Origin of the sequence: Microvirga terricola (assembly GCF_011777495.1) — a bacterium.
Classification (GTDB): domain Bacteria; phylum Pseudomonadota; class Alphaproteobacteria; order Rhizobiales; family Beijerinckiaceae; genus Microvirga; species Microvirga terricola.
Genome location: NZ_JAATJS010000005.1, coordinates 1 through 56240 on the forward strand (window position 1 = coordinate 1; position 56240 = coordinate 56240).

Below are 56240 nucleotides of genomic sequence, written 5' to 3' on the forward strand. Positions count from 1 at the left end.
CGACTTGCATGTGTTAAGCCTGCCGCCAGCGTTCGTTCTGAGCCAGGATCAAACTCTCAAGTTAAAGAATTTGATCTCGACTTCACTCTACGCAAATTGACAGAGATCCACTCATATCCAGCGTTTCCGCCGGAATGGTGAACTCTCAAAACGTAGATTGGTCGAAGTCTCTTTATCAACTGCCCGAAGGCAGTCCGCAAGGACCTCGCCGTCCACGTTTCTCTTTCTTTCTTCACTTGTCAAAGAGCAGCGCATCTCATGATGCGTTCGGATCTCGAAGGAACCAAAACCACCCGACCGGATCGTTTTCCAGTCGGGCCGCTTAAGGCCCCGAAGTCCTCGGCGCCGTCCGTGTTGGCCGCGCCGTCGATGGATGTTGATCTACAGCACCCTTTTCTGGACGTCAACACCGGATCTGAAATTTTTTCGTCGATCCGTCGTTTTTTTCCAGCTCGCCAGTAATCCACGCAAACTTCAGCATTCGCAAAAGCGTATTTGCTTCTACGGTTACATCTTACCAAGTAATGAATATTACTCGATAACATTCTCATTTCGTCAGAGGAGCCGGGCAGTCATGCCATTTTACTGGCAACTACGGCTCGTGCCGGTGATTAGAACTTAAGGCTCTAATCCGACGCCGCACGGCAGAGGGGGCTCCGAGGAGCCCTTAGCCTGGGCATCTTGTGAGATTGAAGCTCGCCTGGACTGATGTCCGGCGGGGCTGCCGATATGTTCGCTGGCGGCACGTTTGTCAACATCGCGATGACGGATTTCGACGAGGCCAATGGCGGGCTGTGGAAACCCCTGCTCCGCTGCCGCGGGAATCGCGTGCGCTTTAGTTTCGGAAGGGAGAGGGAAATTGGAGCGGGCGAAGGGAATCGAACCCTCGACATTCAGCTTGGGAAGCTGACGTTCTACCTCTGAACTACACCCGCTCGGCGACCGCAATCACATGCGGTCGATGGTAGGTCGTGACCTTAACAGGGCTCTCGCGCCTCTGTCCATCCGCTTATCCGGATCGGTGGAAAGTCCCGTGATGGTTAACGAAAATGCTTCGAAAGCTTCAGGCTCTGCGCCTGATAATTGGAGCCTGCGCCGGAGCCGTAAAGAACCTGCGGCCTCTCAGCCATGCGCTCATAAACGAGACGCCCGACGATCTGGCCATCTTCGAGAATGAAAGGCACGTCGCGGGATCGCACCTCGAGCACGGCGCGCGCGCCCTCGCCTCCTGCAGCCGCGTGGCCGAAGCCAGGATCGAAGAATCCGGCGTAATGAACGCGGAACTCGCCAACGAGCGGATCGAACGGCACCATTTCAGCCGCATAATCCGGCGGCACGTGCACCGCTTCCTTCGAGGCCAGAATGTAGAACTGTCCCGGATCGAGAATGAGCGTGCGGCGCGCATCCGCGTAGAGCGGCTCCCAGAAATCCGCGATGCGGCACGAACCGGGCTTGTCGACATCGACCAAGCCCGTATGCCGCTTGGCGCGGTAGCCGATGAGATGATCCGGCCCGAAGCCAGATAGGTCCACGCTCACAGCCACGCCGTCCTGAATCGAAGGTTCGGCGGAGGTCACGATCCGCTCGCACTGATGCAGGGCATGGAGTTCGGAATCGCTCAGGCGCACCTCGCCTTTGCGCAGGCGAAGCTGTGACAGGCGCGTTCCCGTCCGCACCAGAACCGGGAAGGTACGCGGCGAAATCTCTGCGAAGAGCGGGCCGCGATAGCCCGCGCCGATGGTGTCGAATGCCTGGCTGCGGTCGGTGATAACGCGCGTAAAAACGTCGATGCGGCCGGTCGAACTCTTGGGATTAGCAGCAGCCGAAAGATCGTCCGGCAGAGCCAGGCTTTCCTGCAATTCGGCGATATAGACGCAGCCGGTTTCGAGAATGGCCCCCGCACTAAGATCGATTTCGTGGAAACTCAGCTGCTCCAGGCGATCGCGAACCGTGTGGTTGCGACCCGGGAGGAAGCTGGCGCGGACCCGATAGGCCCGCTTTCCAAGGCGCAGATCAAGGCTCGCCGGCTGCACCTGATCGGGAGCGAATGGCGTCTCCGGCACGATCACGCCAGCTTGCGTGAGACGCATGATGGCGTCTGCCGATTGAATCCCGTCCTTCAACGCAACCATGTCTTGTCCGACGGGCGTGACGCCCTCTCCCGCTTAAGCCGAGGCCATATGCTTAAAAGGCCGGAGCGGATTTCTCAATGGATTCCATCCCGCAACCCACCGGGACTTCTTGACCATGTCGAGAGCGATAGCCCGTTGATTGACGCGCCCCGGCAGCGGCCTTACCACCGCCTTGTTGCCGCATTTCAATGCGGTTTCATGGGGAAGCAAAATGTATAAAGCCGTAACCCGCGGCATCAGCGTGACGGTCACGCCGCGCTATCTGCCCGAGGAATCCTCGCCGGAGGACGGGCGCTATTTCTTTGCTTACACGGTGGAAATCATCAATACGGGGCTCGAGCGGGTCCAGCTCAAAGCGCGCTATTGGAGGATCACCGACGAGCGCGGGAACGTGCAGGAGGTGCGCGGCGCGGGCGTCGTCGGCGAGCAGCCAATCCTCGGCCCCGGAGAGAGCTTCAGCTACACCAGCGGCTGCCCCCTGCCGACGCCGAGCGGCACCATGCAGGGAAACTATCTGATGGAGGCGGTCGACGGCGAGACCTTCGACGCGGAGATCCCCGCCTTTTCCCTCGACCAGCCGGATTCACGCAAGACGTTGCACTAAGGGGGCACTTCACCATCTCGCGCAGTGGCCCCGCGCGCGACTGCGCCCGGGGCCTTAAGGCACCTCAAATCACGAAGAAATCATCGGCCTTGAGCTTGAGACCCTTGCTCAAGGTTGCGATCTGAATCGCTGCTCCTTTACCCGATCCATCCGCGTCGTAGAACAACGCGCCGGTCTTCTTGTTGTAGATGATCCGGTCATCCGCGTCGTGCGCTGCGGCTCCGGTCCAGAACATCTTCGCGTTGAGTTTCGCTGGCTTGGACAGCGAGCCACTCTTGCCGAGCTTCGGCATATACTTGTTGTCCAGATAGATCGAATCGTCTCGGACAGAGAAATCGGCGATCGTGTCGATATTCGTTTTTCCCAGTTTTGTATCGAAGGCGAAAACATCCTTCCCGGCGCCGCCTTTCAGCGTGTCCTTTCCGAGGCCGCCATTGATGCGGTTATTGCCGGAATTGCCGGCAATGGTATTGGCCAAACTGTTGCCGGTCAGAACGAGAGCATCAGACCCGGTCGCAGTCAGGTTCTCGAGATAACTTCCGAGGGTGTGATTGATTGAGGTGACGACCTTGTCGATGCCTCCGTCGGAGGTTTCGATGCATCTGTCCAGAGCATTGTCGACGTAGTAAGTCGTGCTGTTACTCGACCACCAGTCGTGACCGCCGACCATGGTATCAGCGCCGGCTCCGCCATCGATCTTGTCATTTCCGCCCTTGCCCTCGAGATAGTCGTTACCGCCTGCCCCGGTGAGTGTGTCATTATAGGTCGTGCCGACATACTCGTCATTGCCTTGCGTGCCGGTGACGTTGACAGCATCCTCGCGCGAATCGAAGACCTTGGATTTCGCCACGTAGCTTGAACCGCTCGCTTCGAGCCAGGTCACGACATGGCGTCCGTCCCGGAGCATCGCGATGGACGGATCGAGCTGATCGGCTGTCGACCCTTTATCGACCAAGTCGGCTGCGGGATCGTGAAGCGGGCTTTTCGAGGAGCCCGCATAGACAATGCTATGCCCGCCGCCCTCGAGGGCCATCGCAAACACATATCCTCCGTCCGGCAGCCCTTGCACGATCGGCGTTGAAAACTGCTGGCCCGCAGGTGGCTCGAAATAGGACGCCATTCCGAGCTTGGTTCCGTCTGAATTGACGGCTTGCAGGAGGGCGAGATTTTTACCACCCTGCTCGCCGACCCAGGATATGAGAAACTTTCCGCCGGAAAGAGCACTCACACTCGGATGCGCCGGAACTGGCTCATTCCGGAAGATGAAGACCGACATCAATACTTCGCCGTCCGGTTGTTGGATGACACCAGTAATTTCGTAGCCCGGCGGCGTCTGACTCGGCGTCGCGGCGACCGTGATGACATTGCCATCGCTCAAGATTGCCACGGACGGGTTGAAACCCGTGTTCATCAGAACCTTGGAGGCCGACTGCTCGCCCGCGGCGTCGACGTTGATCCTCGTGACCTTGGTGCCGTCATTCCCGACGACAGAAAAGCCGCCCGCATGATCAGCAATCACGCTCGGGGAGGCTCGGTTTGCAGCGCTCGCGCCAATCTCGAAGATGTCGGACGAAGGCGTTCCATTCGCTCCGAAGAGCCGCGCCTGAATCGTGTGCTTGCCGGACGCGCTCGTCTCTTCCCAAACGACAACGAAACGGCCATCACTCAACTCCGTTGCCGAAAGATGCGATCTGGTCGCGTCCGAGTCGGTCGCGATGGAAAAGGCAACGCCCTTGGATGTCGTACGGGCACTGGCAATCTGGCCCGCGACAGCATTAGAGCTCGATGTCCAAACGGAAAGGTAAGACCCGTTAGCGAGGGTCGTGAGCGTGCTGTCGAGTGCGATAGTCATGATTCACCCGAAGAATGTTATTTTGTTATATATATAAGTTTCAGCGCCCTGCAATCCTTGGTTTGCGACCAGCCCCCCCTCCACAATCGAACGGACATCCGCGTTTGACGGTCGAGCGGCGCGGCACTACGACCGCAGGAGCACGACTTTCTCATCGGGTCGACGGACAGAGGATCCCATGTCCCCTCAAGGCCAGCGGCTGACGCCGCTTGAAATGCTGGCGAAGCTTGTCGCCTTCGATACGGAGAGCGCAAAGTCCAATCTCGCGCTCATCGCCTTTGTCGAAAGCTATCTGCAGAGTTGGGGCGTACCTTATATCCGCGTGCCGAATGCAGCAGGCGACAAGGCGGCGCTTTACGCAACGATTGGGCCGCAGGATCGCGGGGGCATCGTTCTGTCGGGGCATACCGATGTGGTGCCTGTCGTGGGCCAGGCCTGGACCTCCGATCCCTTCACGCTGCGTGTTGCAGATGGGCGCGCCTATGGGCGCGGCGCGGTCGACATGAAGGCGTTCGATGCGCTGGCGCTGGCACTCGTGCCTGAGTTTCTGGCGGCGAATCTCAAGACGCCGATCCACATCATGTTGTCCTATGACGAGGAAACCACCTGCCTCGGCGTGATCGACACCATCCGCAAGCTCGGTCGCGAGCTGCCCTTACCGAAAGCCGCTTTCGTCGGGGAGCCGACGAATTTGGAAGTCGTCGATGCGCATAAGAGCGTCGTAACGTTCACGACCACGGTGCACGGGCACGAGGCGCATTCCTCAAAACCCTATCTCGGCGCGAGCGCCGTGATGACGGCCGCTGAACTGATCGGCGAACTCAACTGCATTTCGGATGAAATGATCGAGCGCGGCGATACGAGCGGCCGGTTCGATCCGCCCTACACCACGGTTCATGTGGGCGTGATCGAAGGTGGTACCGCGCGCAATATCTTCTCGAAGGTCTGCACGTTCCAATGGGAATTTCGCGGCTTGCCCAGCCTCGATCCGCAGGAAATCCCGAACCGTCTCGAGCGTTTCGCGAACGAGGTCGCCATCAAGCGCCTCAACCGCTTCGGCGATTTCGGACGCATCGAAACCGATCTTGAAGTCGCCGTTCCCGGCCTCGCGCCGCAACCTGGTTCGGCTGCAGAAACTCTGGCGCTGCGGTTGGCAGGCCGGAATCACACGCAGACCGTGCCGTTCGGCACGGAGGCGGGGCATTATCAGGCTGCAGGGATTCCGACCGTCGTGTGCGGACCCGGCTCCATCGACCAGGCCCATCAGGCAGACGAATATATCAGCCTGGAGCAGCTTGAGGCAGGCGCTGCTTTCCTGCGCCGCCTCGCCGCCATCTGCGCCGAGGCATAAGCGTTTTGCGTGAAGGCTTTTAAGCGGATTCGGATTCCGCCTTCGCGATCTCGGCCTCAACGACGGCAGGATCGAGATCGTAGAAGCGCGAGCAGAACTCGCAGGTGATGCCGATGCGCCCGTTGTCGCCGACCATGTGGCGGCGATCGTCCAGCGAGAAGCGACGCATCATCGACATGACCCGCGTTTCCGAGCAGCGGCATTCCTCATGCACGTGCAAACCGTCGAACACGCGCACGCCGCGTTCGTGGAAGAGGCGATAGAGCAGACGCTCGCTCGACACGGCGGGATCGACGAGTTCGTGATCCTCCACCGTCTCAATCAACGCCTTCGCCTCGACCCAGGCATCGTCCTCGCTCAGCGGAGCGAGATCGTTCGAGGCATGGCCCTCCGGAATATCGCCCGGTGAAAAATCCGCTTGGCGCATCCGCTCCGGCGAGGTCGGCAGGAATTGCAGCATCAGGCCGCCGGCGCGGTAGGTGTGGCGTCCGTTTTCGAACTGCTCCGCCACTGCGAGGCGCACGCGCGTCGGGATCTGCTCGGACTGCCGGAAATATTGATCCGCCGCTTCCTCCAGGCCCTGCCCTTCCATCGCGACAACGCCCTGATAACGGCTGGTATCGGAGCCCTGGTCGATGGTCATGGCGAGGTAGCCGGAGCCGAGAAGATCGCCGGTCTTCGCCGTGCCGGTTCCCAACGCGTCGAGCTTGTCCTTGTCGAAACGCGCGGTCGCGCGCAGGCGATCCGGCGCATCGAAATCGACGACCACCATTTCAATCGGGCCATCGGTCTTGGTCTGAAGCTGGAAGCGTCCCTGAAACTTCAGGGACGAGCCAAGCATCACGGTCAGAGCCGCGGCCTCGCCAATGACGCGTGCCACCGCAGCAGGATAACCGTGACGCGTCAGGATCGTATCGATGGAGGGCCCGAGACGCACGACGCGCCCACGCACATCGAGCGGCTCGACCGCGAAGGGTAGAACGACGTCGTCGTGGCCTTCAAACGGAGCCGAACTCATGCGCCGGTCGCTCCCAGGCACCAGGCCAGAATGCCTTTCTGCGCGTGAAGCCGGTTCTCCGCCTCGTCGAAGACAACCGATTGCGGGCCGTCCATGACCTCGTCCGTCACTTCCTCGCCGCGATGAGCGGGCAGGCAATGCATGAAGACAGCGTCCTTGTTGGCAACGCTCATCAGCTTGTCATTGACCTGATAGGATTTCAGTAGGTTCTGGCGGCGGAATTCATCCTCGTCGCCCATGGAAACCCAACAATCGGTCACGATGGCATCGGCGCCTTCGGCAGCTTCAAACGCGTCCGTGGTCACGGTGATGTCCGCTCCCTCCTTCTTCGCCCAGGACAAAAGCTCGGAGCGCGGAGCGAGTTCCGGCGGCGAGGCGATCTTCATCTTGAAGTCGAGCCGCGCGGCAGCGTGAACCCAGGAGGCCAGCACGTTGTTGGAATCGCCCGTCCACGCAATCGTCCGGCCCTGAATGGGGCCGCGATGCTCCTCGAAGGTCATGACATCCGCCATGATCTGGCAAGGATGAGTCATCTTGGTCAGGCCGTTGATGACCGGAATGGACGCGTACTGCGCCAGCTCCGTCACCATGGCATGATCCAACGTGCGGATCATGATGGCGTCGACATAGCGCGACAGAACGCGTGCGGTATCGGCGATGGTTTCACCGCGGCCGAGCTGCATTTCCTTACCCGTGAGCATCAGCGTCTCACCGCCAAGCTCTCGCATGCCGACGTCGAAAGAGACGCGCGTACGGGTGGAAGGTTTGTCGAACACCATCGCCAGCACCTTACCCTCGAGCGGGCGCTCGGCTGCGCGCTCGCCCCGGCGGCGCTTGGCCTTGATGGCGGAGCCGGCATCCAGAACGTGGCGGATCTCCGCGCTGGACAGATCGCAGAGATCGAGGAAATGACGAGTCTTCATTGGGCGGCTCCCCGCTGAGCGACCTTCTTCAGCTCAGCTTCAATAGCCGCGCAGGCGGCGTCCAAACGGTTCATGGCTTCCGCCACTTCGGCATCGGTGATGATCAGCGGCGGCAGGATACGGCTGACGTTTTCCCCCGCTCCGATCAGGATGATCTTCTCGCTGCGCGCGGCGGCGATGAATTCGGTATTCGGCACATGGGTGCGCAGGCCCATCATGAGGCCAAGCCCCCTCACCTCGGCGATCACGGCCGGGTGACGATCCATGAGTTCGGCCATGCGCTGCTTCAGCAGAAGGCCCACCTTCTCCACATGCTCAAGGAAGCCGGGAGCCAAGATCACATCCAGCACCGCATTGCCCACCGCCATGGCGAGCGGGTTGCCGCCGAAGGTGGAGCCGTGGGTGCCGAGCGTCATGCCCTTGGCGGCCTCTGCCGTCGCAAGGCAAGCGCCGAGCGGGAAACCACCGCCGATGCCCTTGGCGACCGACATGATGTCGGGCGTCACGCCCGTCCATTCATAGGCGAAAAGCTTGCCCGTGCGGCCAATGCCGGTCTGGATCTCGTCGAAAATCAGGAGAAGCCCGTGCTGGTCGCACAGGTCGCGCAGGGCGCGGATGAAGACGTTCGGCACGGTGCGCACACCACCCTCACCCTGGATCGGCTCAATCATCAAGGCGGCGGTTTCGGGGCCGATGGCAGCCTTCAGCGCCTCGAGATCACCCAAGGGGACCTGGTCGAAGCCTTCGACCTTCGGGCCGAAGCCTTCCAGATACTTGGCCTGTCCGCCGGCGGCGATGGTCGCCAGCGTGCGGCCATGGAACGCACCCTCAAAGGTGATGATGCGGAACCGCTCGGGATGGCCGTTTGCCGAATGATACTTGCGGGCCATCTTGATGGCCGCCTCGTTCGCCTCGGCGCCGGAATTGGTGAAGAACACCACATCCGCGAAGGTATTTTCCGTCAGACGCTGTGCCAGCCGCTCGCCTTCCGGAATCCGATAAAGATTAGAAGTGTGCCAAAGCTTGGCCGCCTGGTCGGTCAGCGCCTTCACGAGATGCGGATGGGCGTGACCGAGGGCATTGACCGCAACGCCCGCGCCAAAGTCCAGATATCGCTCGCCATCTCGGCCGAAGAGCCAGGGACCCTCTCCTTTTTCAAAAGAAAGGTCGGCGCGCGCATAAGTTGGCAGCAATGGCGAGGTCACGGGGTCGTCTCCGACTTGGGATGCCCGAGCGCACCCGGGCCAAAAAAGAAAGCGCCGCCCAAGTGGGGCGGCAGCTCCGGGATTCTAGCGAGGCTGGAGACCCTGTCAATTCAAGAGAAATGATCTCACAGATCACAGGAAATTTTGCCGTGAGGTGCTTTCCCTGGGGAAAACGACAGGGGGTGGCTGGGCAGTCTTGCGCCCGTCTCCACCGATCTAGTAACTTCAGAGCCGTCGAGTACGACATTCGTGCGGCGGCAATCACCTTCAGGAGCGCCCCCCTCGCGACGCGGTCGGGCAGTCATGTTCTGTCCGCGAAGATGGTGGATTCGGTCTTGAGATGACGCAGCCCCGATGGAGGCAGAACGAAATGGTAGATGCGGGCGTAACCTGGACGGACGAGAGGGTCGAGCTTTTGAAGAAGCTCTGGACCGATGGCTTGAGCGCGAGTCAGATCGCGAACGAGCTCGGAAACGTGACCCGCAACGCCGTCATCGGCAAGGTTCACCGCCTCGGCCTCTCCGGCCGCGCGAAGGACAGCAAGCCCGAGACGACCGCCGCTGCACGTCCGCGCAAAGCTCCGCGCGCACCGAGCGCTCCCGCTCCCATCGCTCCCGCCATCCGCAATAACGTGGTGGTCGCGCCGATTTCGCGTGCGCCCGTCGTTGAGGAAGAGGTGGAAGTCGCGGTGGAGGAGGATCTCGCGATCCCGATGTCCGAACGCGTCACCATCATGGACTTACGTGAATCCATGTGCCGCTGGCCCATGGGCGACCCCACGAAGCCGGAATTCCGCTTCTGCGGCGCGCGCTCCATCACGGGCCTGCCGTATTGCACCCATCACGCCCGCGTCGCCTACCAGCCGGTCACCGACCGCAGACGCGAACGGAAGGTGGCGCGCGCGTAAGGCCCCGGCCGCGCGCTGACCAACGGTCTCATTGAATGAATAAGAGCGGACCGCGCTAATCGCGTCCGCTCTTTTCGTATGTGCGCCTGAAAGGCAGCCTCAGTTCACGGCAGCGTCTTCGCGCGCAAAAGTCTCGTCGAAGGAATAGCCCGCGCCGCGCACTGTCCGGATCGGGTCAGGCCTAGTCGACAGCTTGATCGCCTTGCGCAACCGGCCCACATGCACGTCCACCGTGCGCTCGTCGATATAGACGTCGTGTCCCCAGATAGCGTTGAGCAGATGCTCGCGGCTGAACACGCGGCCGGGGCTCTGCATCAGGAATTCCAGCAGGCGGAATTCCGTCGGCCCGAGATGCAGCTCCTTGCCATTGCGGCGAACGCGATGGGTCTCGCGATCCAGCTCCATGTCGCCCGCGACTAGCAGCGTCGCGATGTGCGCGGGTTTCGTGCGGCGCAGGAGCGCGCGCACGCGTGCCAGAAGCTCCGGCACGGAGAACGGTTTGACAATGTAATCGTCCGCACCGGTGGCAAGGCCGCGAATGCGGTCGCCCTCTTCGCCGCGCGCGGTCAGCATGATGACCGGCAGGCGCTCGGTCTCGGGGCGCACGCGGATGCGCCGGCACAATTCGATACCGGAGAGGCCCGGGAGCATCCAGTCAAGGAGCACGATGTCCGGCACCTGCTCGCGCAGGCGGATCTCCGCCTCGTCCCCACGCGCCACGCTGTCAACCTCGTAGCCCTCGGCTTCGAGATTGTAGCGCAGCAGCAATGTCAGCGGTTCTTCGTCCTCGACGATCAGAACGCGGGGTCCCATCCTCACTCTCCAGCGACCGTCGCATCGATCGAACGGTCACCCTTGGGTCGCTCGATCGCCAGGGTCTCGCCCGTGACGAGATAGTGCACGGTTTCGGCGATATTCGTGGTGTGGTCGCCGATGCGTTCGATGTTCTTGGCGCAGAACAGAAGATGCGTGCAGAATGAGATGTTGCGCGGATCTTCCATCATGTAGGTCAGAAGCTCGCGGAAGAGCGAGGTGTAAAGCGCGTCGATGGCGTTGTCGCGTTGCCAGACGTCGAGCGCCCTCGCCGTATCCTTCTGCGCATAGGCATCCAGCACGTCCTTGAGCTGTCCCAGCACAAGATCGCTCATGTGCTGCACGCCGACGACGATCTTCTGGGGCTGGAACTGCCCGCCAATGGCCAGCGCCCGCTTCGCGATGTTTTTTGCCAGATCGCCGATGCGCTCGACATCGCCGGAGACGCGGATCGCGGCGATAGTCTCGCGCAGGTCGATGGCCAGCGGCTGTCTGCGGGCGATGGTGAGGATCGCGCTCTCCTCGACCTCGCGCTGGAGCACATCGAGGCGCGTGTCGGCGGCGATGACGGCCTGCGCGAGTGGCATGTCGCGGCGGACCAGCGCGGCGATGGAGTCGACGAGCATCTTTTCGGCGATGCCGCCCATCTCGGAAATCCGCCGCCGGAGATCCTGCAAATCGGTGTCGTAGGAGCTGACGATATGCTCCGCCATGGGAAATCTCCCTTAAAGCGCCTCGGTCAACCGAAGCGGCCCGTGATGTAATCTTGGGTCTGTTTCTTGTTGGGGTTCATGAACATCTTGTTGGTCGGCCCGAACTCGACCAACTCGCCGAGATACATGAAGGCTGTGAATTGCGAGATGCGCGCCGCCTGCTGCATGTTGTGCGTCACGATGACGATGGTGAACTCGGTGCGCAGCTGCTCGATCAGCTCTTCGATCTTGCCGGTCGAGATGGGATCGAGTGCTGAGGTCGGCTCGTCGAGAAGGATCACTTCCGGGCGCTGCGCAATGGTGCGCGCAATGCACAGGCGCTGCTGCTGACCGCCGGACAGGCCCATGCCGGACTGGCGCAGCTTGTCCTTCACCTCGTCCCACAGGGCCGCCTTGTGCAAAGCCTCTTCCACGCGGTCATCGAGCTGGCTCTTCGGCAGCTTCTCATAAAGTCGGATACCAAAAGCAACGTTATCATAGATCGACATCGGAAACGGCGTCGGCTTCTGGAACACCATGCCGACGCGCGCGCGCAGCTCGTTCACGTCGACATTCGGCGCGAGAACATTCTGCCCGTCGAGAAGGATCTCTCCCTCCGCGCGCTGCTCCGGATAGAGGCTGTAGATGCGGTTGAAGGTGCGCAGCAGCGTCGACTTTCCGCAGCCCGACGGGCCGATCAGCGCCGTCACCTGCCGGTCGTAGAAGTCGAGGGAGATATCCTTCAGACCGCGGAAATCCCCATAGTAGAAATTGAGATTCCTGACCCCGATGCGCACCGGCGCGTCGAGATCCGCCGGAGCCGAATGTCCGATAGCTTGGCTCGCTGTGACGGCGATCGGGCTCATCGGGCTTTATCCTTCTTCAAGATGAGGCGCGCCACCACCGACAGCGCCAGGATCGACAAGGTGATGATCAGCGCGCCGGCCCAGGCGAGTTCACGCCAATTCTGATACGGGGCCAGCGCGAACTGATAGATCATGACCGGCAGGTTCGAGACGCCGCCCATTAGGCTCGGCTTGAACCAGAAATTATTGTTGAGCGCGGTGAAGAGCAGCGGCGCAGTCTCGCCCGCGATGCGCGCGGTGGCGAGCAGCACGCCCGTGACCATGCCGGCGCGCGCAGCGCGCCACGTAATGCTGGTGATCACCGTCGATAGCGGCGCACCCAGTGCAACACCCGCCTCGCGCAGCGAGCCGGGCACGAGACTCAACATATCCTCGGTGGTGCGCACGATGACGGGGATCGCGATGATCGCCAGCGCGACGCCGCCCGCCCAGCCGGAATAGCTGCCCATGGGCTGCACCATGAGCGTGTAGACAAACAGGCCGATCAGAATGCTGGGCGCCGCAAGCAGGACGTCGTTGACGAAGCGGATGACGTTCGCAAGCTTGGAGCCTTTTCCGTATTCAGCGAGATAGGTGCCGGCAAGCACACCGATGGGCGTGGCGACGGCGATGCCGAGGACCGTCAGGATCAGGCTGCCGACCAGCGCATTAGCGATACCGCCGCCCTCCGTGCCGGGGCCGGGGGTGGTCTGCGTGAAGATGATCGGCGAAAGGCCGCGCGTGCCTTCGATGAGCAACATCACAAGAATCCAGCCGAGCACGATCACGCCGAGCACGGTGAAAAGGATGCAGGTGACTTTCAGGGCGCGATCCGCAACCTGGCGGCTGCGGCGCACCCGCACGGCGGAAGCTTGCGTCGGAAGGTGTTGCGGCATGGTATCCATCATCCGCCCCCTACTTCGCCTTGACGCGCGCGATCAGCAGGCGCGCGAGCACAAGAACGGTGAATGTGACGAGGAACAGAATGCACCCCAACGCGAGAAGCGCGTTGAGCTGCAACCCGGCCGCTTCATTGAACTCGTTGGCGATGCGCGACGCGATGGTGGAGCCGGGATCGAAAAGGGAGAGCGACAGGCGGTTGGCATTGCCGATGACGAACGTGACCGCCATCGTCTCGCCGAGCGCACGCCCGAGACCCAGCATGATCGCTCCAATGATGCTCACACCCGCTTGCGGCAACAAAACATGGCGCACGACCTCCCAGGTGGTGCAGCCAATACCGTAGGCGCTCTCGCGCAGCATGGTCGGGATCTGGTCCAGAATATCGCGCGTGATGGACGCGATGAACGGGATGATCATGATCGCCAGGATGATGCCTGCGGTCAGCACCCCGACGCCTGACGGAACGCGCGCATAAAGAACCGTACCGAAGAACGGCAGCCCCTCGACCAGCGAAGACACAGGGATCTGCACGAACTTGGCGAAGAGCGGGGCGAAAACGAACAGGCCCCACATGCCGTAGATGATGCTCGGCACCGCGGCGAGAAGCTCGATGGTCGTGGCGACCGGGCGCTTGAGCCAGGCGGGGCAGAGCTGCGTGAGGAAAATCGCGATGCCGATGGACAGCGGCACGCCGATCACGAGCGCGATCAGGGCCGAGGTCAGTGTGCCGACGATGGCGACCCAGGCGCCGTATTGATCGCGACCGACATCCCAGGCGCTGGAGGTGACGAAACCGAAGCCGAATTCCCGGAAGGCGGGCATGCCGCCATGGATCATCGAGCCGATGATGCCCGCGAGAACGATCAGGACGAGAAGGGCCGAGCCAAAGCTCGACCACTGGAAGATCCGGTCGAAAACCGGCTGGGAGGAACGGCGGACGTTCTGCATGTTCGATATGGCAATCCGATCAGACAGCACAGACATCCGCCGTACCTCAATTTTAGTGGCCGGTCAGCCGCTTACTTCTTGAAAAGAGGCGCGCCCGACTTGTCCTTGATGTCCTTGGCCCAAGCGTCCTGGACCATGCCGATGACGTTGTCCGGCAGCGGGACGTAGTCGAGATCGGAAGCGAGCTTGCCGCCGTTCTTGTAAGCCCAGGCGAAGAACTTCAGCACTTCGGCGGTCTGCGCCGGGTTTTCCGAAGCCTTGTAGACCAGAATGAAGGTCGGCGCGGTGATCGGCCAAGCCTCGTCGCCGGGCTGGTTGGTCAGCGAGATGCCGAAGCCGGGAGCGGCGCTCCAGTCGGCCTTGGCAGCCGCAGCCTGGAAGGCCTTGTCGTCAGGCTTCGGATACTTGCCCGCCTTGTTCTGGAGCAGGGCGTAAGGAATCTTGTTCTGCTTGGCGTAGGCGTACTCGACGTAGCCGATCGAGTTCGGAACCTGCTTCACGGTGGCAGCGACGCCCTCATTGCCCTTACCGCCCTGACCGACCGGCCAGCTGACGGTGGTGTTGGCGCCGAGACCCGACTTCCAGCTCTCGGAAACCTGCGAGAGATAGGTGGTGAACACGTTCGTGGTGCCGGAAGCGTCCGAACGATAGACCGGGGTGATCGCCGCGTCAGGCAGCTTCACGCCGGGGTTCAATTGGGCGATCTTGGCATCGCTCCACTTGGCGATTTTGCCCTGGAAGATGTCGGCCAAAAGTTCGCCCGTCAGCTTGAGCTGGCCGGCTTCGACGCCCGGAATGTTGATGACGGGAACGATGCCGCCCATCACGGTCGGGAACTGGAGAAGGCCGCTCTTGTCGAGGTCTTCGCCCTTGAGGGGCGCGTCGGTGGCGCCGAAATCGACGGTCTTGGCCTGGATCTGCTTGATGCCGCCACCGGAACCGATCGACTGGTAGTTCAGGCCGTTGCCGGTTTCCTTCTTATAGGCTTCCGCCCACTTCGCGTAGATCGGGAAGGGGAAGGTCGCGCCTGCGCCGGTGATGTCGGCGGCTGCAACCGGGTTCGTGAAGGCCGCGACGACGAGGCCAGCCGCGAGGGCGTAGGACTTGAATTTCACGAGACGTCTCCTGTTCGTACAAGCGCGGCAGCCGACTCGGGTCATGGAGCGCCGATCCGCGCGAGGGGACAGCTAGGCCCGACCGATGTCGGGTCTACGACAGTTGGATGACAAATCGATGACAGTCCGCCCGGCGAGGCTGGAAATACCTCGTTTTCTCAGCGTCACACGCGCGGCAATTCCGGCAAAGTGACGGTGAAACGTGCGCCCTTGCCCGGCTCGCTCGCAATGTCGAGATGGCCACGATGCCGGTTGACGATGTGCTTGACGATGGCAAGCCCCAGCCCCGTGCCGCCCTTGTCCCGGCTGTCCGCGACATCGACACGGTAGAACCGCTCCGTGAGGCGGGGCAGATGCTCGGGCGCGATGCCGGGTCCATAGTCCTGTACGGCCAAGACGGCCTGAGAGGTGCCATCGAGGGCCGAAGCCTCAGCCAGCTCGACATCGACCTTGCCGCCGCTCTCCCCGTATTTCACGGCATTCTCGATGAGATTCTCCATGACGCGGAGAAGCTCATCCCGTTCGCCGAACACCGGCAGCGGCTCGGGAGGCAGCTTCGAACGGATCGCGACGCCCCGGTCGCGCGCGAGAGGTGTCAGGGTTTCGATCATCTGCCCGGCGATGGAGGTGAGATCGACCACTTCGGTCGGCGGCACGTGGGCGCGCATCTCGATCCGCGAAAGGGAGAGGAGATCGTCAATCAGGCGCTTCATGCGCTGCGCCTGCCCCCGCATGATGTCGAGAAAGCGCTCGCGCGCCTTAGGATCGTTCTTGGCCGGCCCTTGCAGGGTTTCGATGAAGCCGAGGAGCGACGCGAGCGGCGTGCGCAGTTCGTGACTCGCATTGGCGACGAAATCGGCGCGCATGGCTTCGAGACGCCGCGCGGAGGTGAGGTCGCGGAAGAACAGCACAACGCCGGAACGCACCTCGACTTCTTCGGATCCATCTGGCTCAAGCAGACCGATATGCACCTCAAAGGTGCGCTCCGTCGGGATGCGTTCGGAATATTCGACCTTCAGTGGGGCCCCGGAGGACAGAACCTTGTCGATGCCGCCGAGCACATCGGGGCTGCGAAGGGCAAAGGACAGAGGATGCCCGGTCTTCAGGCCCGGCAACAAAATCCGCGCAGCCGCATTGGCCTCGACGACAAGGGCGCGCTGGTCCACCAGAATGACCGGGTCAGGGATGTGCGCCAGAAGAGCGTCGGCAACGCCGGGCCGGCGGGCGTCGCTGGCCTGACGACCAGAGCGTCCTGACCGGAGCAGGCCGCCTTGCAGGACCCGCCGCGGACCGCCGAGAAGCGCGCCGAGGACGATGGTAAAAATGGTCGCCAGCAGCAGCCACCCGTCCCAGTGCCCGCGCGCCACGAGGATGCCGAGCATCAGAACGGAGGCAATCGCCGCGCCGCGAAGAGCCCCGACCCGCGCCGGATGGGGGCCTTCCGGAACCTCCGTCGGCGGCGTTTCTTCGGGGTCGCTCATGGGGGACGGATCCAACGGAACGGGCCTTGTTTAGAGCGAGCGGCTTAAAGAGTCATCCTGCCCCGGGCCTTTCATTCCGGCGCGCACTCGCTCTCGCACGGCTTGAACGCGCCACGGGAGGCGCGGATGCGGTTGCGCACTTCATAGGCGCCCAAAAGTGACAGCGCTGCGACGAAGGGAATGAGGTAGTAGCAAAGACGATAGAGCAACAGCGCGCCGAGCACCGGCTCGCGCGGGTAACGCGAGAGAGCCAGCAGAATGGTCGCCTCGAACACGCCGAGCCCACCCGGCGCATGGCTCGCCACCCCCAACATGACCGCAAAAATGTAAACCGCGACGAAGGTTTCGAAGCCGATATTGTGCCCGCCGGGGAGAAGGACGAAGAGCACCCCTGCTCCCGCGCAGACATCCGCCGCGCCGATCAACATCTGCGCCGTCGAGAGGCGAAAGCCCGGCAGGTCGAGCCTCCAGCCCTGAATCTTCACCGCGCGCCGCTTCACCGACACCCAGGCGAGATAAGCGATCACCGCCCCCGCCGCTCCCAGGCCGATGAGCTGGTTGAGGCGCAAATTCGTATAGACGAGATTGGACAGCGCTTCCGCCTGGCTCAGCATGCTCCAGCCGAAGACCAACGCCATACCAAGCCAGAAGGTCACGCCCGCGATCACGGTCAGGCTGGCGACCCGGCCCGCGCTGACTTTCTTCGTCGAATAAATCCAGTAGCGGACGGTCCCCGCAGTCAGCAGCGGGAAGCCGAGAGTGAAACTGACCGCATAGCTGGTGAAAGAGGCCAGCGCCGTCGTCCGGTAGGGGATGTGCAGCTTGAGCTGCCGCAAGGCGATGGAGTCGTAGCAGGTCAGGAGCCCATAGCTGACAGCGGTGAAAAGGACGGCCAAGCCGATCTGTCGCGCACTCGCCGCGGTAAAAGCGGCCTTCAGCTCACCGATGTCGATGCCGGAGACGATGTGCCAGAGCACCACGATCGAGGCCGCGAACAGGACCACGCTCGCCGCCATCCCGATCCACGCGAACCGCCGGGACCGCCGCTCCTTCGGTTGAAGGGCCTCGGCGGAGGACATGTCCGGGGGCGTTGCTCGTGAGGGGCTTAAATCGTTCATGAAAAAGAAAACTGGCTCAGCGTGGGAAATATTTCGTATCGTTGAGGGTGGTCCAGCATCTAAGCACTTGTACGGCCAAGCGCCAGAGGCAGGTCGATCCTTAAAGAGTTCGCGGTGCGCGCACCACTCTTTGCCTTAAGGAAACAACGGGGTAAGCTCGATTGCGGGTTGTAGCCCCTCCTCAAGACCGACTAAATGTGGCTCTATTGAGGGGACGGGTCTGGCGTCACGCCTGATGAGGGGATGCGAGTGGATTTCGAGAAAACCGAGACCCAATTCGCCTTATTGGCGGACAGCCTGCCACACCTCGTCTGGTCGGCGAGCGCGGATGGACATAACGATTATTTCAACCGAAGGTGGTATGAATTCACGGGGTTGAGCTACGAAGAGTCCGTGGGAGAGCGCTGGAAGCGCGCCGTTCATCCGGATGATCTGAAGGTGGCCGAAGTCGTTTGGGCCCAGGCTCTCCGTACCGAACAGCCTTACGAGGTCGAATACAGGTTGAAAGCGGCGAGCGGCGAGTATCGGTGGATGCTAGCCAAGGGTAATCCGGTGCACAGTCCCTCGGGGCGGATCGTGCGATGGTACGGCACTTGCACCCACATCGACGCGCAGAAGAAAGCCGACGAAGCGCTTCGCTCGCTGGAGCAGCAATATCGCCTCGCACTCGAGGCGGCGCATCTCGGAACCTGGAAGATAGACCTCGAAGAAAACCTCGTCAGTTGGGACGAGGGAACCTGCGCCCTGTTCAACATCCCCCATAACGGCCTTTACAGCCTGCCCCTCGCCGAGGCCATCGCGCGCATCCACCCGGAGGACCGCGCCCTGGTCGTGAAACGCATGGCGGAGGCAACGGAACCGGGTTCAAACGGACGCTATCAGGTGGAATACCGCACGATCGACCCGGACGGTTCGATCCGGTGGATCCGCTCTAACGGTCGCGCCTATTTCAAGAATAACGACAGGTCCGGTCACGCCTCGGGCCTGTCCGGCGTCATCAGCGACATTACAGATCACCATGCCGCCGAGGAGGTCAAACAGCTTCTGACGCGGGAACTCACCCATCGGGTGAAGAACCTTTTCGCCATCGCGAACGGCATGGTTTCCATGACCGCCCGCACGGCCAAGGACCCCACGGAGATGGCCCTTATCCTGCGCGGACGCCTGAGCGCGCTCTCTCGTGCGCATGAACTCGTGCGGCCCGTGACCGATCCGGCCAATCGGACCGAGCAGGACGTCGATCTCGAAAAGCTGATCGTCGCCGTTCTCGCCCCTTACCGGCAGCCGGACGGACACAAGATCGTCATCGAAGGCCCGGGCCTCGAAGTCGGACCGAACACGATGACGAGCCTCGCCCTTGTCCTGCACGAGCTTGCTACCAACGCCGCGAAATACGGATGCCTCTCCAAGCCGGAGGGCAGCCTCGCCATCCGGTGGACCATGGCGCGGGACAATGTCGACATCATTTGGACCGAAATGGGTGGCCCTCCCATTCTGCGTCCGCCCGACTTTGAAGGATTCGGCACTCAACTGGCCCTGAGGAGCATTGCGGGCCAACTCGGCGGCAGCCTCGTTCGGGAATGGCTGCATGAAGGATTGCGCGTGCACATGAACTTGCCTCTTGGTCGGCTGACCGGCTAACCCTTCGGGCAGCGCAAGATCCTCACCCGTCGCGCGCACGGGTCTCGTTTTCTGGCAGCAGAGCCCATGACAGCCTATCGCCGCGCGCTCGTTCTGGGCGGCGCCCGTTCTGGAAAAAGCCGTACGGCGCAGAGCATCGCCGAATCGGCCTCCGTGGACCGTCTCTACATCGCCACCGCCCAAGCCTTCGACGACGAGATGCGCGAGCGTATCGCTCACCATCAATCCGTTCGTGGCGGTGAATGGCAAACACGCGAGGCCCCCCTCGCCTTGGCTGACGCCATCCGGGCGGAAACCGCCCCGTCACGGGTCGTGCTGGTCGACTGCCTGACGCTCTGGCTCTCGAACATTCTGCTTGCCGAACAGGATGTCGGAAAAGAAACAGACCTCCTGATCGACGCGATCCGCGACGCCGCGGGGCCGCTGGTGCTGGTGTCGAACGAGGTCGGCCAAGGCATCGTGCCCGCAACGCCGCTGGGGCGCTCCTTCCGCGATGAACAAGGGCGCGTGAACCAGCGCCTCGCCGAAGTCTGCGAGACGGTGGTTTTCGTCGCCGCCGGCTGCCCGCTACTGCTCAAGCCAGCGGCGCCGCTCCACGTGCCGCTCGCATGACGAGGCGCGCGCCCGCCGTCATGATCCAGGGCACCGGATCGAATGTCGGCAAGTCTCTGCTTGTGGCGGGCCTATGCCGCCTGTTCGCACGGCGGGGCCTGCGGATCAGGCCGTTCAAGCCGCAAAACATGTCGAACAACGCCGCCGCCGTGGAGGGCGGCGAAATCGGGCGCGCCCAGGCGCTCCAGGCGTGCGCGGCGAGCGCTGCACCAAGCGTTCACATGAACCCGGTACTGCTCAAGCCCGAAACCGACCGCCGTTCGCAGATCATCGTTCAGGGCCAGCGCTTCGGGCAACTGGATGCCGCGGCCTTTCGCGGGCGGCAGGCGCTTCTGCCTTTCGTGCTCGACAGCTTCGAAAAGCTTGGCGCGGAAGCCGATCTCATCGTGGTCGAGGGCGCGGGCAGTCCTGCGGAAACCAATCTGCGCGAGGGCGACATTGCCAATATGGGCTTCGCCACGGCGGCGCGCGTGCCCGTCGTGCTGGCAGGCGACATCGACCGGGGCGGCGTTATCGCGAGTCTCGTCGGAACCCATGCGGTTCTCAACGCCGCGGATCGTAGCCTCGTGCGCGCGTTTCTCATCAACAAATTTCGCGGCGACCCGTCGCTGTTCGATGACGGCATCACCACCATCGAACGGATGACCGCGTGGCCTTCGCTCGGGATCGTGCCGTGGTTTGCTGCCGCGCATAAACTACCGGCGGAAGATGCGCTCGATATCGCCTCAGGCCAGACAAGCGAAGCGGCGTTCAAGATCGCCGTGCCCATTTTTCCGCGCATCGCCAATTTCGACGATCTCGACCCGCTCAAGCTCGAACCCGCCGTTGCGCTCACGATGGTTCCGCCCGGCATGCCCTTGCCACACGATGCGGACCTCGTCATCCTGCCGGGCTCCAAGGCAACGATTGCGGATCTCGCCTTCTTGCGAATGCAAGGCTGGGACATCGACATCGCGGCCCATCTGCGCCGTGGCGGGCGCGTGCTCGGGCTCTGCGGCGGCTATCAGATGCTCGGCCGCACGATCGCGGACCCCGATGGGGTGGAAGGTCCAGCGGGAACGGTCGCGGGTCTCGGCCTCCTCGATGTGGAGACCGTGCTGACGCCTGAAAAGACGGTCCGCCCAGTGACCGCGCGCCATGAAGCGACCGGTCTCGATCTGTCCGCCTACGAGATCCACCTTGGCCGCACGGCGGGTCCGGATACAACCCGCGCACCCTTCCTCATCGAAAATCAGCCGGAAGGCGCGGTCTCGGCGGATGGGCGCGTCATCGGCACCTATCTGCACGGGCTTTTTTCGACGGATGCGTTTCGGCAGGCCTTCTTGCGCAGGCTCAAACCCGGCATTGCCTTTGACGGCCTGAGCTATGAGAGCGAGGTCGATGGAACGCTCGACGCCCTCGCCGATCATCTCGAAATCCATCTCGACGCCGACCGCATCCTTGCGATCGCGCGTGAAGGTTTGTGATCGTCAGCGCACCTTCGCGCGAATCTCGCGCGCCAGCGCGTCGATGAGCGCAGGTGTCGAAGGGCCGCCACAGATGGCGAGCCGCCCAGCGATGACGAGACGCCGGTCCGGCGGCACTGCCGTTAAGAGCGCACGATGCACGAGCAGCGCCGAACCATTGTCGACGGCCTCGGCGTCATCATCGTGCACCAACAGGTAATCCGGCGGCGAGGTGACAATGCTTTCCAGACGGACCACCCCTCCCCGCTTCATGCCAAGTGTATCCTGCTGCAACGTGAAGCCCATATGGATCAACAATTCGCTGATGAGCGAGTTGGAGGCCGGCACCCACCCGCGCCGATAATAAGGAAGAATGCTGCGCTTCGCCGGAACGATGTCCCTCGTTCGCGCCAGCGCGGCATCGATCTCCGCGATCAGCGCCTCTCCGCGCTCGGGGTGGCCGAGGCGCTTGGCGACGAGACGGATCTGTTCGCGCCCATGGTCGAGGCTTCGCCAGGGGTCCAGTTCGAGCACATCCAGTCCCTGCCGGCGCAAGAGCGCCGTGCGGGCGAGCTGACCGAAGCTGCCGGCGAGAACCAGATCCGCACGGCTGAACAGAATCGCCTCGCCTTTCCCCTCGTTGCTCGGAACGCCACTAGCCTCGGCGACCAGAAAGGAGAGTGAAGGGTCCCGCACAAGCGGGCTCAACGACACGATCTGTTCGCGATCAGCCAGGCGCAGCAGCAATTGATCCGCGCAAAGATTAAGCGAGACGACACCCTGCGGCGCCGTTTGGGCAAGCGCCGTCTCCGTTGCGAGGGGCGCGAGCCCCCCCAACGCAAACAGCAGGAATAACCGTGCGAAATGGAGTTGCGGCATCAGGCGCGACCCACTATGAGAGACATCGACGTTGGTGCCTCGTTAAAATCGAGGTGAAACGGGAACACGGTGCGGACTTTGTCCTATTCCGTGGCTGCCCCCGCAACTGTAAGCGGCAAGCGGCGGTCCTTCATGCCACTGAATTGTCGAGCGACACAAGCTCGGCGACATTCGGGAAGGCGGACCCGCACGCGATAACCCGCGAGCCAGGAGACCGGCCAGCGTTTTGAACGCAACCCCATCTTTGCTCGCCGGCGGGGCGAGCAGGAGGTCTCCATGTCTACGCCTTCGCGCCGCCTTTTGGTGGCGGCATCCGTGTCCGTTTGCGCCCTCTCCATTGTCCAGGCGCAAGCCCAAGATGCATCCAACGCGTCTCTGCCGCCTCCCGATATCGTCATCACCGCAACGCGTACGCCGCTCGCGATCTCGCAGGCCGGCAGCGCGATCTCGGTGATCACCGCCGAGGAAATAGCCAAGGAATCGCCCAAGCACACAGCGGATGTGCTACGCCGCGTGCCCGGCCTCACGGTCGTTGAAACGGGCGGTCCCGGCGGCACGACGGTGGTGCGCATTCGCGGCGGCAATTCGGGGCAGACGCTCGTCCTCATCGACGGTATCCGCGTGAATGATCCCGCATCGACTTCGGACGAATTCGATTTTGCGAACCTGATCGCGACTGATATCGAGCGCATCGAGGTTCTGCGTGGTCCGCAATCGGCGCTCTATGGATCGGACGCCATGGGCGGCGTCATCAACATCATTACCAAAAAGGGCAAGGGCGCGCCGCGCTTCAAGGCCAGTGTCGAAGGCGGCTCCTATGGCACCAGGGCGGGGCACGCCGCAGTTTCCGGCAGCTCCGGACCGGTCTCTTACGCCTTTGCGACGACAGGTTTCGACACGGCCGGCTTCTCGCGCTACGGCTACCGCATCCGGCGGATCGAAAACGCGCGCGTGCTGCCGCTGGAAGCAGACAGTGCGCAGCGCATCGGCGCTTCGGGCCGCGTCGCGGTTCAGCTCTCGCAGGATGTCGAACTCGAATTCGGCGGCTATACGAGCTTCAACGGCGCGCAATACGACGCAGGCTTTGGCGACTTCCCCGACACGCCGTCGCAATCCCAGCAGCGCCTCTATGAGGGCCACACGCGGCTCACGGCCTATGCCTTCGACGGCTTGCTGCGCAATTCGATTTTGGTGTCGGCGACACGCACGAACCGTCACTATCGGGACGTGAGCTATTTCGGCTCGCTCGCGAGTCCGTTCTGGTCTAACACCGGCTACGTCGGCGACCGCGTGGCAGCGGAATATCAGGGCGATCTAAAGCTCGGCGCATTCGGCCTCCTCACCTTCGGTGCAAAGGTGGAGCGCGACAGCATGACCTCGACGTCGCGGGACGTGCTGCCTGTACCGGGTCTGCCGCGCGAGACGAACGATGCCTCCCAGACCACACGCTCTCTCTACGCGTTGCATCAGTTCACGCTGTTCGACAACCTGCATCTCTCGTTTGGCGGCCGCCTCGACGATATCGCGGACGGCGACCGGTTCGGAACGTGGCGTGCGACGGCAGCGTATGAGATTCCCAACACCGACACGAAGCTGCGCGCCAGCGTCGGCACGGGCGCGAAGGCGCCAAGCCTGTTCCAGCGCTTCGATCCGACCTACGGCACGCCGGACCTCCAGGCGGAACACTCGGTCGGCTTCGATGTGGGCGTCGATCAGCGGCTTCTGGATGACCGCCTGACGTTGTCTGCGACCTTCTTCGCAAACCGCTTCCGCGACCTGATCGACTTCACGTTCGATCCTGCCGCGTGCCGTCCGTCGCAACCCTTCGGCTGCTATCTGAACGTGGCGAGAGCGAAGACTTCGGGCGTCGAATTGGCGGCGGATGTGGACGTCATTCCGACATGGCTGCGCCTCAAGGTGGCCTATACGCATCTTCAGGCCTTCGACGAGGAAACGCATCTGCGCCTGGCGCGCCGTCCGCAGGACGAGGGCCGCATCGGCCTCATCGTGACGCCCGTTGCGGGCCTCTCCATCGAGCCGTCCGTGATCTTCGTCGGCGAACGCTTCTCCTCTAACAACGAGAAGAACAGGCTCGCTCCTTACGCACGCTTCGACGTCTACGCCGATTATCGCATCAACGACACGTTCAGTGTCTATGCGCGGGCGGAGAACCTGACGAATGCGCGCTACGAGGAAGTCTACAACTACGGAACCGCAGGCCGCTCCTTCTATGCCGGCCTTCGCGCCACGTGGTGAGGATCACCACCGTAATGCAGCGAGCAGCAGGAGGGCGATCACGCCCGCCTGCATCGCCCAGGTCACGCGATAAAGCACCAGGGCGCGGCGGATGTCGGCGGCGTGAGCCATCGCGCGGCCGCGCCCCATCCAATGGTCGTGCACCGTAACGCCATCATAGATGCGCGGCCCTGCGAGCCGCAGCCCCAACGCCCCTGCCATGGCGGCTTCGGGCCATCCCGCATTGGGGGAGCGATGATGGCGCGCATCGCGCCACACCGCCTTTGCCGCTTCACGCGAACTGCATCCGGGCACGAAAACCGCCGCCAGCACGATCAGACAGGCGGACACGCGCGAGGCCGGAAGATTGACGAGATCGTCCAGCCGCGCCGCCGCCCAGCCATAAGCCTCGTAACGGGGCTTGCGATGGCCGATCATGCTATCCGCCGTGTTGATGGCTTTGTAGGCTACGCCGCCCGTCAACCCTGCGAGAGCAGTGTAGAGTGTCGGCGCAACGACGCCGTCGGAAAAATTCTCTGCCAGACTTTCGATGGCGGCGCGCGCGACGGCGGGCTCATCGAGAACCTGCGGATCGCGCCCGACGATGTGCGAGACGGCGAGACGGCCTGCCGCAAGACTCTCCTCAAGCCCCGCCGCCACGCGCAGCACATGATCGTGCAGGCTGCGCTGCGCGATCAGGCTACTCGCCAGAACACCCGCCACGATGAACGCCCAACCGCCGAGGATAAAGCTCAGGACGGTTTCGATCGTGAAGGCGGCACCTGCGCAGATGACGAGCGTGAGGACGAGCGTCACGACGCCGCGCCTGCGGCGCACATGCGCGGGCAGCTCAAGCCGGTTGAACCGCCTCTCCAGAGCCACGATCAGTGCGCCGATCCAGGTAACCGGATGGCCGATCCGCTGAAAGATCCGCGCGGGATAACCCACGCAGGCATCGACGGTGAGAGCGATCAGGACAAGGGCGAGAGCGGCGGTTATCAGAGACATCTCAATTAAATGGAGCAGTCATGCAGCACGGTGGCAATCTTCATGACGCAAAAGCGCTCTTTCCGGAAGCGCCTGAGCCATGGATCGACCTCTCGACGGGGATCAATCCCAATGCCTATCCCGTAAGCTTGCCGGACCTGCGCGCCTTCACGCGCCTCCCCTCACCTCAAGAGGTCGGCCATACAGAGGCCGTTGCCGCGCGGGCTTACGGTGTTTCCGACCCCGCTCGCGTCGTGGCCACCGCCGGGTCGCAGGCCACGATACGCCTGCTCCCGCGCCTTCGCGACAAGAGCAAGGTCGCCATCGTCGGCCCGACCTATAGCGAGCACGAGCGCAGTTGGGTCAGCGAGGGCCACGACATTCAGGTCGCAACTTCCCTTGCCGATGCTCTTGCGCTGACCCCTGATGTCGTTGTGATCGCCAATCCCAATAACCCCGACGGACGCATCGCCGATCCGACAGAACTCGCAGAGGCGGCATCCATCCTCCATCGGCGTGGCGGATGGCTGGTGGTGGACGAGGCCTTCGCTGACCTCGACGACGAAGCCTCGATTGCTGGGAAGAAGCTGCCCGGCACCATAGTGCTGCGTTCCTTCGGCAAGGCCTATGGGCTAGCGGGCGTCCGGCTCGGTTTCGCAATCTGCGACCCGGTCTTCAGCGTGCGCATCCGCGAAGAGCTAGGGCCTTGGGCTGTCTCAGGACCGGCGCTTGCCCTTGGCGCGCAGGCGCTTGGCGACGCCGCATGGCTTGCGGATCAAAAGGTCCGGCTGGCGCGCGCCTGCCTCGTCCTCGACGAGCTTCTGACCCGCGCGGACTTCCACATCGTCGGCGGAACGCGGCTCTTCCGGCTGGCGCGACACCCGCAAGCAGGAGACTGGTTCGAGCGTTTAGCGCGATCCGGAATCTGGGTGCGCAAGTTCAATCATGAACAGACAATCCTGCGCCTCGGTATACCGCAAGAAGAGATGTGGGATAGGCTCCGAGGAGCCCTAGCATAAAGCAATATATTCTTGTTTGGACTTTCGTCTAAACCAGCGGCGGGTCGTCGCACAATCAAAATTATTGGAACCCGAATGGCTAAGCTGACCTAATCTGGACATAACCCCCGGCCAGGAATGCGGCGCTTTTAGCAAAAACGACCGCAAACCCGCATCGCGGCGACGCGGCATCTCATCGGGGGTCTCTCCATGACTGTCAGACTGACAGCGTCTGTTGACGCGTGCCAGCCGTTGGCGCTTTGCCGGGGCGATAAGGCTCTTCTCGAAGCGCGCCGCGACGCATCGCACGGCATCAAGCGCCTACTCCGCTATGTGACGGGCATCAGCCTCGGCGCCTATATGGCCCTAGCCAGCGCAAGCGCCGCGACCGCGCCGTCCGGCTCCAGCCTCACCGCATTTTTCCGGACGGAGCAAATCGTTGCCGTCTCTGTCTCCATCGACCCGCTCGAATCCATCGTCCCCGCCGCAGCAGCCGACACGGGCGACATCCGCGCCAACATCATCAAGGGAATTCAGCTTCCTACGCGGACCGCCGCGCGCGTCGTAGAGACCCGGAGTGTCGCGCAGCCCGAGGACTACGTGCAATTCGACGGCATGCGCGTGCCGCGCCGCATCGTCGATGCCATCTTACGCGCCGCGGATGTGACGGGCGCAGACCCCGTTTACATGATGGCGCTTGCGGACAAGGAATCGAGCTTCATTGCCAACAATCAGGCCTCCTCGTCATCGGCAGTCGGCTTATTCCAGTTTATCGCGGGCACGTGGTTTGAGGTCGTCCGCAGCTTCGGCGAGAAGCATGGCTTTGCTGCTGAAGCGGAGGCCATCCGCATGGTTGGCGGTCAGTTGACAGTGCCCAACGCAGAGATGCGCGAACACATTCTGGGCCTGCGCCGCAACCCGTATCTGTCCGCCCTGATGGCGGCCGAGATGATGAAGCGCGACCGCGCGAAGATCGAGGGCCGGCTTGGGCGTCAGATCACGCGCTCAGAGTTCTACTTCTCGCATTTCTTCGGCGTCGACAGCGCCAGCAAGTTCATGGTGCTGGTGAACGGCAAGCCGAAGCAGAGTGCCCCGCGCGTGTTCCCTGCGGCGGCGCGGGCGAACAAGTCGCTGTTCTATGCCAAGGCAGGCCGCAAGACCCGGCAACTCACCGTCACCGAGGTCTACAAGAAGATCGACGGCATGATCGACAAGCGGCTTGAACGCTACGAGGACGTATCGGCCCTCGCAACGGCAGACGCCGCACTCTGAGGCTGCGGCTCCGCGTCATCACGCGACGGGCTTTGCGTGTCGTTGCGCGCAGTGATTGTCGAAGCGGCGGCTCCTGAGGGCACGACTTCGACAAACCCGCCCTTGGCCGCGGGGCGCGGCAGTTGACGAATGCGCATGACGACGAAGACCGTCAGTGCGAGCGACACCACCGCGGAATAGATGAACAAGCCCTTGGGACCCATGAGGTCCATAGCGAAGGCACCCAGGAGCGGCCCCACCGTGACGCCGGTCGCCCAGGAGAAGAGAAGCGTTCCTACCGTCGAGATGATCTGCCCCGGATCGACGATGTCGCAGGCATGAGCCACGCAGACGGCGTAGATGCACAGGGCGAGCCCGCCCCATATCGCGAAGCTCACAAGAACGAGATTCTGTGCGCCGCTGGCGCTAACGAACAGGATCAGCAACGACACCAGCGACGTGCCGCCCGCGAGCGCCGCGATGATGTATCGCCGATCCGTGCGGTCGGAGAGCCAGCCGAGCGGATATTGCATCGCCAAACTGCCCGCTTGCAGGGCGAACAACAAAGCCGCCGCCTTGTCCTGGCTGAGCCCGATGCTGACGCCGAAGACTGGGGTGATGGCGATGACGGGTCCGTTGACGAGCCCGACGACGAACGACCCGACGACTGCGGAGGGCGCAGCCTTGAAAAGGCTGCGGACGCGAATCTTGACGCCGCTCGGCGCGGGCGGCTCCTCCGTCGTCGTCGCAGCAATCGGCAGGAGCGAGAGCGACATCACCGCGCTCACCGCCATGAAAAACCCGTCCGCATCGATGCTTCCCAAGGCGATGCCGAGCGGCGAAACCATCAAAGCGAGCTTCGTGCAGATCATATAGAAAGACATGATGCGCCCGCGATGGCTCGATATGGCACGCGCGCTGATCCAGCCGTCGGTCACCGTGAAGATGCAGGCGAACGTCAAGCCGATGGTACCGCGGAGAAGCGCCCAGGCCAGAGTCGTGTGGGCCTGCGTCATCGCAAGAACGACGACCGCCGCGACGGCAGCGAGGCTCGCAAAAGCGCGGATATAGCCGACGTGGCGAATGAAGGCGGGCGCGAGAAAGCAGCCCGACGAGAACCCGAGTCCATAGGCCGCCGCCACGAGGCCAATGGAGTTGATGGAAAGCCCCTCCGCCTGCATGCGCAGCGGCATCAGAGCCTGCAAAAGACCATTCGCCGCCTGCAACAACGTGGTTGCAGCGGTGACCGTCCAGATGAGAGCGAGTGAGGAATGCACGATCGGCGAGGGGACAAGCGAAGCGGCGAGCGCAGGTGAAACAAACTAGACCCCGGTCGCCGCGAGAGATCAAGGCTCTTTATCGAGATTTCGGGGATTTCTCTCCCAGCCGCCTAATGGTCCGGCGTTCTCTTGCGAAATCCGGCGAACAGATAGAATCCATTGAACCGCACACCGGCCTCCGCGGCCTTGCCGTCGAAGCCGAGCGGAGCGGAGCGATCCCCATCGACTCGGCCATCGAATGTCCAACGCGGCCCGGTGACGAACGGGGGAACGGAGCGCTCCTCGGGAACCGCGCAAAGAAGGCCGTCAGCCCGATTGCTTCGGAACAGGTTGTAGGCGCACATGATTTCCTCCTTCGTCGTTTTTCGCCGATCGTTCGTCTGTCGGCGGAGGGATGGTGGCGGCACACCTGGGCAAGAGTGTGGTCATTTTGGGTAAAAATACCTCTCGGAATGGAGATGGCGCGCCCGCAGCCTCATTGCTAGGCTACCCCCGGCCTGGCGCCTTGCCGGGCGGCAAGACCAGAGGAAACAAAGACATGATCGTTCGAGGACCCCTGTGGCGAAGCCTTGTTGGGCTTGGCTTTGCGGCGAGCATCCCCCTTGCGGCGCCCGCCTTCGCGCAACCTGTCGCCCCCTCTCCCGAAGCCCCCACCGGCCGCACCGCGAAAACCACAGGCGTCGCGACCAAGGACATGGTGGCGGCCGCCAATCCGCTGGCTGCGCAGGCGGGCCGTGAAATTCTCGCCGCAGGCGGCAGCGCCGCCGATGCGGCTGTGGCCGTGCAGTTGGTTCTCAATCTGGTCGAGCCGCAAAGCTCCGGCATCGGCGGCGGCGCTTTCATGGTGTTCTGGGACGGGACGGCCATGACCACCCTCGACGGGCGCGAGAAGGCGCCCGCGGCCGCCAAACCCGAGCGCTTCCTCGGCTCCGATGGGAAGCCGATGAAGTTCTACGATGCTGTCGTCGGCGGCCGGTCGGTCGGCGTTCCCGGCACCGTGCGTCTGCTGGAGGCCGCGCACAAGAAATGGGGCAAGCTGCCGTGGAAGCAGGTGATCGAACCCGCCGTTAATCTTGCCGAAAACGGGTTTGCCATCTCGCCGCGCCTCAACGGCCTTCTGTCTCAAGAAAAGTATCTCCAGAACGACCCGCTAGCCCGGGCTTATTTCTATGACGCCGAGGGCAAGCCCAAGGCGGTCGGAACCGTGCTGAAGAACCCGGCCTTCGCCCAGACGCTCCGCACCCTCGCGGACAAGGGCGCGGACGCGTTCTACACGGGCGAGATCGCGCAGGACATCGTGACGACGGTCACGAGCCACGCCACCAATCCCGGCGACATGACCCTCGACGACCTGAAGAGCTACGTGGTCGAAGAGCGCCCAGCCATCTGCGGCCCCTACCGCGTCTACAAGATCTGCGGCATGGGCCCGCCGAGCTCGGGCCAGATCGCCGTGCAGGAGATTTTGGGCGTGTTGGAGACCCAGGACATGGCGTCCATGAAGCCAGGGCCGGAAGCGGTGCACTGGATTTCGGAAGCGGGCCGCCTCGCCTTCGCCGACCGCGGGCTCTATGTGGCCGATCCGGCCTTCGTGAACGTGCCGGTGAAAGGCCTGACCGATCCTGGCTACCTGAAGAGCCGCGCGGCGCTCGTCGATCCCAACAAGTCCATGGGCAAGGCGAAGCCGGGGGAGCCGCCGTTCCAGAAGACCTTCCTCTGGGGGCCGTCGGACGGCATCGAATACGGCACCAGCCACATGTCGATCGTCGACCGGAACGGCAACGCAGTCTCGATGACCACCACCATCGAGGACGGGTTCGGCGCTCGGATCATGACCAAGAGCGGCTTCCTGCTCAACAACGAGCTGACGGACTTCTCCTTCACCACGGTCGAAGACGGCAAGCCGGTGGCGAATCGGGTCGAGCCGGGCAAGCGCCCGCGCAGTTCCATGGCCCCGACCATCGTGCTCGACGGTGGCAACAAGCTCTACGCCGTCGTCGGCTCGCCGGGCGGCAGCCTGATCATCAACTACGTCGCCAAGACCCTGGTCGGCCTCCTGGACTGGAAGCTCGATCCGCAAGTCGCCGCGGACCTGCCCAATATCGGCAGCCGCAACGGCCCGACGGAGCTCGAAGCAGGCACGGAGGCCGAAGCCTGGAAGGCGGCGCTCGAAACCAAGGGGCACGATGTCAAGCTGATCGACCAGAATTCCGGCATCCACGCCATCGTGGTTACCCCGGCAGGGCTCATCGGCGGGGCGGATAGCCGTCGTGAGGGCGTTGCCATCGGCAACTAAAACCCTCATCACATTCTCGCCCTCCCTGTTCGGCAGGGAGGGCGATCCATTTTAGCGGCCCGTTCGGGCAAGGGCCGTGCAATCGCGAAGGGGCTTCATGAAGCGGTTTCTTGTGACTGGTGGCGCCGGTTTCATCGGCTCGGCGGTGGCCCGCATGCTCGTCCGCGACACGCCGCACGAGGTGCTGGTGGTCGACAAGCTCACCTATGCAGGCAATCTCGATTCCTTGAAGCCCGTCGCCAACAACCCCCGCTATCGCTTCGAACGCGCGGACGTCGCCGATCACGAGCGGATGCGGACGCTGATCGCGGACTACCGACCCGATATCGTCATGCACCTCGCGGCGGAGAGCCATGTGGACCGCTCCATCGACGGGCCGGGCGAGTTTTTGCAGACCAATGTCATCGGCACCTATGCGGTGCTTCAGGCTGCTCTCGCCTATTGGCGCGCCCTGTCGCCGGAGCGGCAGAAGGCATTCCGCTTTCACCATATCTCGACGGATGAGGTCTTCGGCTCGTTGGGCGAAGACGGCTTGTTCCACGAGGAATATCCCTATCAGCCGAGTTCACCCTATTCCGCCTCAAAAGCGGCCTCGGACCATTTCGTGCGCGCCTGGCACCACACCTACGGCCTGCCGACCATCGTCACGAACTGCTCGAACAACTACGGGCCCTATCACTTCCCGGAAAAGCTGATCCCGCTCGTCATTCTCAATGCACTCGAAGGCAAGCCCCTCCCCGTTTACGGTAAGGGCGAGAACGTGCGCGACTGGCTGTTTGTGGACGATCACGCCCGCGCGCTGATCCTTGCCGCCGAACGGGGTGAGGCGGGCGAGACCTACGCTATCGGCGGGCATAACGAGCGCACGAACATCGATGTGGTGCGCGCGATCTGTTCGCTCGTCGACGAATTGGCCCCCGATAGCGCCGTCGGGCGCCGCGAAAACCTCATCACCTATGTCAGCGACCGCCCCGGCCACGATCTGCGCTATGCCATCGACGCCTCCAAGATCGAGCGCGATCTCGGCTGGCGTCCCGCGGAGACCTTCGAGTCCGGCCTGCGCAAGACGGTCGAGTGGTATCTCGCCAACCGCGATTGGTGGGAGCGCGTGCGCTCCGGCGTCTATCGCGGCGAGCGCCTGGGTATTGTAGCCTAAGCCCCGCCTGTGGCAGGGGTGGAACACCCATCGCCTGAAGGAGAATGCCCGCGTGATCGAGGTCGAAGCCAGCGCCCTGCCCGATGTGAAGATCGTCCGCACACGAGCGTTCGGCGACCAGCGCGGCACCTTCATGGAGACCTATAACCGGCAAGCGTTTCGCGCGGCGGGAATCGAGGAGGAGTTCGTTCAGGACAACTTTTCCCTTTCCGTCGAAGTCGGCACGGTGCGCGGCCTGCATTTCCAGATTGCGCCATTCGCGCAGACGAAGCTCGTGCGCGTCGGGCGCGGGCGCATTCTCGATGTCGCCGTCGATCTCAGGCGCTCCTCGCCCACTTATGGACAGCACGTCGCCGTAGAACTTTCCGCCGAGAACCGCTTGCAGCTTCTCGTTCCCGTCGGCTTCGCGCATGGTTTCTGCACGCTCGAGCCGAACACGGAAGTGCACTACAAAGTTTCCGCGCATTATTCCGCCGCCCATGATCGCGGCTTGGCCTGGAACGATCCGGCGCTCGGCATCGCGTGGCAGGTCGATGAAGCGCGCGCAGTCCTATCCGACAAGGACACCAAGCACCCCTTGCTGGCCGATCTCCCGCCGGTCTTCTCATAAGGTCCTCGTTTCGTGCGTATCATCGTCATCGGCAAGGAAGGACAGGTGGCCCGCGCTCTTGCAGAGCGTGCGTCCACGCATGGCGCGACGGCCGTTCTGTTGGGCCGTCCGGCTCTCGACCTTGCCGATCCCTCCGGCATCGAGGACATCTTGTCCGAGACCGGCGGCGATGTGATCGTGAACGCGGCAGCCTACACCGCCGTCGATCAGGCGGAAGCCGAGGCCGATCTTGCCGACGCCATCAACGGCACAGGTGCCGGCGCCGTTGCGGGCGCTGCGGCGGCGATGGGAATCCCCGTGATCCAGCTGTCGACGGATTACGTCTTCGACGGCACGGCGGATCGCGCCTATCGCGAGGATGACGCAACCCGTCCGCTCGGAGTCTATGGCCGCTCGAAGCTGTTGGGCGAAGAGGCAGTGATGGCTGAGACCGACAACCACGCAATCTTGCGGACAGCGTGGGTCTACAGCCCTTTCGGCAAGAACTTCGTGAAGACGATGTTGCGACTGGCCCGCGAGCGCGAGGAAGTCGGCGTCGTTGCCGATCAACACGGCTCGCCGACCAGCGCACACGACATCGCCGATTGTGTCATCACTGTTGCACGCAACATGATCGAGCGACCGAAGGACAAAAACTTGCGCGGCATCTTCCACATGACCGGGTCAGGCTTTGCGACCTGGGCAGAATTCGCCGCCGAGATCTTCCTGCAATCCGCCCGCCTCGGCGGCCCGCATGCGCGAGTCCGGCCAATCAAAACCGCGGATTATCCGACACCTGCAAAAAGACCCGCCAATTCGCGGCTCGATTGCGAAAAACTCGCGCGCGTTCACGGCGTCACGTTGCCGTTGTGGCGCGCATCCCTCGAACCTTGCATCAAGCGCCTCCTCGATGAGACGCGCGGCCAGGAGACCATTCGATGAAAGGCATCATTCTCGCCGGAGGCTCCGGCACGCGCCTGCATCCGATGACCTATGTCACGTCGAAGCAGCTCTTGCCGATCTACGACAAGCCGATGATCTACTACCCGCTCACCACGCTGATGCTGGCAGGTGTGCGGGACATCCTCATCATCTCCACTCCCGACGATCTGCCCAAGTTCAAGCAGTTACTGGGCAGCGGCGAGCGGTGGGGGCTAAAACTCTCCTACGCAGTGCAACCGAAGCCCGAAGGGCTGGCGCAGGCCTATATCATCGGCGCGGAGTTCGTCGCGGGCGGCCCTTCCGCCCTCATCCTCGGCGACAACGTGTACTTCGGACACGGCCTGCCCGAGTTGATGCGCGAGGCCCGGGCCCGGAAGAGCGGCTCAACCGTCTTCGCCTATCACGTCACCGATCCCGAGCGGTACGGCGTCATTTCGTTCGACGGGGACGGCAAGGCCGTTTCCATCGAGGAGAAGCCCATAAAGCCGAAATCCAACTGGGCGGTCACGGGGCTCTATTTCTATGACGAGCAGGTGATCGAGATCGCCGCGGGCTTGAAACCCTCGGCGCGGGGCGAATTGGAAATCACCGACGTGAACCGCGCCTATCTGGAACGCGGCCAACTCCACGTGCAGCGCATGGGGCGCGGCTTCGCCTGGCTCGATACGGGCACGCCGGACACCCTCGTCGAAGCGGCCGAATTCGTGCGCGCACTCGAAAAGCGCCAGGGCTTCCGCATCGCCTGCCCGGAGGAAATCGCCTTCAACCTCGGCTGGATCGACAAGGACCAGCTGGCGCGCCTCGGGAAAGAGCTCTCCAAAAGCAGCTACGGGCAGTATCTGCTTCGCATCGCGGATGGTGCCTGAGAAAAGTTTTTTCGCGAAAAACGATTGTTCTTTTTAAAGAACGATTTTAAAAATGGGGCATGACCACGCATCGACGCCCCGACTACCAGCTTGAAACCCGCCTCGTTCACGAAGGCCAGGAGCGTACGCCCTATGGCGAGACCTCCGAGGCCCTCTTCCTCACGCAAGGGTTCGTCTACGAGAGTGCCGAGAGCGCCGAGCGGCGGTTCCTGAACGAGGAGCCGGGCTTCAGCTATACGCGCTATTCCAACCCGACCATCGCCGCTTTCGAACAGCGCATCGCCGCGCTGGAAGGGGCGGAGGCCGCCCGGGCCACGGCGACGGGCATGGCGGCGGTGACGGCAGCGATTGTGAGCCAGGTCCAGGCGGGCGACCATGTGGTGGCGGCCCGCGCGCTCTTCGGCTCCTGCCGCTGGGTGGTCGAAGATTTCCTGCCGCGCTTCGGGGTGAGCTGCACCCTCGTCGATGGCCCGAACCTCGACGAGTGGCGGCAGGCCATGCGTCCCGAAACGAAGGCCTGCTTGCTGGAATCGCCTTCCAACCCAAGCCTCGAGATGATCGATATCGCGGGCGTTGCGGAGATCGCTCACGCGGCTGGCGCGACGCTCACCGTCGACAATGTGTTCGCAACACCGCTTTTCCAAAAGCCGCTCGAACTCGGCGCGGATGTCGTGGTCTATTCCGCTACCAAGCACATCGACGGTCAGGGCCGATGTCTCGGCGGCGTAATCCTCTCGACGACCGAATTCATCGAGGGACCGCTGCAGCAATTTTTACGCATGACAGGCCCCTCGATCTCTCCCTTCAACGCCTGGGTTCTTTTGAAGGGACTTGAGACGCTCCCCTTGCGGGTCGAGCGTCAGACACAGACCGCGGGCTTCCTGGCCGACTCGCTTTACAACCATCCCAAGGTCCGGCGGCTGACCTATCCGGGACGCGCCGACCACCCGCAGGCCGAACTCATCAGGCGCCAGATGATCGGCGGCTCGACCATGATCGCGATCGAGGTCGAGGGCGGCAGGGACGGCGCGTTCCGCTTCATGAACGCGCTGAAACTCATCCGCATTTCCAACAATCTCGGCGATGCCAAGAGCCTCGTCACGCATCCCTCCACGACGACGCACCAGCGCTTCGCGCCGGAATTGCGCGCCGAGATGGGCATCTTCGATGGTCTGGTGCGCCTTTCCGTCGGATTAGAGCACCAGCAGGATCTCTTGAACGATCTCACCGAAGCGCTCGCCCGCGTCTGATGCGACGTCAGGCGGGACTCGTCCCGCTCGGCGCGTCGATTTTACTCGGCGGCGTCCGCCATGGGCTGGAACAAAGCCGCCTCGCCATCAAGCGTCGCCGCGACCGCATGGATCGTCGCCGCGATACGCACCGAAGCCTGGACCTGCTCCTGCGTGAGACCGGCGGAGCGCACCACCTGCTCGTGGCTCTTCACGCACATCTCGCAGCCATTGATGGCGGAAACCACCAGCGACCAGAGTTCGAAATCCGCCTTGTCGATGCCTGGACGGGCGATGACGTTCATGCGCAGGCGGGCGGGCATGTTGGCGTAGTCGCCGCCGGCCATGTGCACGAAGCGGTAATAAATGTTGTTCATGCCCATGATCGAGGCCGCCGCTTTCGCGGCGCTCAGAGCCTCGGCGCTGAGCTGAGAACCGAACTCGGCCACCACCGCGCGGATCACCTCCGCATTGCGCGAAGCAAGAGCCGCAGCGACGAAGGCACCGGCGCGCTGCTGTGTCGTCAGGCTCGGCTCAGTAGCAAGCGATCCCAGATTGAGCCGGATGTCCTTAGCGTAATCCGGGATCAGATCTTTCAGCGCATCGAGCGACATGCGTCACATCCTTCAAACATGAAAAAGGGCCCGCGTATCGAGCGCGGGCCCGATCAATCACTGAGTTTAAGCGGCAGGCTTGAGGAAGTCGTCGCCTTTGTTCCAGTTGCAGGGGCAGAGCTCATCGCTCTGCAGGGCATCGAGAACGCGCAGGACTTCAGCCGGGTTGCGGCCGACCGAGAGATCGTTGACCGACACGAAGCGAATGATGCCGTCCGGGTCGACGATGAAGGTGGCGCGAAGCGCAACGCCCTCGTTCTTATCGAGGATGCCGCAGGCGGCCGACAGCTCACGCTTGATGTCGGCGAGCATCGGAATTTCGAGGGTCTTGAGTTCGGCGTGGTTCAGGCGCCAGTTCACGTGCACGAACTCGTTGTCCGTGGAGACGCCGTAAATGACGGTATCGCGATCCTTGAAGTCGCGGGTCATCTTGCTGAAGGCGACGATTTCGGTCGGGCAGACGAAGGTGAAGTCCTTCGGCCAGAAGAATACGACCTTCCATTGGCCCGCGTCCGACTCGTTGGAGATCTCGACGAAGGGGTCCTTGAGGTTCAGGCCCTCGGGGCCGGCCTTCGCGGCCTTCAGCTTGAAACTCGGAAACGTATCGCCAACGGTCAGCATTCCATCACTCCTCAACGGTCGGATTTTCCCGGCGCTGCGCGCCTTTTGCAGCTTGTCTATGTCTGGCACAGCCTGAGAAGACAACCCTCTTCCTCGCATGTGCACAATGCGTCCAGCACCTTGCCAGGACGAAAGCCGCTTCGGCACCTCCGGCTAGGGAAGAACTGCCCCATTAACGCAGAGGTAGATCAGCACTTTTAAGTCGTCTCTGCCGTTAGAGCGCGATCTTAGGTCTTAATTCACAGAAATATTCGCAGATTCTATTGCCTCTAATCGCGGCAGTAAGTTTTATTTTACCGGATCGATGCATAGAGGCGGAACATCGAGTCGGATCCTCACGGATCTATGTGAAATTTTTCTGGAGTGCACGATGAAAACTTTTCTGCACTTGGTTCCCGTCGTTCTCGGGCTCACATTCACCCCCGCGATATCCTTCGCTCAGGCGCCAGCAAACGCGCCCTCAGAGCAACAGGTCTCGCCGGAGGAGACCTCCGCCCGCATCATTCTAGTCGAGTGGCGTATCAAGAAGGGGCGTGAGCACGAGTTTCTAGAATATTGGTCGAAACGGTCGACGATCCCGGACCGGTCGGGCCTGATCGGCGAGTTCCTGAGCCGGGTCGAGGACCGCAAGCAGTTCCCCTGGATGGTGTGGAGCCTCGACAAGCGCTGGACCACTTTCGTCAATGTCGGCTTCTGGAAGACCGGAGCCGACTTCCAGGAGCAGATCGGCAAGTTCATCGACAACTCGAAGCCGCCGCTTGCCTTCGAGGCGCAACGCCGCCGCCGCGTCTTCGTCGCCCCCGAACGCTGGCGCATCGGAGCCTCGCCCTTCTTCGCCTCCGACCATTCGAGCGTCCGCTAACGAACGATCCGGCTCCACGGGGCGGGGCGGGGCCGGGTCGATTCCGAAATTCTGTCGCGCGGCATCGGGCAGGTCTGGCTGATGTCATGGTTGAGATCGAGAGGGTTGGACAATGACGACCAAGGCGGACCTTCGACAGCCTGTGCCCGGGAAGGGCACCGCGATCCTACCCGACGAGCCCTTGCGGCTGCGCGAGCTGATCCTAGCCCTTCTCCTCTCCTCCATCATCGTGATCCCGACGTGGATCATGATCTGGCGGCAGCTCCCCTAAAGCGCCATGACAATGGATGACCTAGTTTTCCACAAGGCTAATATCGGAGAAATCTCAATTACTCAGCCAGATCGTGAAAATCGAGGATAACGACTGGAATTTTATTGGCACGAAAAATTTTCTCATATCGAGAGTTGAGCACCCGCTTGCCTCAAGACATTCTTTTACGACCGTGCCTTGTATTGCCTAATGAAAGCACTAAATGTTTTTCATCGACATTTGGCCGGACAATCGGGCCGTTACGCCTTGGTAAGCTAGGCGCACGTTCAGACATTCTTCCCAAACATCGACGAACCCAAGCGTGAGGGCGTGCTTTCACGCGTCCTCTTCATACGTGCACTTGAGCATACATAACCAAGGATACTCCCATGAATACGGGTACTGTTAAGTTCTACAACGACCAAAAGGGCTTCGGCTTCATTCAGCCTGACAACGGCGACAAGGACGTGTTTGTCCACGCGACCGCCCTCGAGCGCGCCGGCATCCGCGGCCTTCGCGAAGGCCAGAAGGTCACCTTCGACACGGCTGAAGACCGTCGCAGCGGCAAGGTCGCCGTCAACAACATCCAGACGGCCTAAACCTCCGTCACCATCGGGCGGCGTGGACTCCACACGCCGTCTGGCAAAGCCGCCCCTCGGGAGCGGCTTTTTTGTTTTGAAGCAAGGAGATTGCAATGGCCAAGGAAGAATTGATCACGTTCGAAGGCGAAGTCGTCGAGATCCTGCCGGATGCGCGCTATCGTGTGAAGCTGGAAAGCGGCCACGAGATCGTCGCCTATACAGCCGGCAAGATGAAGAAGAACCGCATCAAGACTCTCGCGGGCGACCGCGTCACCGTCGAGATGTCGCCCTATGATCTCGACAAGGGCCGGCTCATCTTCCGTCACAAGGACAGCGGATCGGGTGGTCCCCGCCCTGCTGCACGCCGTCCGCAATTTCGCCGCCGCTAGATTATTTTTCGGCGAAGTGGCTCCGGTTCGCCGTCAAAAAGGCGGCAAAGCAAAGAAAAGAGATGTTTCTACGCAAGTGAAAATAGCTCTAAGCGGCGCTCCGGCTGAGGATGCAGCCCAGCAAAGGTTCACGATGCCTGAAAAGACTTGGACGTTCGAGGCTGGCGACTTGGTGCCGGAATGGCTCATGCGCCAGACCAACTGCGTGTTGCGGTTTGGTCGTGACGCCATCGTCGTCGAAAACAACAGCGAGTTCCAGATCTATCCGGCCAGCGCCATGGGTGCCGAGGACACGATGGTGTTGGCCGAGATCATCGACCAAGAGATCGATGCGGAAGTCGAGCACACCCTGCCGATCAGGGCTCACACGGAGCCTCGCTCGAAGTCTCTCAATTGATCGCGATAAAGCCGAGCAGGATCATATTTGATGTCTCTGCTGGAACTTATTGCGATGCAATGCCTTAACTCATAAGGGCTCGTAGGGCTCGTCTTCTTATTCGGCCAAGGCTGTAATTCCCAAGCTCGCATCTCAGCGGGTACCGGGCGCGCCTCTTGAGTAGCGCCGCCCAGCCAGAGCCTTTCTCCATCGACCGCACAGGTACCTTCTTGTTCGTGCATTGCGGCCTGCACGAACCAAACAATGAAGGAATGTGCCATGCGCCCCCACCGTTTCGCGGTCGGAGAGACCGTTCTCTGTAATGAGAGGCGGAACCCTCATTTTTCCTGGAAAGCTCCGTACACTGTCGTCACCTGCATCAGGTCGGAGGCTGCCGAGCCACAATACCGGATCGCCTCGCTCCATCGGCATGAGACCCGCATCGCGGGCGAACACGAACTCCGCCGGACGCCGCAGCCTCAACCCGCCTTCCTGCAAGCAGAGGAACAATTCTTTGAGGCGTTGTCCTATCTGCACCCTGCCAACCTCAATCTCGTACCCACTCTCGAAGGTCCCCTCGCGCCACGGCTCCGGCACGGGCGAATGGAGGATCGTCATGTCTAGGTTCGCTTCGGCCTCTGGCGGAGAACACAGCACCTGGCTTTCCAGCGCGAGCATGGCCGGTGTGCTGTTCTTTCTCATGTTCATTGTGGTGTTCATGAGGTGAGGACCCATCCGACTGCATTCTGGCTCACGTTTCAGATAGCCTGAAAGGACCACTCATGTCGGCTCATCTGTACCCATGCGGACAGCACGTTACCGTTGTCGATAAACGGGACATAGGCCCAGGCTGGAGCGGCGGATATGTCATCGTCAGGCACCTGCCATCCGGTGATGAGGTTCCGCGTTATGAGATCAAGAGCATTGGCGAGGTCTATAGCCGCGTCGCCTATGAGAATCAGCTGGCCACATCGTTCACGATTTTTCGTGATGAACGGTCAGCAACGCACCTGGCAAGCCCTTGATATACAAAGGCTTTGGCGCTCCCTAGGGGACTCGAACCCCTGTTTTCGCCGTGAGAGGGCGACGTCCTAGACCGCTAGACGAAGGGAGCTAGCAAGGTGAAGGCCGCTCGTATAACCACCCTTCGGAAACCCTTCAAGCCCTTTTGCGAAAAAAGCGAAGAGCAAAATCGACGAGGACGTGGTGAGCGAGCCGATCCGAAGAGAATGGACCCTGGGCGAGGATGCTGCTGCCGAGCGGCTGGATCGGGTGTTGGCGCGCCTGTCGCCGGATCTGTCGCGCAGCCGCCTGCAGGCGCTGATCCGTGAAGGCCAAGTGGAACTCGGCGGGCAGCCGTTGCGCGATCCCAGCCACAAGGTCGCGGCGGGGGCTGTGATCGCCCTCGTCGTTCCCCCACCGGTCGAGGCCGAGCCGCGGGGCGAGGAGATCGCGCTGACAATCGTCTATGAGGATGAGGACCTGATCGTCATCGACAAGCCGGCGGGGCTCGTGGTGCACCCGGCGGCGGGGCATGAATCCGGCACGCTCGTCAACGCGCTCATCGCCCATTGCGGCGAGAGCCTGTCCGGCATCGGCGGCGTGAAGCGGCCGGGCATCGTCCACCGGCTCGACAAGGATACCTCGGGCCTCCTCGTCGTCGCCAAGAACGACCGGGCGCACAAGGGACTTGCCGATCAGTTCGCCGATCACGGCCGCACCGGCCCGCTGGAACGCACCTATCTCGCCTTCGTCTGGGGCGCTCCGGACAGGCAGAAGGGTCTTGTGGATGCCGCCTTGGCCCGCAGCCTGCACAACCGCGAAAAGATCGCCGTCGTCTCCGGCGAGCGGGGGCGCTACGCGATCACCCATTACGAAGTGCTGGAAGCGCTTCCCGCCGCCGATCCAGTGGCGAGCCTCGTGCAGTGCGAGCTTGAGACCGGGCGCACGCATCAGATCCGCGTGCACATGGCGCATATCGGCCATCCGCTTCTCGGGGATCACGTCTATGGCTCCGGTTTCAAGACCAAGGCCAACCGTCTCAACCCTGCGGCGCAGGAGGCACTGGCGGCGGTGAGGGGGCAGGCACTCCACGCGGCGGTGCTGGGGTTCGAACACCCGCGGACCGGTGAATTCTTACGCTTTGAGAGCCCCCTTCCCCCCGACCTTGAGCATCTCCTCACAGCCCTGCGGGGGTGAGTCCGTCAGCGGCACGGCGTCGCAAAATAAAGGCGGCGTGGCACCCTTACATCGCCAGTGCGTTGATCCCGTTCGGAGCCTGACGCCTCTATTCGGACACGTTTAGACCGCCTATATTGGGCGGCTAGGGCGGCCGGCCGATGTGGGGGCCGCCTCGGGCTTGCCTCACCTCAGGAGGGAGCCAAAGGAGGAAAAAATGGCTGCAGCGCTGCCTGTGCTTGCCAATGAAGGGGGCCTTTCGCGCTATCTCGACGAGATTCGCCGTTTCCCCATGCTTGAACCGCATGAGGAATACATGCTCGCCAAAAGCTGGCGCGAGCACGGTGACCGCGATGCCGCTCACAAACTTGTGACATCCCACCTGCGCCTCGTGGCGAAGATCGCCATGGGCTATCGCGGCTATGGTCTGCCGATCGGCGAAGTCGTGTCCGAAGGCAATGTCGGCCTCATGCAGGCCGTGAAACGCTTCGAGCCCGAGAAGGGCTTCCGCCTCGCCACATATGCCATGTGGTGGATCAAGGCGGCGATTCAAGAATACATCCTGCGGTCCTGGTCGCTCGTGAAAATGGGCACCACCGCGAACCAGAAGAAGCTGTTCTTCAACCTGCGCAAGGCCAAGGGCCGCATTTCCGCGCTCGACGAGGGCGACCTTCGTCCCGATCAAGTGAAGCAGATCGCGACCCAGCTCGGCGTGACCGAGCAGGACGTCGTGGACATGAACCGCCGCCTCGGCGGCGACGCTTCGCTCAACGCGCCCTTACGCGAAGAGGGCGAAGGCGAATGGCAAGATTGGCTGGTGGATTCCGGCCAGAGCCAGGAGCAAATTCTCGTCGAGGAAGAAGAAGGGCAGAACAGGCTCGCCGCGCTACGCAGCGCGCTCTCGGTGCTCAATCCGCGCGAGCGTCGGATTTTCGAAGCCCGCCGCCTCTCCGACGATCCGATCACCCTTGAAGAATTGTCCGCCGAGTTCGGCGTGTCGCGCGAGCGCGTACGCCAGATCGAAGTGCGGGCTTTTGAGAAGATTCAGGAAGCGGTCAAGAAGAACCTCGCGCAGATCGAAACCTCGGCCGCCGAGGCCACACTTTAAGACTGCTTCATATCATCGGAACAAAAAAGCCGCGGATCGCTCCGCGGCTTTTTTATTGATTGCAAAGACCGCTTACTGCCACTGGCTGAAGGCGCTCGTCATGATCTGGTCGCCTGACGTGCCCTTCTCGAAGCTGAGAATGGCGCGCTGGCCAGAGGCCATGCGAACGGGCAGGTCGATCCAGTTGCGGCGCACGAACAATTCCGTGTTGCGGTCGATGTCGCTTGCAAGGTTCGAGAGGCCGATCAGGAAGAGGTTTTCGCGCACCGGCACTGGCAGGCCGGCGACGGGCGTGCCGCGCGCGGCTTCCTCGTTCTTGAACTGTAGCAGGCCGATGTCGCGGATGACGCGGCCGCTGTCGCCGTTCTTCGTGGTGAAGATCAGCTCCACCGTGTGTGACGCGGGCAGCGTAGTGTCGACATTGCGCCGAAGCGTCAGCTTCATGGTCATCCCGGCATCGGGAATCTCGACCGTCGCGCGGACGGCCTTTTCCAGCGGCTGACCCTGGCCAGGGTTGATGTCCTCGAGCCGCCAGACGACCCGGCCGACCTGGGCCTTGGGCGCCTGCGGATTGGCGGGATCTTCCTCATAAAACACGGCGCGCTGAGCGACACCGACTTCCTGACGTGAGTTTTGTGCGGCAGGCGCTGCCGGCCCACCCACCCGTTCGGCGCTCTTGTTGGCCTCAGGTTTCTGCGGCTGAGGGGCCTCGGCCACCGGAGGCGTCGGCGTCAGATCCTGCGGCTTGTCCCGCCAGAGGAAGGCGACGGCAGCGATCACGACGATGACGGATGCCAGAACCGCGCCCAGGATGATGGTGCGCGTCCGCTTGTCGCCCTGCATTGCCGGATGCCGGCGGCTTTCGATGCGCGGGCGCGCGATGGCTTCAGCCTCGCTACCCGGGAGGCCGCTCGAAGGAGCGGGTGTTGGAGCCTCCGGCTCGTCTGCGGCAGCCGGCTGGAGGGCGAAAATGCTCTTGATGGACGGCGCGGGCTGCGGGACGAACTCCGCCTCGACGCGCTTGATGGCCGCGTCGAGCGCCAGGCTTTCCTGATGGATCTGTGCCTCGGAGAGCGGCGGGTCGATCGTCCGCAGCTGAGCGGTCAGTGCGGTGCGGGCACGCTCATAAACAGCGCGCCGCGTTTCTGGCGCCGAGTCGGACAGCCCTTCAACGGCGCGGGCAATAAGGGGGTAATAATCTGCCATTTGCTCTGGGATGGCCCGGCGACGCTTCGCCGTCAACCCTCAAAGGGGTTCTTCATGAGGATAGTATCGTCGCGCTGCGGCGAGGTTGACAGCACCGCAACCGGCGCGCCGATCAGCTCCTCGACCCGGCGGACATACTTGATGGCCTGCGCCGGAAGGTCCGCCCACGAGCGCGCACCGGCCGTGGATCCGCTCCAGCCTTCCATTTCTTCATAAATCGGCTCGACTTTAGCCTGGGCGCCCTGGCTGGCAGGGAAATAATCAAGGGTTTCGCCATCCAGACGATAACCAACGCCGATCTTGATGGTCTTGAAGCCGTCGAGAATGTCGAGCTTGGTCAGCGCGATACCGTCGATGCCGGAGGTGCGGACCGTTTGCCGCACCAGGGTCGCATCGAACCAGCCGCAGCGGCGCTTGCGCCCGGTCACTACGCCGAATTCCTTGCCCTTCTGGCCGATCAGCTCGCCAGTTTCGTCAAAGAGTTCGGTCGGGAACGGCCCCTCGCCCACGCGGGTCGTGTAGGCCTTGGCGATGCCGAGCACATAGCCAACTGCGCCCGGCCCGAGACCGGAGCCCGTCGCCGCCTGTCCCGCCACGGTGTTGGACGAGGTGACGAACGGATAGGTGCCGTGGTCCACATCGAGCAGCGCGCCTTGCGCGCCTTCGAACAGGATGCGCTTGCCCGCCCGGCGCTCGTCGTCGAGCAGCCGCCAAACGGCGTCCATGTAGGGCAGAACCTTCGGCGCGACGGAGGCCAGCTCCTCGTAGATCGCCTTGGCCGAGAATTCTTCCAGCCCGAAGCCGCGACGCAGCGCGTTGTGGTGGGTGAGCAGCCGGTCGATCTTCTCCGGCAGGGAGCCGAGATCGGCGAGATCCATCAGACGGATGGCGCGGCGGCCAGCCTTGTCTTCATAGGCCGGGCCGATGCCGCGCTTGGTGGTGCCGATCTTGGTGCCGGCACTGCCGCTTTCGCGCAGCGCATCGAGCTCGCGATGGATGGAAAGAATCAGGGTGGCGTTTTCTGCCACGCGGAGGTTCTGGCGGGTGATCGAGACACCCTGCTCGCCCAGGCGCTCCACCTCGGCGGCGAGCGCATGGGGGTCGAGCACGACGCCGTTGCCGATGACCGAGAGCTTGTTGGGACGCACCACGCCGGAGGGCAAGAGCGAGAGCTTGTAGACATTGTCGCCGATGACGAGGGTATGGCCCGCATTGTGGCCGCCCTGGAAGCGCACGACCACGTCCGCCTGTTCGGACAGCCAGTCGACGATCTTGCCCTTGCCCTCGTCGCCCCACTGGGCGCCTACGACAACCACGTTCGCCATCGTTCAAAGCCTCGCAATAAAAAACCCCGGCGCAAGGCCGGGGTTGGTATCGGGGTTGGAAAAACCTTGCAAAGTCTCTTGATCGATCAGGCGCCCGAGGTCAAGGCGAAATGCAAAGCCGCCTTAAGTCCTTCCCCTGGCACTCTTCTCCGGCTTCACCCTGTGCTCGATGAAGTTGCGGAGTTCGCGGGTGCGGCGCTCGGGAAGCAGCACCTCCTCGTCGAGCCCATGCCGCCAGGCGAGATCGAAGCGGGTCGGCTCGGCGTGGAGTGCGTTGAGGTCGGCGATATAGGAGGCGGCCTCTTCCGGGGTGCGGCAAAAACCTTCGCCGACGAGCATCTCGATGCGGCGGGCCAGAATCACCCCTAGTTCGCCGAGGCTGAATTCGGGGTGGTATTGCACGCCCCAGAAGGTGCCGCCGCTCACGGTGATTTCGGCCGACTGCACCTCCGACACCGCGTTGGTGGAAAGAACGACCGCATCCGCAGGGGTCATAGTGACCATGTCGAGATGGATCGCCGGCGCATCGTAGGACGCCGGTCGACCGGCGAGCAGCGGATGGCCTTGACCCGCTTGCGTGCGCGTGATGCGCCGGGCGAAGCCGATTTCGCGGCCGAGGGGGTTCTTGCGCACGTCCCCACCCGCCGCCACCGCCGCGACCTGAAGGCCCCAGCAGGAACCGAAGGACGGAGTGCGGGAGGCGTAGATCGACCGCATCAAGTCGATCTGGCTCAGGATGTCCGGCGTCGCGTCATAGATGTTGAGATGGGAGCCGGTAAGCACGATGCCGTCATAGGATTCGAGCCCGGCGGCATCCGGAAGGTTTGCGCCCTCGTCAGCGGGGAAGGCCAGATCGCAAACGATGTCGCTCTCGATTTCCCCCAACACGGCAGCATAGGATTCGGACGGCATGAGTCCATAAGCGGCCTTGTGAGCCTGCCTTGCGCCACGCGTATTGCCCTCGACGACCAGAAACCGTAAGGCCATAACCCTGCGATGCCTCCCTCATTCGGCGTCGGTTTACCCGAAAGGCGCGCGGGGGCAAGCGCGCTGAGGTGCGGCGTCCTATGAATATTCTGCATTCGCTCCGGAAATCCCTGTTCGGGAACGCCTATCTCCTGCTCATCCTCACCACCCTGTTCTGGGGCGGCAACGGGGTCGCGGGGCGCCTCGCCGTGGGCGAAATCTCTCCCATGGTGCTCGTTGCGCTCCGTTGGGTTGTCGTCGTCGCCATCACCCTGCCTCTCGTCGGCCGCCAGCTCGCCGCGGCGTGGCCGGTTCTGAAGACGAAACGCTGGATGATCGCAGCTATGGGGACGTGCGGCTTTACCGCTTTCAACGCCCTCTTCTATGGCGCGGCGCATTATACGAGCGCGGTGAACCTCACCATTTTCCAAGGCGCGATTCCGGTCCTCGTGCTTCTCGGCGCGGTCCTGTTCTTCGGTGCGAAAGTGCGCGCCCTGCAAGTCTTGGGCATGCTGGTCACGATGATCGGCGTCGTCGTTGTGTCCTCGCGCGGCGATTGGGCTGTGCTGCGGGAGCTCGCATTGAATTTCGGCGATGTGCTGATGTTGATCGCCTGCCTGTTCTATGCCGGCTACACGCTGGGCCTGCGCCAGCGGCCGGCCGTGCCCGGCTTCGTGTTCTTCACCGCGCTCGCCTTCGTGGCGTTTCTCACCTCGCTGCCGCTCGTGGCAGTGGAAATGGCGCGCGGCGCGGCACAATGGCCGACGCCGAAGGGTTGGCTCGTGCTGCTCTACGTGGCGTTGTTGCCGTCGCTGCTGGCGCAGATCTTCTTCATTCGCGGCGTCGAGCTGATCGGCCCCGCGCGGGCGGGGCTGTTCGTCAATCTCGTGCCGGTTTTCGGCGCGCTGCTCGCAGTCATCCTGCTGGGCGAGCCCTTCGCCTCCTATCACGCCATCGGCTTGGCGATGGTGCTCGGCGGCATTTGGTTGGCGGAGAGGCGCGCTTAAACTAGCCTGCCATTCCGAGTTCGCCTGTCGCGACTCGGAATGGCAATGCTTGATCTTAGAACCGCACCGAACGCGCGCGTTTCACCTGCGGGATCTCTTCGATCTTGCGCAGGAGCTCGTCCGTCACCGGCTGGTCGACGGAGACGAAGCAGATGGCATCACCACCCTGCCGGTCGCGGCCGAGCGCGAAGGTCGCGACGTTCACGCCTGCTTCGCCGAGCAGCGTGCCGAAGCTACCGATGAAGCCCGGCTTGTCGGCATTGCGGACATAGATCATGTTCGGCGCAAATTCCGCATCCACCATGATGTCGCGGATTTCCGTGACGCGCGGCTTGCCGTCCTGGAACACCGTGCCGCTTGCATGGCGCGCCATGTCCTCCGCCTCGACCACGATGCGCACGAAGCTCTCGTAGTCACGCGCCGCGCTCTCGCGCTTGACCTCTTCCACCGTGATGCCGCGCTCACGCGCGATGACCGGGGCCGACACCATGTTTATGTCTTGCAGGAACGGGCGCAGCACGCCCGTGACGGCGGCTGAGGTGAGCGCGCGGGTGTTCATTTCCGCCACATCACCTTCGTATTCGATGCGGATGCCCTTGATCGGCGCTTCCGTGAGCTGGCCGAGGAACGAGCCAAGCTTTTCGGCGAGCGCGACGAAAGGCTTCAGGCGCGGCGCTTCTTCCGCCGAGATCGAGGGGAAGTTGACCGCGTTCTGGATCGCGCCTTGCAGCAGATAATCCGACATCTGCTCGGCAACCTGAAGTGCCACGTTTTCCTGCGCCTCTGTGGTTGCCGCGCCCAGATGCGGCGTGCAGACGACGTTGGGGTGGCCGAAGAGCGGGTTCGCCGTCGCGGGCTCTTCCGTGAACACGTCGAAAGCTGCACCCGCCACATGGCCGGAATCGAGCGCCGCGCGCAACGCCACTTCATCGACGAGTCCGCCGCGGGCGCAGTTGATGATGCGCACGCCCTTCTTCGTCTTGGCGATGTTTTCCGCCGAGAGAATGTTTTTGGTCTTCTCCGTCATCGGCACATGCAGCGTGATGATGTCGGCGCGGCGCAGCAGGTCGTCGAGTTCAACCTTCTCGACGCCGAGTTCAATCGCGCGCTCCGGCGACAGGAAGGGATCGTAGGCGATGACCTTCATGCGAAGCCCGATGCCGCGCTCCGCGACGATGGAGCCGATGTTGCCGCAGCCGACGACGCCCAGCACCTTGCCGGTCAGCTCGACGCCCATGAAGCGGTTCTTCTCCCACTTGCCGGCCTGCGTCGAGGCGTCGGCCTGCGGGATCTGGCGTGCGAGCGCGAACATCATGGCGACCGCGTGCTCGGCAGTGGTGATGGAATTGCCGAAGGGCGTGTTCATGACAATGACGCCCTTCGCGGTCGCGGCGGGAATCTCGACATTGTCGACGCCGATGCCGGCACGGCCGATGACTTTCAGCTTGGTCGCCTTTTCGAGAATCTTCGCCGTCACCTTGGTGGCGGAGCGGATGGCGAGACCGTCATAGTCGCCGATGGCCGCAGCAAGCTTCTCTTTGTCTTTGCCGAGGTCGGGTTGGAAATCGACCTCGATGCCGCGATCCTTGAAGATCTGCACGGCGGCGGGCGAGAGGGCATCCGAGATGAGTACACGGGGTTTGAGCATGGCTTTGTCCTATGGTGCTCTGCTCACCTCTCCCAGAGGGATCGGCTCGAAGAGCCGGGTGAGGCGAGAGGCGCAAACGTGTTGATGTGGTGAGCGTTCGGTCGGGGCAACCGAGGGAGGTGGCGCTGCCACCCCACCCCGCCGCCCTGACGGGCGTCGACCCTCCCCTTCCAAGGGGAGGGTGAAAAACATCACGCCGCTTTCGCGAGATTCGCTTTTTCCTGCGCGAAGGCCCAGTCGAGCCAGGGCGTCAGGGCTTCGAGATCGGAGGCTTCCACCGTCGCACCGCACCAGATGCGGAGGCCGGGAGGTGCATCGCGATACGCGCCGATGTCGAAGGCAACGCCTTCCTTGTCGAGCGCGGCGGTGATGCCCTTGGCGACCTGCGCCACGGCTTCCGGTCCTTTTCCGACCACTTCAGGATCGGAGACCACAAGGCACACGCTGGTGTTGGACGCGTTCTTCGCATCCTTCGCGAGGTTGGCGATCCACGGCGTCTTCGCGACCCAGTCGAGGATCACCTTGGCATTGGCATCAGCTTTGGCGAGCAGGCCCTTCAAGCCGCCGATGGACTGCGCCCATTCGAGCGCGTCGATGTAATCCTCCACGCAGAGCATGGACGGCGTGTTGATGGTCTCGCCCTCGAAGATGCCTTCGATCAGCTTGCCGCCTTTGGTCATGCGGAAGATTTTGGGCAGCGGCCAAGCGGGCTTGTAGGTTTCCAAACGCTCGACTGCGCGGGGCGAGAGGATGAGCATGCCGTGCGCGGCTTCGCCGCCCAACACCTTCTGCCAGGAGAAGGTGACGACATCGAGCTTCGCGAAGTCGAGCTTCTGCGCGAAGGCCGCCGAGGTAGCATCGCAGATGGTCAGACCTTCGCGGTCTGCCGCGATCCAGTTCGCATCCGGCACGCGAACGCCGGAGGTGGTGCCGTTCCAGGTGAAGACGACGTCGCGGGTCTTGGTGTCGACCTGTGTGAGATCAGGCAATTCGCCGTAAGGCGCGGTGATGACGCGGGCATCGGCCAGCTTGAGCTGCTTGACCACGTCGGTGACCCAGCCTTCACCAAAACTTTCCCAGGCCAGCATGTCGACCGGGCGCGCACCGAGCAGCGACCAGAGCGCCATTTCCACCGCGCCGGTGTCAGATGCGGGCACGATGCCGATGCGGTAATCCGCCGGCACGTCCAGAATCTCGCGCGTCAGATCGATGGCGAGTTTCAGACGGTTCTTGCCAAGCTTCGCGCGGTGCGAGCGGCCAAGGCTGTCGGTTTTGAGATTTTGCAGAGACCATCCGGGGCGCTTCGCGCAGGGGCCGGACGAAAAGAAAGGCGCGCGCGGACGCGCGGCGGGCATATTCGTCATGTGATCCATCCTTACAGATGGGCGCCTCTCGGTGGGGAGAGGTGTCCCGCGAACCGGTATGACGGAGGAGCCCGGTTCGGTCAAGCACATTTCCGTTCCGGAACGGTGCCGGAGATTACAAAATCGTAATATGAAACGTTGCATTTGCTGCGATATAGCCAATGCGTCTGGCATAGAGTGTGCTAGGACAACTGCGACATCGAGAACTCAAGAATTCTCCAAGGAGCGAGCATGCGTGTGTCCCGTCAGCTCGCCGTCATTGCAGTGCTGGGGGCAGCAGGCATTGGCGGCTGGTTTGCCTATCAGGACGGTTTCCTGGCAAATGCGCCGGAGAGCGGCGCCAAACCGACCACCCAGGCAGCCGGCCAAGGCCGCGGCCGTGGCGGACAGTCGGGCCCGGCGACCGTCGACGTCGATGCGGTCAAGACCGGGCGCATCGTCGATATCCGCGAGTCCGTCGGCACCGTGCGTGCCTATGAATCGATCACGGTGACTGCAAAGGTTGCAGGTATCATCAAGGCCATCGGCTTCGAGGAAGGCCAGCAGGTGAAGGCCGGCGACATGCTGGTCCAGCTCGACGATGCCGAGCGCCGCGCCGAAATCGAGCAGACGCTGGCCGAAACGAACCGCGCCATGGCGCTGCGCAACGAAGTTGTCATCAAGCTCGAGCGCGCCACCGCGCTCAGCCGCACCGGCGCCGGCACGGGCGCTCAGGTCGAAGACCTCACCGCCCAGGTCAAGTCGCTGGAAAGCTCCATCGCCGCCGCTCAGGCACAGCGCAAGGGCGCCGAGGCCCGTCTTGAGGACTACAGCATCCGCGCGCCCTTCGCCGGCAGGGTCGGCACCCGCTCGGTTTCGCTCGGCGCTTTCATCTCGCCCGGCACGCGCATCACCTCTCTCGACGATCTCTCCCGCGTGCGGCTCGATTTCGCCGTTCCCGAAAATCTTCTCGGTCGCCTCAAGCCGGGCCAGGCGGTCAACGCCTCCTCCCCCGCTTATCCGGGCCGCGTGTTCCGCGGCATCGTCTCGACGCTCGACACCCGCGTCGACCAGTTGACCCGCACCGTGCGCCTGACCGCCGAATTCGACAATCCCGACGAGGCGCTGAAACCTGGCATGTTCCTGTCCGTGGCGCTCGAGGTCACGACCAAGGACAACGCGGTGGTGGTGCCGGAGGAGGCCGTCGTCGCCGAAGGCCTGCGCCAAATCGTCTATCCCGTGAAGGACAACAAGGTGGAGCGGCGCGTCATCACCATTGGCCAGCGCCAAGGTGGCAAGGTCGAGGTGCTCGATGGCCTGAAGGCCGGCGAGACCATCGTCGTGCTCGGCGTCCAGCGTGTCCGCGCCGGCGCGGAGGTCGTCACCCGCCCGGTCGGGTCCGGCGCGCCAGATCAGAAGCCCTCACCTGCCGCGACGAAGGAACAGCCATCCCGCAGCTCGGTGAACATGCCGCAGCCCATCGGTAGCGCGGTGGCCGCCGAGCGGAATTGAGTCGGTGCCCCTTAGACACAACGCTCGTCCCCTCCCCCTTCGTGGAGAGGAGAGTCACGTGACGCTACGTTTCATAATTGCTCGCACCTTGCTCTAACCCGGATCGAATAGAGCCATGCAGGTTTCCGACATCTTCATCCGCCGCCCCGTCTTCGCCGTCGTGGTCAGCCTGCTGTTGATCGTGGGGGGCTTCTCCTCGCTGTCGAACCTGCCGGTGCGCGAATATCCGAGCGTGGACAAACCCGTCGTCTCGATTTCCACGATCTATCGCGGCGCCTCGAACGAAGTGATCGAGAGCCGCGTGACGGAAGTTATCGAAGGCGCGGTCGCCGGCATCGAGGGCATCCGCCAGATCAACTCGCAGAGTCAGAACGAGCGTTCTTCGGTCTCGATCGAGTTCAACGTCGACCGCGATCCGGAAGCGGCAACCTCAGACGTGCGCGATGCGGTGTTCCGCATCGTGGGACGCCTGCCGGACGGCGTCGACCAGCCCGTCATCCGTAAAGTGGACGACAACGCTTCCGCCATTCTCTGGGTCAGCGTGACTTCCACCGGCCTCGATGCGCTCGAACTCAGCGACTTCCTGAAGCGTGTCTATGTGGACCGCCTCTCGACGCTGCCGGGCGTCGCGAACGTGTATCTGGCGGGTGAGCGCCGCTACGCCATGCGCCTGTGGGTCGACCGCGCGGCGCTTGCAGCCCGTAACCTGACGGTTCAGGACATCGAAAGCGCGATCAAGAAGCAGAATGTCGAACTGCCGGGCGGACGCATCGAATCCTCGCAGCGCGAATTCACCGTGAAGACGGATTCGCGCCTCTCCACCCCGCGTGAATTCGAGCAGGTCATCATCTCCAACAAGAACGGCTACCTCGTGCGCCTCGGCGAAGTCGCCAAGGTCGAAGTCGGCCCGGAAGATACACGCTTCGAGTTCTACGATTCCGGCAAGACCGCGGTGGGCATCGGCATCGTGCGCCAATCGACCGCCAACACGCTCTCGGTGGCCGACGACGTGCGCGCGGAACTCGGCAAGCTCAAGTCCTCCCTGCCGCCGGGCACATCGGCGGAGGTTTCGTACGACGAAAGCCAGTTCATTCGCGCCTCCATCAACGGCGTGCTGCACACGCTCATCGAGGGTCTCCTCCTCGTCATCCTGGTGATCGTCCTCTTCCTGCGCGACTGGCGTTCCACCATCGTGGCGATGGTGGCGATCCCGGTTTCGATCATCGCCGCCTTCATGGTGATGAGCTTCTTCAACGCCTCCATCAACGTGCTGACGCTGCTCGCCATCGTGCTCGCCATCGGCATCGTGGTGGACGACGCCATCGTGGAGATCGAGAACGTCCATCGCCGCATCGAAGAAGGGCAGCCTCCGCTCCTCGCCTCCTTCGACGGTGCGCGCGAAATCGGCTTCGCGGTCATCGCGACCACGGCGACCCTCATGGCCGTGTTCGTGCCACTGGCGTTCATGACCGGCAACACCGGTAAGCTCTTCCGCGAATTCGCGATCACGCTTGCAGCCTCCATCTTCTTCTCCGGCGTCGTGGCGCGCACGCTCACCCCGATGCTGTGCTCGAAGCTGATGGTGCCCGCCCACGGACGGATCCAGACGATGACGGAGCCGTTCTTCACTGGCATGAACAACGTCTATCGCCGCATCCTGTCGCGCGCGCTCAAAGCACCGCTCGTGATCCTGGCCGTGGGCGTTGCGGTGTCATTCACCGCCTATGGATTGTTCAAGTCGCTGCCGCAGGAATTCGCGCCGACGGAAGATCGCGGCGCCATCATCATCCAGGTCACCGGACCGGAAGGCGCGAGCCTCGACTACACCCGCGACCGCATCAAGGAGATCGAGCGTCAGCTCATTCCTTATCAGGAGAAGGGCATCGTCGCGTCGATCACCAGCCAGGTCGCGCCCGGCTTCGCGCGCCCCTCGCCGGTCAATGCGGGCTTCATCATCGTGCGCCTCGTCCCCTGGGACAAGCGCACCATGAAGCAGCAGGACCTGACGCAAGAGCTGATCTCGAAGGTCTCCAACTTCCCCGGCGCGCGCGCCTTCCCGACCAATCCGGCTTCGCTCGGCCAGCGCGGCAACTCGCAGCCGATCCAGTTCGTGCTCGGCGGTCCGGACTATGACACGCTGCGCGAATGGCGCGATATCGTGATGCAGAAGGCGCAGGAGACCGGCCTCTACATCAACATGGATTCCAACTACAAGGAATCGCAGCCCGATATCCGCGTGCGCATCGACCGCGCCCGCGCCGCCGATCTCGGCGTGTCCATCGACGATATCGGCCGCACGCTGGAACTGGTGTTCGGTGAGACGCAGATTTCCACCTTCGTCAATCGCGGCGAGGAATACCCCGTCATCATCCGTGGCCGCCCGCAGGATCGCGCGACGCCGAACGACCTGACCAACACCTTCATCCGGTCGGGAACGGGCGAACTGGTGCCCCTCTCCTCCTTCGTGTCGCTAACCGAATCCGCTGCGCCGCAGACCCTGAACCGCTTCGACCGCCTGCGCTCGATCACGATTCAATCGTCGTTGCGGCCGGGCGTGTCCATCGGCGAGGGTCTCGATACGCTCCAGAAGATCGTGCAGCAGAACCTGCCGGCGGAAGCGCGCATCGGCTACACGGGCCAGTCCAAGGACTTCCGCGAAGCGTCGGGCGCGATCTATGTCACGTTCGGCATGGCGCTCCTCGTGGTGTTCCTGGTGCTCGCGGCGCAGTTCGAGAGCTGGATCAACCCGTTCATCATCATGCTCACCGTGCCGCTCGCCGTCACCGGCGGTCTTGCGGCGCTGGTCATGACGGGCCAGTCGCTCAACATCTACAGCCAGATCGGCATGATCCTGCTCATCGGCCTGATGACGAAGAACGGCATTCTGATCGTCGAATTCGCCAACCAGCTGCGCGAACGCGGCTATGGGGTCCGCGAAGCTGTGATCGAAGCATCCGTGCTGCGCCTCCGCCCGATCCTGATGACCTCGATCGCCATGATCGGCGGCGCGATCCCCCTCGCGTGGTCGACGGGTGCGGGCGCTGAATCGCGCAGCGCCATCGGCTCGGTGATCGTCGGCGGCGTGACGCTCTCCACCCTTCTCACCGTCCTCGTGGTGCCGTCGATCTACCTGCTCATCGGCGGCTACACCAAGCCCGCCACTTACGTGAGCGACCTGCTCGACGAGCTGCGCGCCAAGACAGGCCTCAAGCCGCACGGCGAGGATGTCGAGCCTCGGCGTCACACGCCGCCGCCCCATCCGGCGGAGTGATCGCTCCAAAAAACAAAAAAGCCCGCCTGCATGAGAGTGCAGGCGGGCTTCTTTTTTGGGTCTCAGATTAGGCAGCGCGGACGTTCGCGAGGAACTGGCCGACCTGTGAGCGCAAGAGCTCGGATTGTTCGGAGAGATCGGAGGCTGAGGTCAACACCTGGGCCGAGGCCGCGCTCGACTCTTCCGCCGCACGCGTCACGCCCGTGATGTTGGAAGACACCTCCGCCGTACCCTGCGAGGCCTGCTGGACATTGCGCGCAATCTCCTGCGTCGCCGCGCCCTGCTGCTCGACCGCCGCTGCAATGGCCGTTGAGGTCTGGTGGATAGTGCGGATCACGTTGGTGACGTTTTGGATCGCATTGGCGGATTCAGCGGTCGAGGCCTGGATCTCCTGGATCTGCGTGGCGATTTCGCTCGTCGCTTTCGCCGTCTGTTCCGCCAGCACCTTCACCTCCTGCGCCACAACCGCGAAGCCCTTGCCCGCCTCACCGGCGCGCGCGGCCTCGATGGTGGCGTTGAGTGCGAGCAAGTTGGTCTGGCTCGCAATGCTGCTGATGAGGTTCACCACGTCTCCGATACGGCTTGCCGCATGCGAGAGGCGCTGCACCTTCTCGGCGGTGGCGTCGGCATCTGTCACTGCGGCAGTTGCGATGCGCGCGGAATCGGCAACCTG

The 56240-nt window shown here is 62.9% G+C and carries 51 protein-coding genes, 2 tRNA genes, 1 rRNA gene and 1 riboswitch (1 of these 55 running past the window's edge); of the genes, 26 read left to right on the forward strand and 28 right to left on the reverse strand.

The features are described from left to right. Window positions 1-64 (reverse strand): 16S ribosomal RNA (locus HB375_RS14670); the annotation flags it as partial. A 194-nt stretch (window positions 65-258) separates the two neighbouring features. Here HB375_RS14670 and HB375_RS14675 point away from each other — a divergent pair. Continuing rightward, complete coding sequence (locus tag HB375_RS14675; protein ID WP_167673762.1) at window positions 259-462, forward strand: hypothetical protein; 204 nt, start codon at window positions 259-261, stop codon at window positions 460-462. A 398-nt stretch (window positions 463-860) separates the two neighbouring features. Here HB375_RS14675 and HB375_RS14680 read toward each other — a convergent pair. Both HB375_RS14680 and HB375_RS14685 read right to left on the reverse strand, forming a co-directional pair. After that, a tRNA-Gly gene (locus HB375_RS14680) sits at window positions 861-935 on the reverse strand. Between the two features lie 105 nt (window positions 936-1040). Further along, window positions 1041-2132 (reverse strand): 2'-deoxycytidine 5'-triphosphate deaminase, encoded by a 1092-nt coding sequence (locus tag HB375_RS14685; RefSeq protein WP_167673763.1) that lies wholly within the window; start codon window positions 2130-2132, stop codon window positions 1041-1043. Window positions 2133-2343: 211 nt separating this feature from the next. Here HB375_RS14685 and apaG point away from each other — a divergent pair, with 211 nt between their 5' ends. Beyond that, complete coding sequence (gene apaG / locus HB375_RS14690; RefSeq protein WP_167673764.1) at window positions 2344-2736, forward strand: Co2+/Mg2+ efflux protein ApaG; 393 nt, start codon at window positions 2344-2346, stop codon at window positions 2734-2736. Window positions 2737-2800: 64 nt separating this feature from the next. On the opposite strand, the gene HB375_RS14695 is transcribed toward apaG, so the two are convergent. Next, on the reverse strand, window positions 2801-4588 hold the full coding sequence (locus tag HB375_RS14695; protein WP_167673765.1) for a calcium-binding protein: 1788 nt from the start codon (window positions 4586-4588) through the stop codon (window positions 2801-2803). Between the two features lie 178 nt (window positions 4589-4766). On the opposite strand from HB375_RS14695, the gene argE reads away from it, so the two are divergent. Next, window positions 4767-5939, forward strand: a complete 1173-nt coding sequence (gene argE / locus HB375_RS14700) for an acetylornithine deacetylase (protein WP_167673766.1) — start codon at window positions 4767-4769, stop codon at window positions 5937-5939. A gap of 19 nt (window positions 5940-5958) precedes the next feature. Here the strand turns inward: argE and HB375_RS14705 are convergent, their stop codons facing one another. The 3 genes from HB375_RS14705 to HB375_RS14715 are packed head-to-tail and all read right to left on the reverse strand — an operon-like array spanning window position 5959 to window position 9085. Beyond that, entirely contained in the window at window positions 5959-6957 is a 999-nt protein-coding gene (locus HB375_RS14705) for an Hsp33 family molecular chaperone (RefSeq protein ID WP_167673767.1), read from the reverse strand. Further along, on the reverse strand, window positions 6954-7880 hold the full coding sequence (argF, locus tag HB375_RS14710) for an ornithine carbamoyltransferase (protein ID WP_167673768.1): 927 nt from the start codon (window positions 7878-7880) through the stop codon (window positions 6954-6956). The genes HB375_RS14705 and argF overlap by 4 nt, the downstream gene beginning before the upstream one ends. Next, window positions 7877-9085, reverse strand: coding sequence for an acetylornithine transaminase (locus HB375_RS14715; RefSeq protein ID WP_167673769.1), 1209 nt, complete (start codon window positions 9083-9085; stop codon window positions 7877-7879). The genes argF and HB375_RS14715 overlap by 4 nt, the downstream gene beginning before the upstream one ends. A gap of 370 nt (window positions 9086-9455) precedes the next feature. Between HB375_RS14715 and HB375_RS14720 the strand changes: the two genes are divergently transcribed. Then, window positions 9456-9992, forward strand: coding sequence for a GcrA family cell cycle regulator (locus tag HB375_RS14720; protein WP_167673929.1), 537 nt, complete (start codon window positions 9456-9458; stop codon window positions 9990-9992). Window positions 9993-10091: 99 nt separating this feature from the next. Here HB375_RS14720 and phoB read toward each other — a convergent pair whose 3' ends face one another. The 8 genes from phoB to HB375_RS14760 all read right to left on the reverse strand — a co-directional run bounded on the left by phoB (window position 10092) and on the right by HB375_RS14760 (window position 17868). Continuing rightward, window positions 10092-10805, reverse strand: a complete 714-nt coding sequence (gene phoB / locus HB375_RS14725; RefSeq protein ID WP_167673770.1) for a phosphate regulon transcriptional regulator PhoB — start codon at window positions 10803-10805, stop codon at window positions 10092-10094. Window positions 10806-10807: 2 nt separating this feature from the next. Beyond that, window positions 10808-11518, reverse strand: a complete 711-nt coding sequence (gene phoU / locus HB375_RS14730) for a phosphate signaling complex protein PhoU (protein ID WP_167673771.1) — start codon at window positions 11516-11518, stop codon at window positions 10808-10810. A gap of 26 nt (window positions 11519-11544) precedes the next feature. After that, window positions 11545-12363: a phosphate ABC transporter ATP-binding protein PstB gene (gene pstB, locus HB375_RS14735; RefSeq protein ID WP_167673772.1), complete on the reverse strand. Its 819-nt coding sequence runs from the start codon at window positions 12361-12363 to the stop codon at window positions 11545-11547. Then, window positions 12360-13238 carry a phosphate ABC transporter permease PstA gene (gene pstA / locus HB375_RS14740; protein WP_246728523.1) on the reverse strand — a complete coding sequence of 293 codons (879 nt, stop codon included), beginning with the start codon at window positions 13236-13238 and terminating at the stop codon, window positions 12360-12362. Before pstA ends, pstB begins: the two co-directional genes overlap by 4 nt. Window positions 13239-13257: 19 nt before the next feature. Further along, a complete protein-coding gene (gene pstC / locus HB375_RS14745; protein WP_425515187.1) occupies window positions 13258-14193 on the reverse strand; it encodes a phosphate ABC transporter permease subunit PstC in 936 nt (311 codons plus the stop codon). 71 nt (window positions 14194-14264) lie between these two features. Then, window positions 14265-15353, reverse strand: coding sequence for a phosphate ABC transporter substrate-binding protein PstS (gene pstS / locus HB375_RS14750; protein WP_167673775.1), 1089 nt, complete (start codon window positions 15351-15353; stop codon window positions 14265-14267). Between the two features lie 119 nt (window positions 15354-15472). Next, on the reverse strand, window positions 15473-16789 hold the full coding sequence (locus tag HB375_RS14755) for an ATP-binding protein (protein WP_167673776.1): 1317 nt from the start codon (window positions 16787-16789) through the stop codon (window positions 15473-15475). A gap of 71 nt (window positions 16790-16860) precedes the next feature. Then, a complete protein-coding gene (locus HB375_RS14760; RefSeq protein ID WP_246728524.1) occupies window positions 16861-17868 on the reverse strand; it encodes a lysylphosphatidylglycerol synthase domain-containing protein in 1008 nt (335 codons plus the stop codon). 288 nt (window positions 17869-18156) lie between these two features. On the opposite strand from HB375_RS14760, the gene HB375_RS14765 reads away from it, so the two are divergent. From HB375_RS14765 to HB375_RS14775, 3 genes are all read left to right on the forward strand, one after another. Next, entirely contained in the window at window positions 18157-19548 is a 1392-nt protein-coding gene (locus tag HB375_RS14765) for a PAS domain-containing protein (protein WP_167673778.1), read from the forward strand. A 66-nt stretch (window positions 19549-19614) separates the two neighbouring features. After that, window positions 19615-20160 carry a bifunctional adenosylcobinamide kinase/adenosylcobinamide-phosphate guanylyltransferase gene (gene cobU, locus HB375_RS14770; RefSeq protein ID WP_167673779.1) on the forward strand — a complete coding sequence of 182 codons (546 nt, stop codon included), beginning with the start codon at window positions 19615-19617 and terminating at the stop codon, window positions 20158-20160. Continuing rightward, window positions 20157-21626 carry a cobyric acid synthase gene (locus HB375_RS14775; protein WP_167673780.1) on the forward strand — a complete coding sequence of 490 codons (1470 nt, stop codon included), beginning with the start codon at window positions 20157-20159 and terminating at the stop codon, window positions 21624-21626. Before cobU ends, HB375_RS14775 begins: the two co-directional genes overlap by 4 nt. A 3-nt stretch (window positions 21627-21629) precedes the next feature. On the opposite strand, the gene HB375_RS14780 is transcribed toward HB375_RS14775, so the two are convergent. Then, window positions 21630-22484 (reverse strand): ABC transporter substrate-binding protein, encoded by an 855-nt coding sequence (locus HB375_RS14780; protein WP_167673781.1) that lies wholly within the window; start codon window positions 22482-22484, stop codon window positions 21630-21632. Between the two features lie 15 nt (window positions 22485-22499). Further along, window positions 22500-22721: riboswitch (cobalamin riboswitch) on the forward strand. 39 nt (window positions 22722-22760) lie between these two features. On the opposite strand from HB375_RS14780, the gene HB375_RS14785 reads away from it, so the two are divergent. Next, complete coding sequence (locus tag HB375_RS14785; protein WP_167673782.1) at window positions 22761-24740, forward strand: TonB-dependent receptor plug domain-containing protein; 1980 nt, start codon at window positions 22761-22763, stop codon at window positions 24738-24740. Between the two features lie 3 nt (window positions 24741-24743). On the opposite strand, the gene cbiB is transcribed toward HB375_RS14785, so the two are convergent. Beyond that, the gene (cbiB, locus tag HB375_RS14790) at window positions 24744-25727 is read right to left on the reverse strand and encodes an adenosylcobinamide-phosphate synthase CbiB (RefSeq protein WP_167673783.1); all 984 of its coding nucleotides are present in this window, start codon (window positions 25725-25727) and stop codon (window positions 24744-24746) included. A 20-nt stretch (window positions 25728-25747) separates the two neighbouring features. Here cbiB and cobD point away from each other — a divergent pair, with 20 nt between their 5' ends. Then, window positions 25748-26725, forward strand: coding sequence for a threonine-phosphate decarboxylase CobD (cobD, locus tag HB375_RS14795; protein WP_167673784.1), 978 nt, complete (start codon window positions 25748-25750; stop codon window positions 26723-26725). Between the two features lie 189 nt (window positions 26726-26914). Then, complete coding sequence (locus HB375_RS14800) at window positions 26915-27976, forward strand: lytic transglycosylase domain-containing protein (RefSeq protein ID WP_167673785.1); 1062 nt, start codon at window positions 26915-26917, stop codon at window positions 27974-27976. Here HB375_RS14800 and HB375_RS18530 read toward each other — a convergent pair. Next, a complete protein-coding gene (locus tag HB375_RS18530) occupies window positions 27931-29232 on the reverse strand; it encodes an MFS transporter (protein WP_167673786.1) in 1302 nt (433 codons plus the stop codon). The genes HB375_RS14800 and HB375_RS18530 overlap by 46 nt on opposite strands. Before the next feature lie 113 nt (window positions 29233-29345). Continuing rightward, window positions 29346-29579, reverse strand: a complete 234-nt coding sequence (locus tag HB375_RS14810; RefSeq protein ID WP_167673787.1) for a hypothetical protein — start codon at window positions 29577-29579, stop codon at window positions 29346-29348. A 194-nt stretch (window positions 29580-29773) separates the two neighbouring features. On the opposite strand from HB375_RS14810, the gene ggt reads away from it, so the two are divergent. The 6 genes from ggt (at window position 29774) to HB375_RS14840 (ending at window position 36331) form a co-directional block, all read left to right on the forward strand. Further along, window positions 29774-31528: a gamma-glutamyltransferase gene (ggt, locus tag HB375_RS14815; protein WP_167673788.1), complete on the forward strand. Its 1755-nt coding sequence runs from the start codon at window positions 29774-29776 to the stop codon at window positions 31526-31528. Between the two features lie 97 nt (window positions 31529-31625). Continuing rightward, window positions 31626-32684 (forward strand): dTDP-glucose 4,6-dehydratase, encoded by a 1059-nt coding sequence (gene rfbB / locus HB375_RS14820; protein WP_167673789.1) that lies wholly within the window; start codon window positions 31626-31628, stop codon window positions 32682-32684. Between the two features lie 52 nt (window positions 32685-32736). Further along, entirely contained in the window at window positions 32737-33294 is a 558-nt protein-coding gene (gene rfbC / locus HB375_RS14825; RefSeq protein WP_167673790.1) for a dTDP-4-dehydrorhamnose 3,5-epimerase, read from the forward strand. Window positions 33295-33306: 12 nt separating this feature from the next. Beyond that, window positions 33307-34215, forward strand: a complete 909-nt coding sequence (gene rfbD, locus HB375_RS14830) for a dTDP-4-dehydrorhamnose reductase (protein WP_167673791.1) — start codon at window positions 33307-33309, stop codon at window positions 34213-34215. After that, window positions 34212-35081 (forward strand): glucose-1-phosphate thymidylyltransferase RfbA, encoded by an 870-nt coding sequence (gene rfbA / locus HB375_RS14835; RefSeq protein WP_167673792.1) that lies wholly within the window; start codon window positions 34212-34214, stop codon window positions 35079-35081. Before rfbD ends, rfbA begins: the two co-directional genes overlap by 4 nt. Before the next feature lie 59 nt (window positions 35082-35140). Next, window positions 35141-36331: an O-succinylhomoserine sulfhydrylase gene (locus HB375_RS14840; protein WP_167673793.1), complete on the forward strand. Its 1191-nt coding sequence runs from the start codon at window positions 35141-35143 to the stop codon at window positions 36329-36331. 41 nt (window positions 36332-36372) lie between these two features. On the opposite strand, the gene ahpD is transcribed toward HB375_RS14840, so the two are convergent. Together ahpD and HB375_RS14850 are read right to left on the reverse strand one after the other, a co-directional pair. Further along, window positions 36373-36924 (reverse strand): alkylhydroperoxidase, AhpD family, encoded by a 552-nt coding sequence (gene ahpD, locus HB375_RS14845; RefSeq protein ID WP_167673794.1) that lies wholly within the window; start codon window positions 36922-36924, stop codon window positions 36373-36375. A gap of 66 nt (window positions 36925-36990) precedes the next feature. Then, window positions 36991-37545, reverse strand: a complete 555-nt coding sequence (locus HB375_RS14850; RefSeq protein ID WP_167673795.1) for a peroxiredoxin — start codon at window positions 37543-37545, stop codon at window positions 36991-36993. Window positions 37546-37915: 370 nt separating this feature from the next. On the opposite strand from HB375_RS14850, the gene HB375_RS14855 reads away from it, so the two are divergent. The 5 genes from HB375_RS14855 (at window position 37916) to HB375_RS14875 (ending at window position 40024) form a co-directional block, all read left to right on the forward strand. Continuing rightward, the gene (locus HB375_RS14855; RefSeq protein ID WP_167673796.1) at window positions 37916-38407 is read left to right on the forward strand and encodes a hypothetical protein; all 492 of its coding nucleotides are present in this window, start codon (window positions 37916-37918) and stop codon (window positions 38405-38407) included. Window positions 38408-38519: 112 nt separating this feature from the next. After that, a complete protein-coding gene (locus HB375_RS14860) occupies window positions 38520-38678 on the forward strand; it encodes a hypothetical protein (protein ID WP_167673797.1) in 159 nt (52 codons plus the stop codon). Between the two features lie 368 nt (window positions 38679-39046). Next, window positions 39047-39256, forward strand: a complete 210-nt coding sequence (locus HB375_RS14865; protein ID WP_167673798.1) for a cold-shock protein — start codon at window positions 39047-39049, stop codon at window positions 39254-39256. 95 nt (window positions 39257-39351) lie between these two features. After that, complete coding sequence (infA, locus tag HB375_RS14870; RefSeq protein WP_167673799.1) at window positions 39352-39627, forward strand: translation initiation factor IF-1; 276 nt, start codon at window positions 39352-39354, stop codon at window positions 39625-39627. Window positions 39628-39760: 133 nt separating this feature from the next. Further along, the gene (locus HB375_RS14875) at window positions 39761-40024 is read left to right on the forward strand and encodes a hypothetical protein (RefSeq protein ID WP_167673800.1); all 264 of its coding nucleotides are present in this window, start codon (window positions 39761-39763) and stop codon (window positions 40022-40024) included. Between the two features lie 1017 nt (window positions 40025-41041). Here the strand turns inward: HB375_RS14875 and HB375_RS14885 are convergent. Continuing rightward, a tRNA-Glu gene (locus HB375_RS14885) sits at window positions 41042-41117 on the reverse strand. A gap of 92 nt (window positions 41118-41209) precedes the next feature. Here HB375_RS14885 and HB375_RS14890 point away from each other — a divergent pair. Next, the gene (locus HB375_RS14890; RefSeq protein WP_167673802.1) at window positions 41210-42202 is read left to right on the forward strand and encodes an RluA family pseudouridine synthase; all 993 of its coding nucleotides are present in this window, start codon (window positions 41210-41212) and stop codon (window positions 42200-42202) included. Window positions 42203-42398: 196 nt separating this feature from the next. Continuing rightward, on the forward strand, window positions 42399-43289 hold the full coding sequence (gene rpoH, locus HB375_RS14895) for an RNA polymerase sigma factor RpoH (RefSeq protein WP_167673803.1): 891 nt from the start codon (window positions 42399-42401) through the stop codon (window positions 43287-43289). A gap of 72 nt (window positions 43290-43361) precedes the next feature. Here the strand turns inward: rpoH and HB375_RS14900 are convergent, their stop codons facing one another. The 3 genes from HB375_RS14900 to HB375_RS14910 form a co-directional block, all read right to left on the reverse strand. Then, a complete protein-coding gene (locus tag HB375_RS14900; protein WP_167673804.1) occupies window positions 43362-44495 on the reverse strand; it encodes a histidine kinase in 1134 nt (377 codons plus the stop codon). Between the two features lie 32 nt (window positions 44496-44527). Next, the gene (locus HB375_RS14905) at window positions 44528-45820 is read right to left on the reverse strand and encodes an adenylosuccinate synthase (protein ID WP_167673805.1); all 1293 of its coding nucleotides are present in this window, start codon (window positions 45818-45820) and stop codon (window positions 44528-44530) included. A 123-nt stretch (window positions 45821-45943) separates the two neighbouring features. Beyond that, entirely contained in the window at window positions 45944-46807 is an 864-nt protein-coding gene (locus tag HB375_RS14910) for a type 1 glutamine amidotransferase (protein WP_167673806.1), read from the reverse strand. An 80-nt stretch (window positions 46808-46887) separates the two neighbouring features. Here HB375_RS14910 and HB375_RS14915 point away from each other — a divergent pair, with 80 nt between their 5' ends. Beyond that, complete coding sequence (locus HB375_RS14915) at window positions 46888-47793, forward strand: DMT family transporter (protein WP_167673807.1); 906 nt, start codon at window positions 46888-46890, stop codon at window positions 47791-47793. A gap of 55 nt (window positions 47794-47848) precedes the next feature. Here HB375_RS14915 and serA read toward each other — a convergent pair whose 3' ends face one another. Both serA and HB375_RS14925 read right to left on the reverse strand, forming a co-directional pair. Next, entirely contained in the window at window positions 47849-49441 is a 1593-nt protein-coding gene (gene serA, locus HB375_RS14920) for a phosphoglycerate dehydrogenase (RefSeq protein ID WP_167673808.1), read from the reverse strand. A 191-nt stretch (window positions 49442-49632) separates the two neighbouring features. Continuing rightward, window positions 49633-50805: a phosphoserine transaminase gene (locus HB375_RS14925; protein ID WP_167673809.1), complete on the reverse strand. Its 1173-nt coding sequence runs from the start codon at window positions 50803-50805 to the stop codon at window positions 49633-49635. 231 nt (window positions 50806-51036) lie between these two features. Between HB375_RS14925 and HB375_RS14930 the strand changes: the two genes are divergently transcribed. Both HB375_RS14930 and HB375_RS14935 read left to right on the forward strand, forming a co-directional pair. Continuing rightward, window positions 51037-52296, forward strand: coding sequence for an efflux RND transporter periplasmic adaptor subunit (locus HB375_RS14930; protein WP_167673810.1), 1260 nt, complete (start codon window positions 51037-51039; stop codon window positions 52294-52296). Window positions 52297-52411: 115 nt separating this feature from the next. After that, window positions 52412-55567 (forward strand): efflux RND transporter permease subunit, encoded by a 3156-nt coding sequence (locus tag HB375_RS14935; protein ID WP_167673811.1) that lies wholly within the window; start codon window positions 52412-52414, stop codon window positions 55565-55567. Window positions 55568-55634: 67 nt separating this feature from the next. Here the strand turns inward: HB375_RS14935 and HB375_RS14940 are convergent, their stop codons facing one another. Then, window positions 55635-56240, reverse strand: partial view of a methyl-accepting chemotaxis protein gene (locus HB375_RS14940; protein ID WP_167673812.1) — the 3' portion only. Its footprint extends 1101 nt past the window's final position; the window shows 606 of its 1707 coding nt (coding positions 1102-1707); its start codon lies off the right edge, out of view — the gene reads right to left on this strand; the stop codon is at window positions 55635-55637.

What these genes read in the sequence shown, in the direction of transcription:
- HB375_RS14695 (WP_167673765.1), bottom strand. Translation starts at nt 4,588, where the DNA reads ATGACTATCGCACTCGACAGCACGCTCACGACCCTCGCTAACGGGTCT.
- HB375_RS14675 (WP_167673762.1), top strand. Translation starts at nt 259, where the DNA reads ATGATGCGTTCGGATCTCGAAGGAACCAAAACCACCCGACCGGATCGT.
- pstB (WP_167673772.1), bottom strand. Translation starts at nt 12,363, where the DNA reads ATGAGCCCGATCGCCGTCACAGCGAGCCAAGCTATCGGACATTCGGCT.
- apaG (WP_167673764.1), top strand. Translation starts at nt 2,344, where the DNA reads ATGTATAAAGCCGTAACCCGCGGCATCAGCGTGACGGTCACGCCGCGC.
- HB375_RS14910 (WP_167673806.1), bottom strand. Translation starts at nt 46,807, where the DNA reads ATGGCCTTACGGTTTCTGGTCGTCGAGGGCAATACGCGTGGCGCAAGG.
- HB375_RS14800 (WP_167673785.1), top strand. Translation starts at nt 26,915, where the DNA reads ATGACTGTCAGACTGACAGCGTCTGTTGACGCGTGCCAGCCGTTGGCG.
- infA (WP_167673799.1), top strand. Translation starts at nt 39,352, where the DNA reads ATGGCCAAGGAAGAATTGATCACGTTCGAAGGCGAAGTCGTCGAGATC.
- HB375_RS14720 (WP_167673929.1), top strand. Translation starts at nt 9,456, where the DNA reads ATGGTAGATGCGGGCGTAACCTGGACGGACGAGAGGGTCGAGCTTTTG.
- phoB (WP_167673770.1), bottom strand. Translation starts at nt 10,805, where the DNA reads ATGGGACCCCGCGTTCTGATCGTCGAGGACGAAGAACCGCTGACATTG.
- HB375_RS14810 (WP_167673787.1), bottom strand. Translation starts at nt 29,579, where the DNA reads ATGTGCGCCTACAACCTGTTCCGAAGCAATCGGGCTGACGGCCTTCTT.
- HB375_RS14905 (WP_167673805.1), bottom strand. Translation starts at nt 45,820, where the DNA reads ATGGCGAACGTGGTTGTCGTAGGCGCCCAGTGGGGCGACGAGGGCAAG.
- HB375_RS14785 (WP_167673782.1), top strand. Translation starts at nt 22,761, where the DNA reads ATGTCTACGCCTTCGCGCCGCCTTTTGGTGGCGGCATCCGTGTCCGTT.
- rpoH (WP_167673803.1), top strand. Translation starts at nt 42,399, where the DNA reads ATGGCTGCAGCGCTGCCTGTGCTTGCCAATGAAGGGGGCCTTTCGCGC.
- HB375_RS14930 (WP_167673810.1), top strand. Translation starts at nt 51,037, where the DNA reads ATGCGTGTGTCCCGTCAGCTCGCCGTCATTGCAGTGCTGGGGGCAGCA.
- argF (WP_167673768.1), bottom strand. Translation starts at nt 7,880, where the DNA reads ATGAAGACTCGTCATTTCCTCGATCTCTGCGATCTGTCCAGCGCGGAG.
- argE (WP_167673766.1), top strand. Translation starts at nt 4,767, where the DNA reads ATGTCCCCTCAAGGCCAGCGGCTGACGCCGCTTGAAATGCTGGCGAAG.
- phoU (WP_167673771.1), bottom strand. Translation starts at nt 11,518, where the DNA reads ATGGCGGAGCATATCGTCAGCTCCTACGACACCGATTTGCAGGATCTC.
- serA (WP_167673808.1), bottom strand. Translation starts at nt 49,441, where the DNA reads ATGCTCAAACCCCGTGTACTCATCTCGGATGCCCTCTCGCCCGCCGCC.
- rfbA (WP_167673792.1), top strand. Translation starts at nt 34,212, where the DNA reads ATGAAAGGCATCATTCTCGCCGGAGGCTCCGGCACGCGCCTGCATCCG.
- HB375_RS14775 (WP_167673780.1), top strand. Translation starts at nt 20,157, where the DNA reads ATGACGAGGCGCGCGCCCGCCGTCATGATCCAGGGCACCGGATCGAAT.
- HB375_RS14875 (WP_167673800.1), top strand. Translation starts at nt 39,761, where the DNA reads ATGCCTGAAAAGACTTGGACGTTCGAGGCTGGCGACTTGGTGCCGGAA.
- cobD (WP_167673784.1), top strand. Translation starts at nt 25,748, where the DNA reads ATGCAGCACGGTGGCAATCTTCATGACGCAAAAGCGCTCTTTCCGGAA.
- HB375_RS14840 (WP_167673793.1), top strand. Translation starts at nt 35,141, where the DNA reads ATGACCACGCATCGACGCCCCGACTACCAGCTTGAAACCCGCCTCGTT.
- pstS (WP_167673775.1), bottom strand. Translation starts at nt 15,353, where the DNA reads ATGACCCGAGTCGGCTGCCGCGCTTGTACGAACAGGAGACGTCTCGTG.
- HB375_RS14780 (WP_167673781.1), bottom strand. Translation starts at nt 22,484, where the DNA reads ATGCCGCAACTCCATTTCGCACGGTTATTCCTGCTGTTTGCGTTGGGG.
- cbiB (WP_167673783.1), bottom strand. Translation starts at nt 25,727, where the DNA reads ATGTCTCTGATAACCGCCGCTCTCGCCCTTGTCCTGATCGCTCTCACC.
- pstA (WP_246728523.1), bottom strand. Translation starts at nt 13,238, where the DNA reads ATGCCGCAACACCTTCCGACGCAAGCTTCCGCCGTGCGGGTGCGCCGC.
- HB375_RS14900 (WP_167673804.1), bottom strand. Translation starts at nt 44,495, where the DNA reads ATGGCAGATTATTACCCCCTTATTGCCCGCGCCGTTGAAGGGCTGTCC.
- HB375_RS14855 (WP_167673796.1), top strand. Translation starts at nt 37,916, where the DNA reads ATGAAAACTTTTCTGCACTTGGTTCCCGTCGTTCTCGGGCTCACATTC.
- HB375_RS14705 (WP_167673767.1), bottom strand. Translation starts at nt 6,957, where the DNA reads ATGAGTTCGGCTCCGTTTGAAGGCCACGACGACGTCGTTCTACCCTTC.
- HB375_RS14755 (WP_167673776.1), bottom strand. Translation starts at nt 16,789, where the DNA reads ATGAGCGACCCCGAAGAAACGCCGCCGACGGAGGTTCCGGAAGGCCCC.
- ahpD (WP_167673794.1), bottom strand. Translation starts at nt 36,924, where the DNA reads ATGTCGCTCGATGCGCTGAAAGATCTGATCCCGGATTACGCTAAGGAC.
- HB375_RS14925 (WP_167673809.1), bottom strand. Translation starts at nt 50,805, where the DNA reads ATGACGAATATGCCCGCCGCGCGTCCGCGCGCGCCTTTCTTTTCGTCC.
- HB375_RS14850 (WP_167673795.1), bottom strand. Translation starts at nt 37,545, where the DNA reads ATGCTGACCGTTGGCGATACGTTTCCGAGTTTCAAGCTGAAGGCCGCG.
- rfbB (WP_167673789.1), top strand. Translation starts at nt 31,626, where the DNA reads ATGAAGCGGTTTCTTGTGACTGGTGGCGCCGGTTTCATCGGCTCGGCG.
- cobU (WP_167673779.1), top strand. Translation starts at nt 19,615, where the DNA reads ATGACAGCCTATCGCCGCGCGCTCGTTCTGGGCGGCGCCCGTTCTGGA.
- HB375_RS14860 (WP_167673797.1), top strand. Translation starts at nt 38,520, where the DNA reads ATGACGACCAAGGCGGACCTTCGACAGCCTGTGCCCGGGAAGGGCACC.
- HB375_RS14865 (WP_167673798.1), top strand. Translation starts at nt 39,047, where the DNA reads ATGAATACGGGTACTGTTAAGTTCTACAACGACCAAAAGGGCTTCGGC.
- HB375_RS14915 (WP_167673807.1), top strand. Translation starts at nt 46,888, where the DNA reads ATGAATATTCTGCATTCGCTCCGGAAATCCCTGTTCGGGAACGCCTAT.
- HB375_RS14760 (WP_246728524.1), bottom strand. Translation starts at nt 17,868, where the DNA reads ATGTCCTCCGCCGAGGCCCTTCAACCGAAGGAGCGGCGGTCCCGGCGG.
- HB375_RS14935 (WP_167673811.1), top strand. Translation starts at nt 52,412, where the DNA reads ATGCAGGTTTCCGACATCTTCATCCGCCGCCCCGTCTTCGCCGTCGTG.
- HB375_RS14685 (WP_167673763.1), bottom strand. Translation starts at nt 2,132, where the DNA reads ATGGTTGCGTTGAAGGACGGGATTCAATCGGCAGACGCCATCATGCGT.
- ggt (WP_167673788.1), top strand. Translation starts at nt 29,774, where the DNA reads ATGATCGTTCGAGGACCCCTGTGGCGAAGCCTTGTTGGGCTTGGCTTT.
- pstC (WP_425515187.1), bottom strand. Translation starts at nt 14,193, where the DNA reads ATGCAGAACGTCCGCCGTTCCTCCCAGCCGGTTTTCGACCGGATCTTC.